Consider the following 57,671-nt stretch of genomic DNA (forward strand, 5'->3'; position numbering starts at 1 on the left):
CGGGTCTACGGACTCAACACCCTGCTGGGCTCCGGGCGGGACACCGCCGTGGAGCAGGAATCCATCCTCGACTACCAGCTGCAGGTGGTGCGCTACCACCACAGCGGCGTCGGCGAGCTGCTCGACCGGGATGAAGTCCGCGCCCTCATCCTGGCCAGGCTCATCGGGTTCACCCGGGGAGGCTCGGGGGTGCGTCCGGAAACTGCCCGATTCTATGCAGAGCTGCTGAACAGGGGCGTGCTGCCGGCCGTTCCACGTGACGGATCCGTCGGCTCGTCGGACCTCACCCAGCTTGCGGCGGTTGCCGCCGTCGCCATCGGGGAAGGGCAGGCGCTGACTCCCGGCGGCGGCCTGCAGGACGGCGCGGAGGCGCTCACCACCGCCGGGCTGGAACCGCTGGTCCTGGCTCCCGGTGAGGCCCTGGCGCTGGTCAGCGCCAACTCCTACTCGATCGGCGCCGGCACGCTGGAGCTCCGCCGCGCCCGGTGGCTCGCCGATCTGGCGGACACCGCGCTGGCGCTCTCGCTTGAGGCCACTGCACGGTACGACGGCGGCGGGAACCTCAGCCCGTTCTCGCCGGCTGTCCAGTCGGCCAAGGCGGTGGACGGCCAGCGCATCTCGGCGGCCAACGTCCGGCGCCTGGTCCGCGGCGGCTGGCTGGAGGACCCGCGGCGGCAGGTGTCTGTCCAGGATGCCCTGTCCTTTCGCGCGGCGCCGCAGACCCACGGCGCGTTCCGGGCACAGATCACGGCCCTGGCCGAGGCGCTTGAGGTGGAGCTCAACGGCCGGGGCGATAACCCGCTCGCGGATATAGCCTCCGGCCGGATGGTGTCCGGCGGGAACTTCCAGCCCATGCAGCTCGCCCTCGCGTTCGAGGCGCTGCGGCTGGGACTGGCCCACATGGGAATCAGCAGCGAGCGGCGGATCGCCAAGCTCTACCCGCCGCAGCGCCTGATCCGGCAGCTCAACCTCGAGGCAGCCCGGGCCGGAACGCCGCTCGCATCCGAAGACCTGCCGGGGCTGCTCTGGTACTCCGCAGCAGGACTGCTGGCCGAGCTGAAGTTCCTGGCCGCACCTGCCACGCTGGGAGCTCCCACCCTATCCGCGGACGTGGAGGACCACTCCACGCTGGCCCCGCTGGCCCTCCAGCAGCTGGAGCGCTCGGTGGAGGCCGCGGCGAAGCTCCTCACCATCGAGGCGCTGACGGCCGCCTACCTTTTGGCTGAGGCGCAGGACACGGACGGGCGGGAAGCGGAAACCCGGCAGCTCGGAGCCGGCACCGGCGTGGTTGTGGCGAAGCTGTCGGAGCTGCTGGCCGGGCAGTTGCCGGCGGCAGTACTGGTGGACCGTGCGCGTGCCGAGCTGGAGGACTTGCTGGCAGGACTGCCCGAATTACAGATACCCGGTCCGGGAAGCCCGGATGATGGGGGAGGAGAAGCATGACCACGCTGACAGGGAGCGGCCACCAGCCCAGGCACGTGGCGCCGATAGTGCATCCGGGCATGGATGCCGATACTGTGCTGGCGCGCGTGGGGAACACGCCGCTGGTGCCGCTGGAAGTGCTGAGCCGCGGCCTGGGGAGCACTGTCTTTGTCAAGCTCGAATCGGAAAATCCGGGCGGTTCCATCAAGGACCGGACGGCGCTGAGCATGGTCCGCGCAGCCGAGCGCAGCGGCGAGCTGCAGCCCGGCGGGACCATCGTGGAAAGCACCTCCGGGAACACCGGAATCGGGCTGGCACTGATCGGGGCGCTGACCGGCCATCCCGTGGTGGTGGTCACCGGTGATTCCATCTCGTCCGAAAAGCTGGAGGCCCTGAACGGGTACGGCGCGCGGGTGGTGTTCACGGACTGGAGCGCGCCGTCGGACTCACCGGAGAACGCACGCGCGGTCGCGGCCCGGATCACCGCCGAAATCCCGGGCGCGTGGCGTCCGCTCCAGTTCGACAATCCGGCCAACCCGCGGGCGCACTACGAGGGAACGGCGCCGGAAATCTGGGAGCAATCGGGCGGCCGGGTGACGCACTTCGTCGCAGGCGTGGGCACCGGCGGCACCATCACCGGGAACGGGCGGTACCTCAAGGAGAAGTCCGGCGGGCACGTGGAGGTGGTCGGCGCGGACCCCTACGGTTCCGTGTACAGCGGAGGGCATCCGGGCCAGATCCTGGTGGACGGCGTCGGCAACTCCTGGCCCAAGCCTGACTGGCCGAAGGTCTTCGACCGCGGCCTGCTGGACCGGTTCCTGCGGATTCCGAACGACGAGGTGTACACCACGCTGCACCGGTTGCTCAGCGACGAAGGCCTGTCCCTCGGGCCGTCGTCGGGACTGACGGTGGCGGCGGCGCTCCGGGTGGCCAGGGCGGCGCCGCACGGGTCGGTGGTGGTGGCGATCGCCCCGGACACGGGTGCCAACTACCAGAGCAAGGCCTTCAACCCTGTGTGGCTGGCGGACAACCACATCCGGCTGGCCACAGATTTTGCGGAGGACTAGTTTCGCCGGAATCCTGTCAGGAGGCCGGGCCGCTGGCGGCTGTCTCGCTCTCGGAGCGGATCCAGGCGTTCCAGTCCAACGGATGCACGGAGGGCCTGCCCAGCAGGTAACCCTGCGCGGCAATTATGCCGAGTTCGGTCACCGCCTCCAGCTCCTCTGGCGTCTCCACGCCCTGGGCGCCGAGGACGGCATCGATGTACTGGGCGAGTTCACCCATGGCCGCGGCCCGCAGTCGCTGGCCCGGGGAGTCCTCGATGCCGGCGATGAAGCTGCGGTCCAGCTTGATGATGTCCGGGTGAAGTTCCAGGACCTGGTCCATGGATGTGAAGCCCACCTCCGCGCCGTTCACGGCGATCCGCAGCCCGCGGCGCCGCAGTGGAGCGAGGGCGGCCGTCAGCGACGGGTACTGCTCGAGGGGGATCGAACCGTTCAGATCGATGACCATCCGGTCCAGGGCCAGCTGGGAATGTTCCAGCAGCCCCGGGATCCTTGGGTCCACACATGTGGCCGGCGTCAGGTTCAGGGCGATGAACATGTGGTCGGGCACGGCGTGGGCCGCGGAAAGAGCCCGGTGCAGTGCCGCGATTTCAAGATCGGCGCCCAGTCCGACGGATTCTGCCTCAGTAAACCAGTGGTCCGCGCTGGCACCGTCGTCGCTGACGAAGCGGGTCAGGGCCTCGACGCCGATCACCTGCCCTTCCGGAAGCCGGCGGATCGGCTGGAACGCGGTCATCAGCATCTTGTCGGCAAGGATGGCTTCGATCCGGTTCCTGCTGCGCCGGGTGAACGGCACGGGCTCCGGAGCAGCCACGTCCTGGGAGCGCCCGACCACCGGGATGGCGCCGTTTTCGGCGTTGGCTAGCCCTGCGGTGGCGGTGAGGTGCTCGAGCAGCACGTGTTCGGGGTTATCCGGATGGGCCTCGCACAGGGCGTGCAGCTGCGCGCGGGTCCACTCGGTGGCCGGATCTGACTCGGCGAGCAGTTCGGCAATGATCTGGTGGGCTTGCCAGCGCACAGACATTTCCCCCACGTCCCCCGGCAACGCTGCCTGGGCCCCCCAGCCCGTGGGTAGTGAGTTTGTCAATGCGTGCAGGGAGTTGTCATCCCGAGACATCGGCTATTCCTTTATACGTACTCATTCCGGCTGAGCCCGGAACCAGGCCACCTGCCATCACCGCCGCGGGACGCGGGCAGTGGCCGTGGAAGAAGAGTACAACGCTGGGGACCGGCTTGTCCCGCATTTTTTCGACCGGTGCCAATTCGTTACTGGTCCAGTTCGCCCGGAGGCCTGGCGCTAATCGATTCCGGCGAACAGCTCGTTCAGTTCGGCGGTCAGCTGCTTGCGCAGTGCCGGCGTGCCGATTTCGCGGCCGTCGATGTGATTGACCGGCGCCAGGAGGCGGATGCTGGAGATCAGCCAGACGGCGTCGGCGTCGGCCAGGTCCTGCGGCTTCAGCGGACCGTAACCCAGTTCCCAGCCTGCCGCCTTGGCGGCGGCGAACAGGGCGCCCTGCGACGTTCCGGGGAGAATGCCGCTGTCCAGCTGGGGCGTGACGAGGCGCTTGACTGTTGTTCCGGCGTCGTTCTTTTCCACGTTCGCCAGCAGCACTGTGGACGTGGGGCCTTCCAGCACACGGCCGTCCGAGGACGTGAAGATGACGTCGTCCGCGCCCTGCTTGTGGGCGTGGCGCAAGGCGGCCATGTTCACCGCGTAGGAGAGGGTCTTCGCGCCGAGCAAGAGCCACGGGGCACGCTCGGCCGCGTCGCTGTCGTAGCCGCGGTCAAGGAGGATGACGTCGATGCCTGTCTCGCGCTGGCGCCGGCCGGCCGCGGCCACGGGGGAGACCTGCACCCAGCAGGTGGGGGCGGAGGCGCCTTCAATGCCGCGGGTGACGATGAGTTTGACCACTGCCTCGTCCAGCTCCGGGGAGGGCGCCGGGTTGTCGGAGCGGAACGCCGAGACGCCTGTCTCCACTGCGCGGCGCCAGTCGTCCTGCCCTGGAATCTCAAGGTCCAGCGCCTGCGCCGAGCGGGCCAGCCGGTCCAGGTGCGCCTGGATCTTCCGCGTGTGGCCGGCGACGGCGAGCATGGACTCGAACACCCCGTCACCCCGGGTGGCACCCAGGTCAGTGGCCATCAGCTGCGGCTTTTCGGGGTCGGCAAGCCGGCCGTTCTGATAGTCCGGATCCAGGAACACCAGCACTGTGTGGGAGGTACGAGAGGTCATGCCTCAAGCTTAGTGCGGCGTGTGCCCGATAGGCTGGCCTCAACGCTCCATACGGAATGGCTGCGAGGGAAAGAAATAACGGGGGTTTCAACTGTGTTGTGGCCATTTCCGCTGGCGGAAACACTGCCGGCGTGGCTGATCCTGCTGCTCAGCGCCGCGGATCTGGCCATCAGGGTCCTGGCCGTGGGCATCATCCCCGGCAACCGGCGTCCCACGACAGCCATGGCCTGGCTGCTGGGCATCTTCTTCGTGCCGGTCCTGGGGCTGATCCTTTTCCTGCTCTTCGGCAACTTCAAGCTGTCCCGCCGCCGCACCGAGCAGCAGCAGCTGGTCAACGAGCGGGTCCGTGCCGGCAGCGCGGCGCTGTCCGACGTCGCCAGCGAGTATTCGGGGCCCGAATGGGTCCTGTCCGCGGCCGAACTCAACCGCCGGCTCGGGTCGATCCCGCTGGTGGACGGCAACCATGTGGAACTGATTCCCGGTTACCCGGACTCCATCCGTGCCATGACCGAGGCCGTGCGGAAGGCCAAGCGCTTCGTCAACGCCGAGTTCTACATCATGAGCACGGACCACGTCACGGACGACCTCCTTACCGCCCTTGAGGAGGCGGCGGACCGCGGCGTCCAGGTCCGCGTGCTCTTCGACCACATCGGAACGCTGCGCGTGAAGGGATACAACAAGCTGCTGAAGCGGCTCAAGGCCGGCAACATCCAGTGGCGGCGGATGCTGCCGCTGTTGCCCATCCACGGCCAGTGGCGCCGGCCGGACCTCCGCAACCACCGCAAGATCATGGTGATCGACGGCGAAGTGGCGTTCACCGGGTCCCAAAACCTAATCGAGCCCTCCTACAACAACCCCAAGCACCGCAAGGCCGGCCGCGAGTGGATCGAGCTGATGGCGTGCCTGCGGGGCCCGATCGTTCCCACACTCAATGTTGTCTTTGCCACCGACTGGCTCAGCGAGACCGACGAGTCACTCGAGGACCAGCTGCAGCTGTCCGCCGAGCCGTCGCCGGGCGGCGTCACGGCCCAGGTGGTGCCGAGCGGCCCCGGCTTCACCACCGAGAACAACCTCCGGCTCTTCAACACCCTGATCTACTCGGCGCAACACAGGATTTCCGTCTGCAGCCCCTACTTCGTGCCGGACGACTCGCTGCTCTACGCCATCACCACCGCGGCGCAGCGCGGCGTGGACGTGGAGCTGTTCGTCTCCGAGAAGGGCGACCAGTTCCTCGTCCACCACGCCCAGCAGTCCTATTACGAGGCCCTGCTGCGCGCCGGTGTCCGAATCTACCTGTACAAGGCGCCGTTCGTGCTCCACGCCAAGCACTTCACCATCGACGACGAAGTGGCGGTCCTCGGCTCCAGCAACATGGACATGCGTTCCTTCTCCCTGAACCTCGAGGTCTCAGTGATGCTGCTGGGCGCGGACATCGTCAACAGCATGCGCGCGGTGGAGGACACCTACCGCGACATCTCCCACGAACTGCGGCTCGAGGACTGGATGCGCCGGCCCCTCGCGGCAAGGTACGTGGACAATGTGGCCCGCCTGACCGCCACGGTCCAATAGGCCCTCGTACCTAACGCGTTCGCCCACCCACCTTTGGAGTTTTTGTCCATTTGTCGCGACTTAGGGGCCCTTTAACTCGCGACAAATGGACAAAAACTCAATCCGGGAAGGGGGAGCCCAGGGTGGAGAGGACGCCGTAGGCCTTGGTGCGGATCTCCTCGTACTCGTCCTCCGCCACGGAGTCCGCCGTGATGGCGCCGCCGACGCCGAGGCTGAGCCTCACCTTTTCGCCGTCGCATCCGTCCTGCACCACCAGGGTGCGGATGGCCACCGCCAGATCGGTGGCCCCGTTCAGCGAGAAGTACCCGATCGCGCCGGAATAGACGCCCCGCGGACCCTCCTCCAGCCGGTCCAGGATGGCCATGGTGCTGATCTTCGGCGCCCCGGTCATCGAGCCCGCCGGGAAGCAGGCGGCGACAGCTTCGGCCCGCGGCGATCCCGGCAGCAGGACGGCGTCGATGGTGCTCACGAGCTGGTGCACCGTGGCGTAGCTTTCGATCTCGCACAGCCGGCTGACGGTCACCGACCCCGGCTCGGCGAAGTGGCTGAGGTCGTTCCGGAGCAGGTCCACGATCATGATGTTTTCCGCCCGGTCCTTGAGCGACGTGGCCAGGTCCCGGCGGAGGGCGGCGTCGGTATCCGGGTCGGCAGCCCGGCGGCGGGTTCCCTTGATCGGCTCGGCGCGCATGCCGCCGTCGGACGCTATCCGCAGGAAGCGCTCCGGCGACGTGCTGGCCACCGTGAGCCCGCCGAAGCGCAGGTAGCTGGCAAACGGAGCCGGGTTCCGCCGGCGCAGGGCCAGGTACGCGGCCCACGGATCGAGCGCAGGCACCTCCGCCACGAGCGTGGTAGTGAGGCAAACCTCGTAGGAATTCCCCTCGGCGATCTGGTGCTGCGCCTCGGCGATCTTGCGCTTGTAGCTCGCCTCGCTGTCCCGGCCGGCAAAGGCCGGCGCCGCGGTGTCAGCCGCTGCGTCATGGCCTGCCGGAAGTACGACGCCGGTGCTGCCGCCGGCTTCGGGGGCGGCGGTCACGGCAGCGCGGGCCCGGCTGAGCCACTCCGCAGCATCCGGCGCGTCGAGGGCAAGCAGCCATACCGTGTGGTCCGCGTGGTCGAGGACCACGGCCCGGCCCGCAAAGATCAGCGCCGCATCAGGAGTGTCCGAGGTGATGTCCTGCCCGCCGGTTTCCCGTTTGAGCTCGTAGCCGAGGTAGCCCAGCCAGCCCAGCGCGAAGTCGCAGGGGTAGTGCTCCGGTCCGCGCACGGCCTTCCGCCCCCACACCGTTTCCAGCCAGCGGAAGAAGGGGCCGGACACGTTGGCAGTGGCGCAGCCGGCGGTGACCCGGGTGACCCCGGAACTGTGCAGGACAGACTGGCCGAACGTCCCGCCGTCGTCCGCCAAAATACTGAAGCGGCTGCGCTCCGCCGCGGGGGTTCCGCTGCCGGGACCGGCCGATCCGGCCGAACGCAGTGATGAGTCCAGCCAGACGGCGTTCGACGACGACCCGTACAGTGCCTGAAAAAGTGCGGCGGGATCGGGGCTGGCGTCGAGCCGTTCGGACAGCAGACGCAGGCCGCGCCGTGAGGACAGCTCGGGAACCAGGGCGGTGGTGAGTCCGGGAAGGTAGGTGAGCACCTGCAGGGCGTCGGCGGGGGCGGTGCCGTCCGCGCGGTTGAGGACCCGGACGTGGGCGTGCTGCGGGATGTCGTCCGCGCCCAGAAGTTCCATCTCCTGGCTTGCCCACTGGTCCCAGAACGGCTCGTAGGTATCGCCGTCACGCTCCAGCGCGCGGGTGCGGCGCTCGCCGTCGGGGGAGTCCGCCCAGATGACCGCGTCCAGATGCGGCCTGGCCGCGGCGGCCGCTGCCCCCACGCCCTCGACGATCACGATCTCGGCCGGCAGAGTGACCCGCGGGTCGCCGTCGTTATGGTTTTTCCAGTCCCAGCTGACCCACGTGGCCGCTTCGCCGCGGCTCAGGGGCACCAGCACCGTGGTGACGTAGCGTTCGATGCCGGCTGACAGCCCGTCCCAGCCGGGATAGATGTCCTCCAAATGGAACAGCGAGACCTTGTGGTGGTTCCGCAGTGTGGCCGCGAGCTCGATGGCCAAGGTGGTTTTACCTGCGCCGGACCGCCCGTCAATGGCGATGATCACAGGTGCGGGGGTCATGAAATAGAGCGTACCTGCTGGCTGTCCTTAAGCTGGAGCGGGGCGGCGTCCGCCGAGGCCGCGGCGATGGCGGAACGGACATACTCCACGATTCCCGGCACCGACGCCTGGATTTGGTCAAACACCGCCGCAAAATCGCTGTGGTCCCCGTACCAGGGATCTTCGCAGCCCTGGTCCAGGGGATCCTTCGTTGCCAATAGGGGGTCGAAGCTGCGCAACATGCGTATTCTCTCGAGGGATTCGCCGTCCGGGGCCGACGCCCGCAGCCAGCCGTAGTGGTCCACGTCAAGGGCCAGGATCAGGTGGCGTTCCGTGAACCACTCCTTCCGCCATTCCCGGGCTATGTGCCCGTCGGAGAGGAGATTGTGGGCAGTTAGTTTCCGCGCGGCCCGGGGGTCGATGGGGCGTCCTGCCTCATAGGCGGTGGTTCCCGCGGAGTCCACGACGACGGCGCCGGCGAGCCCCGCCGCTGCAAAGGCCTCCGCCAGTATCAGCTCCGCCATCGGGGACCGGCAGATATTGCCGGTGCAGACCGCGATGATCCGGTATGGGCTCGTCATTGAGGTCATATGGCTAAGCATGGAGCACGCTAACACCGCTTGGCTAGTAAGTATTCTTATTGTTCAAAACATTTCGCCCGGTATCGAAATTGGTCTCGCTGCAGGGCGCGGAGTAACCCTGCTGTGGACGCCGGGCCGGCTCCGAACCGGCACGGGCTGGCAGCGGGAGGCTGCTAGTGGATGAACGCCAGAAGGACGCCCACCGCCATGAACAGGACGCCGAAAATCCTGTTGAGCAAGGTTTGCCCGTGGGCATTGTGGGTAAAGCGCTGGAACGATTTGGCCGCGGCTGCGAAGAAGAACCACATGACGAGGATGTCGATGAGAACCACGGTTGCCGCAAGGACGGAGTACTGGGGCAGCAGCGGGTGGGCTGGCCGGATGAACTGCGGCATGAAGGCCAGGAAAAACACGATGGCCTTGGGGTTGAGCAGGTTGACCCACAGGCCCCGGCGGAACATGGACCAGGCGGGCTCGTTCCGCAGCGCGGCCACTTTCTCCTGGTCGAGGTCCGGTTTACGCAGGAACTGGCGGATGCCCAGATACACCAGGTAGGCGGCACCGGCGTAGCGGATGGCGTTGAACGCGACGGGCGAGCCGGCGACCAGGACGCCGACGCCGAGCGCCACGACGATGACATGCAGGATCAGGGCGGCCTGTTGCCCCAGGATGCCCCAGATGGAGCGCTTGAACCCGGCGGTCAGCGAGTTGCTCATGGTGTTGATGGCGCCTGCGCCCGGGGTGAAGCTGATGAGGACGCCGGCGCCCGCGAGGGCCAGCCATAGGGAGAACTGCACCCGCCAAGTTTAGTCGGTCTGCGGGGCGGGCCGGTCCCCCGGCGATTTACGCCCTAGCGATGACCTCGCCGTTGGGAATGAGGAACCAGCCGTCGTCGGTGGAACCCCAGCGGTGCCAGCCGGCTGAGATGCGGGTGAGGTCGGCCTCCTGCGCGAAGCCGTACTCGAGGGCCTGCTCCGCGAAGGCCGAATGCAGCACGCGTTCGCCCCACACGCGAGCCTGCCAGCGGCGCTGCTGCCCGGTGGCGTACAGCCAGTTGCTGCTGGTCGGCGCCACGTCCGTGAAGCCGGCGGCCTGTGCCCAGGAGACGAGCCGTCGGCCGGCGTCGGGCTCTGCACCGTTCCGGCGCGCGATCCGCTGGTAGAGCTCCATCCACTCATCGAGTTCGGGAATGGCGGGGTACCAGCTCATGCCGTGGAAATCGGCATCCCGGACCGCAACGATGCCGCCCGGCCTGGCCACCCGCCGCATTTCGCGGAGTGCCTCGACAGGGTCGGTCAGGTGCTGCAGGACCTGGTGGGCGTGGACCACATCGAAGGTGTCGTCCTCGAAATCAAGGTCGTAGATGTTGCCGGCCACGAACTCCACGTTCCGGACGCCGCGGTCGGACGCCAGTTCGCGGGCGTGGGTGATCACATCGGGGGAGCGGTCCAGCCCTGTCACCTTCCCGGGGGCGACCAAAAGCGCGAAGTCGCACGTGATGCTGCCCGGCCCGCACCCGACGTCGAGCACCGATACGCCCGGGATGAGATGCGGGACCACGAACGCGGCCGAATTCTCCGCCGTCCGCGAGGCGTGGGCCCGGACCACGGACTCGTGGTGGCCGTGAGTGTAGACATCTTCCGGCTGCTGCGCGCTCATAGGGAAACGCTACTCCTTCTCCGCATTTCGGGAAGGCAGCGGCAGGGTGGTTATGGCGCGCCGGCAGCTTCCCGGCTGGCCGCAATTGTTGCCGCGATCATCGCATCCATAAACCGGGCCGCAGTGTCGAGTTCCTGCGGCGTGAAATCCGCCATGGCGCTGTCCATGTGGCGGGCGAGCGGCAGGAACATCGCCGAGCCGTCGCGGTACGCCTTGTCCGTCATCCGCAGCTGCACCTGCCGCCGGTCCTGCCCCTCGCGCACGCGCACCAGATGCCCGGAACCGCACAGCCGGTCAACCAGTGCCGTGGTGGCCGGGGAGCTGAGGTTCAGTTCCTTCCGCAGGGTGCCCGGGGTCACGACGTCGCCATTGGCCGCGTGCCTCATGACGGCGGCGAGGGCGTTGAGGTCGGTCCGGTGCATGTCGTTCCGGCCGCCCGCAGAGTCGACGTAGCGGTTGGCCTCCAGAGTGAACTCCTGAAGGAGCCGAACCAGGGGGTGCTGCCTGCCCGGGGCTGAGGGGGCCGCGCCATCGGACGTGCTGTCGGGTTTCTTGGCCACCTCCGCCTCCTCTTCTCCTCGGTGTTGCCTTCCGGAGTTTACAGCCACGGCATTTGCACTCCGCGGAAGGGTCTATATATCTCCATCGTAGAGATAGTTTATGCTGGAACAATCATCGACGGCGGCCCCAGTGGCCGACACGCCCAGGAGGTCTTCCCCATGAACCAGGCAGCCCGCACTCCGAGCCCCCCGTTCTGGCTCCGCTGGCTTATCCCCCTGGTCCTCGTCGTCGGCTGGGTTGCCATTGCCGGAACCGGCGGACCCACGTTCGGCAGGCTGGATGAGGTCTCGTCGAATGACCAGGCGTCCTTCCTTCCCGCCGGTGCCGAGGCAACCGAGGCCCGCGAGTGGCAGCAAAAGTTCCAGGACTCCGGCGAGGTTCCCGCCGTCGTCGTAATTGAAAGCGCCAGCGCCCTTACGCCTGCGCAACTGGGCACGGCGGCAGCCCTGAAAGCCAAGCTGGAGGACCTGCGGTTGGGCAGCGCGGTGGTGGGGCCGGTGCCGTCGCAGGACCGGCAGGCTGTGCAGTACATCGTGTCCGTTGCGGCAGCGGAACCGGCGGCCGCCGTGGAGGACCTTCGTAGCGAGGTCGGGGCGGCTGCCCCGGACGGCACACAGACGTTCGTCACCGGACCGGCCGGGCTCGCGGCCGACCTCACGGGGGCCTTCGCAGGCATCGACGGCATCCTGCTGCTCGTGGCGCTGGCGGCGGTGTTTGTCATCCTGCTGGTTGTCTACCGGTCCCTGCTCCTGCCCTTCGCCGTGCTGCTGACCTCGGTGTTTGCGCTGTGCGCCGCCATTCTGCTGGTGTTCGGGATGGCCAAGGCGGGCTGGATCCAGCTCAACGGCCAGAGCCAGGGCATCCTCTCCATCCTGGTGATCGGCGCAGCCACCGACTACGCCCTGCTCTACGTGGCCCGGTTCCGTGAGGCGCTCGGGCACACGGCCAACCGCACCGCCGCCGCGCTCACCGCCTGGCGGGCGTCGTTCGCGCCGATCCTGGCGTCGGGTGCCACGGTTGCCATCGCGCTGCTGTGCCTGCTGTTTTCCGACCTCAATTCCAACAAGGCGCTGGGCCCGGTGGCTGCTGCGGGCATCGTCTGCTCCCTGTTCGCTGCGCTCACTCTGCTCCCGGCCTTCGCGGCGCTCCTGGGGCGCGCCGCGTTCTGGCCGTTCCGGCCCAGGCTCCTGCCCGAAGAGTCGCGAGAGCCGGAACTGGACACGGGACTGGAGGGTCAGCGCGGGCTGTGGCGCGCCGTCGGAACGCTGGTGTCCCGGCGTCCCCGCACGGTGTGGGTGGCGTCCGCGCTTCTGCTGGTGGTGGCGTCGGCCGGGATCCTGCAACTGAAAGCCAACGGTGTGCCGCAAACCGCCGTCATCCTCAGTGCTTCCAACGCCGTCGACGGGCAGGATGCGCTCGCACGCCATTTCGACGCCGGCAGCGGAAGTCCCGTGGTGATCGTGGCAAGCCAGGGGAAAGACGGGGACGTCCTGGAAACTGTCAAGGCCACCGACGGCGTGGGCGCCGCCTACCTTCTGGCCGAGGGCAGCGTGCCCATCACAGGAACCCCGGGAACCCCTGCCGGCCCGGGAACGCCCTCCGGTCCGGCCATGCGCGACGGCAGGGTGCTCCTCAACGCCACCCTCGACTACGCCGCCGACTCCGACGCGGCGGAGAACGCCGTCGCAGCGATGCGGGAGAGCGTCAAACGTGTGGACCCCGATGCCCTGGTCGGCGGGGTGACCGCCACCGCGCTGGACACCAACACCACGGCGCAGCGGGACCTCGCCACGATCATCCCGGTGGTCCTCGCCGTCATTCTGCTCATCCTCATGGTGCTGCTGCGGTCCGTCCTGGCGCCCGTCCTGCTTGTTGCCTCGGTGGTTCTTTCCTACGCGGCCGCCATGGGCGTTTCCGCCCTCGTGTTCAGCAACATCCTGGGCTTTCCCGGAGCCGACGCCACCGTGCCGCTGTTCGGCTTCGTGTTCCTGGTGGCGCTCGGCGTGGACTACAACATCTTCCTCATGAGCCGGGTCCGCGAGGAGTCGCTGAAGCACGGTACGCGGCCCGGGATCCTGCGCGGACTGGGTGTCACCGGCGGGGTGATCACATCGGCCGGAGTGGTCCTGGCCGCCACCTTTGCGGCCTTGGGCGTCATCCCCATCATGTTCCTCGTGCAGCTGGCCTTCATCGTGGCCTTCGGGGTGCTGCTGGACACGGTCCTGGTGCGCTCGCTCCTGGTTCCCGCCCTGGCCTACGACCTGGGCCGGCGCATCTGGTGGCCCGGCAAGCTCGCCGGGCGGGATGCGCAGGAAGCCGGCAGAGTGGACGTGGCGGCGGAAGCTGCGGTCCGCTAGGTCCCGGCCGGGATTCCCGCCGTCGCCCGCCCTGGACCGGCAGTGAGTTCCGAGCGCCACCACTCCACCGTCGCCTTGGCCGCCACGCCCAGGGGAGTCGGTTGCAGGCCCAGCTGTTCCTCGCTGGCCGCCGAGTCCATCACGAACGGCCGCTCGAACTGGTAGAGCATTTCGCTGATCTCCCGCATGTCGGCCGAGAAAAGTCCCAGGGTGCGCAGGACCCAGCCCGGCACCGGGTGGACCTTCGCGGGCGGCACGCCGCCAGCGGCCGCAAAGGCCTGGGCGATCTGGCGCTGCGTGAGCGGCGGGTTGGTGGGCGCGTGCAGAACCCGGTTCCACAGCCCGGGCTTCCCCGCGGCCCCGATCATAGCCGCGGCCAGATCGGGAACGTAGGTGAAGGAATGCGGCTGATCCGCATTTCCCACCACCTGCAGCGGACGGCGGGCGAGGACGGCGGGCACCATGCGCTCGCCGGCGTGGGCCATCCGGACGCGGGGACCGAAGAAGTCACCCGCCACCACAGAGACGGTGTCCGTGGCGCTCGCCTCCCGCGCCCGCAGCAGCGCCGCGCGGATTCCGCGTTTGCCGCCCGACGCCTCCCGCGCGCTGCCTTCAGCCATCACCCGCTCCGGATCGCTGTAGGAGTAAAGGCTTTCGGGAAAGACGACGACGGCGCCCGCCTCGCCAGCCGCCGCCAACACCGCCTGTTCGGCGGCCGGAAGCTCCCGTTCCCACGCCGCGGCAGTGTAGGACGAACCGTGGGTGCAGTGGAAGACCGCCGCCGCGCCGTCGAATGCGGTGGTTAGCAGGCCCGGGGTGGAGACATCCGCCTTCACCCTTTCGATGTTTGGATGGCGGGGACCGCTTCCCGAGCGGGTGAGGACCCGGACCCGCTCGCCCCGCTCCGCCAGTTGCTCTGCCACCGTCCAGCCCACAGGGCCGGCGCCGGTGACCACGTAAAAATCTGACATCGAAATTTCTCCTTCGTGCAGTGCGGCTGGCCTCGCCGGCCCGACTTTGAGAGCACTGCTCTCGAAATAAGGATGCTGCGGTTAGGGAGCAAAGTCAAGAGCACTGCTCTCATTTGTTGACACTGCTCTGATTCATGCCATGCTGGGTGGATGCCTGTCATCTCCGAGACCGCCAGCGGTGAACTCCGCACGCCGCGGGAACGTGCCCGGGCGCAGACCATCGCCGACATCGTCCGGCTCGGCCGGCAGCACCTGGCCCAGCATGGAGCCGCCGCCCTGTCGCTGCGCGCCGTTGCCCGCGACCTGGGCGTTGTCTCCTCTGCCGTCTACCGGTACGTCGGGAGCCGCGACGAGCTGTTGACCCTCCTGCTCGTGGACGCCTACAACGACCTGGGGGATGCGGTGGATGCCGCCGTCGAATCCGTCCCCGCGGAAGAGTCCAGAGCCCGGTTCGCTGCCCTGGCCCGGGCTGTCCGTGGGTGGGCCCTCCGCGAACCGGCGCGCTATGGCCTCCTGTTTGGCAGCCCGGTGCCGGGCTACCAGGCCCCGGCGGAGCGCACCACGGCACCCGGCACGAGGGTGGTCATCGGCCTGGTGCGGATCCTGGACGCCGCATACCGTGCCGGCCGCCTTGCCGAGCGCGGGCCTTCCGCGGTTCCGGCACCCCTGGCCGCCGACCTTGACGCAATCCGGCGTGAGCTGGGCGTGGAGGTCCCGGACGCCCTGCTGGCCCACGGCACCCTCGTCTGGACCTCACTCTTTGGCGCCATTAGTTTTGAGGTGTTCGGGCAGTACGGTGCCGGCACCTTTTCCGCGCCGGACGAACTGTTCGAGCACCACGTCGCCGTGCTGGCGGACCTCGCCGGGCTGTAGCCGGCCCGCGGCCGCGGCCCCATGGGGCCGGGCCCGGCCGCCCGGCCCCATGCCGCCCCTGTTGCCGCCCGCGCGGGCTGAGTAGACTGCCACTGCGCCCCGGACCCGGCGCGCCCAGTCCTTTCGAAGGAGTGATCAAGCGATGACCGAAAACAGTGAGTCCGGCAACGCGGGCAAGACGCACAACAGCTCCAGGAATCCGGCACTCGAGGGGGACAGCGGCCAGTACGTGGAGGGGGACTACGGCGACGCCGGCGTGGCAGGGCAGGAATCCGCCACGGAGCCCAAGGGCGGGTATTCCGAGGGGGATTACGGCGATGCGGGGGTGGTTGAGCCGTCCGTGCAGGGGGCGGAAGGTGAATATCCGGAAGGCGACTACGGCCGGGCCGGGGCCGTCGGCCAGGAACTGCCCGGTGATGAGGAAGGCGAATACCCCGAGGGTGACTACGGCGCTGCCGGTACTGCCCCCGAGGGCGGTGCGGCCGGGAAACTGAAGGATGGATCGAACGGCGGCGAGGTCAACCCGCCGCGTAACGGCAACGGCACCTCCTCCTGAGGTTAGGCGCAGGTTCACGCAGGGCGAAATCCGCCGCCCGTTGAGTCACGGAATCCCAGGTTCTCCGCGGAAATCCGCCGAGGATCTGGGGTTCCATGCGTCCGGAAGGGATGGACTTGGCGCAAGGTTGAGCGCAGTTGGCTCAACTTTGGATTGACTTAAATTCCGCGCTGAGTAAAGTTGAGTGCAGACCGCTCAAGAAAGTGGGCGACCCCAAGTTTCCAAGGAAAGAAGGAAGCAACACATGTCACGTGCAGTAGGTATCGACCTCGGAACCACCAACTCCGTCGTCTCTGTTCTCGAAGGTGGCGAGCCCACCGTTATTGCCAACGCCGAGGGTGGCCGCACCACGCCGTCGGTCGTTGCGTTCTCCAAGTCCGGCGAAGTGCTGGTCGGCGAAATCGCCAAGCGCCAGGCCGTCAACAACATCGAGCGCACCATCGCCTCCGTCAAGCGCCACATGGGCACGGACTGGAAGGTCGACATCGATGGCAAGAAGTACACGGCCCAGGAAATCTCCGCCCGCGTCCTGATGAAGCTGAAGAACGACGCCGAGTCCTACCTCGGCGAAAAGGTCACCGACGCTGTGATCACCGTTCCGGCCTACTTCAACGACGCCGAGCGCCAGGCCACCAAGGAAGCAGGCGAGATCGCCGGCCTGAACGTCCTGCGCATCGTCAACGAGCCCACCGCAGCTGCCCTGGCCTACGGCCTGGACAAGGGTAAGGAAGACGAGCTCATCCTGGTCTTCGACCTCGGTGGCGGCACCTTCGACGTCTCCCTGCTGGAAGTCGGCAAGGACGAGGACGACTTCTCCACCATCCAGGTCCGCGCCACCGCCGGTGACAACCGCCTCGGCGGCGACGACTGGGACAACCGCGTCGTTGAGTACCTGCTGAACCAGCTCAAGGTCAAGGGCATCGACCTGTCCAAGGACAAGATCGCCCTGCAGCGACTCCGTGAAGCTGCCGAGCAGGCCAAGAAGGAACTCTCCTCCTCCACCAGCACCAACGTCTCGCTCCAGTACCTCTCCGTCACCCCGGACGGTCCGGTCCACCTGGACGAGCAGCTGACCCGCGCCAAGTTCCAGGACCTGACCAAGGACCTGCTCGAGCGCACCAAGAAGCCGTTCCACGACGTCATCAAGGAAGCCGGCATCAAGCTTTCCGACATCGACCACATCGTCCTGGTCGGTGGCTCCACCCGCATGCCCGCCGTCTCCGACCTCGTGAAGGAACTGGCTGGCGGCAAGGAGCCCAACAAGGGCGTCAACCCGGATGAGGTAGTGGCCGTTGGTGCTGCCCTGCAGGCCGGCGTGCTGAAGGGTGAGCGCAAGGACGTTCTGCTGATCGACGTCACCCCGCTGTCCCTGGGCATCGAAACCAAGGGCGGCGTCATGACCCACCTGATCGAGCGCAACACGGCGATCCCCACCAAGCGGTCCGAGACCTTCACCACTGCTGACGACAACCAGCCGTCCGTGGCCATCCAGGTCTTCCAGGGCGAGCGTGAGTTCACCCGCGACAACAAGCCGCTGGGCACGTTCGAACTGACCGGCATCGCGCCGGCCCCGCGCGGCGTCCCGCAGGTCGAGGTCACCTTCGACATCGACGCCAACGGCATCGTGCACGTCTCCGCGAAGGACAAGGGCACCGGCAAGGAACAGTCGATGACCATCACCGGCGGCACCGCGCTCTCCAAGGAAGACATCGACCGCATGGTCAAGGACGCCGAGGAGCACGCAGCAGAGGACAAGGCACGCCGCGAGGCCACCGACACCCGCAACACCGCCGAGCAGCTCGCCTACTCCGTGGACAAGCTGATCGCCGACAACAGCGACAAGCTGCCGGAAGAAGTCAAGACCGAGGTCCAGGCCGACGTCGACGCCCTCAAGAAGGCGCTCGAAGGCACCGACGACGCCGCCGTCAAGACCGCGTTTGAGAAGCTGCAGGCTTCCCAGACCAAGCTCGGCGAGGCCATCTACGCCCAGGCCGGTTCCCCGGACGGCGCCACGGGCGCCGCAGGTGCCGAAGGCGCTGCCGCGGGCGAGAGCAAGGCTGACGAGGACATCGTTGACGCCGAGATCGTCGACGAAGAAGAGAAGAAGTAACCATGCCGCACCACGGTAACGAAGAAGAGCACAACTCTTCCCGAGACCAGAGCAGCAAGCGCGACGAGCCGGTCATCCGGGACCACCGCAAGGTGGACCCGGTAACCGGTGAGGCCCGGCACCCGGAGGGCGGCCAGTCGCCGTCGGAAGCGGATTCCGACGGCGACGCCCTCGCCCAGGCTGAGGAAATCCTCAACCAGGTTGAGGTCCCCGCCGAGGAGTCCGTGGCGCAGGGTACCGAGGCCGCCGTGGCGGCGGAGCTGAAGAACGACCTGCTCCGCCTCCAGGCCGAGTACGTCAACTACCGCAAGCGGGTCGAACGCGACCGCGCCGTGGCAGGGGAGATGGCCGTCATCGGCGTCCTGAACTCCCTGCTCCCGGTGCTGGACGACGTCGACGCCGCCCGCCAGCACGGTGACCTCGCGGACGGCCCGTTCGCCGCGATCGCCACCAAGCTGGAGAACGCGCTGAAGACCTACGGCCTGACCCGCATCGATGAGACCGGCGTGGAGTTCGACCCCACCATCCACGAGGCCCTCATCCAGCAGCCCGGCGACGACATCGAGGTTGACACCGTCAGCCAGGTGCTCCGCTCCGGCTACAAGTCAGGCGAACGAGTCCTCCGGGCAGCACAGGTCATCGTCGCGGTTCCTGCGTAGCATTACCCCATCGAGATGGCAGTCCGCGGCAGTGATTCGCAAGAACATTGCCGCGGACTGCCATCTCGGCACAGAGATTTGAAAGGAAACGCCATTGGCTAGCCAGGACTGGGTGGACAAGGACTTTTACAAGATCCTTGGTGTTGCCAAGGACGCTTCCGACGCTGACATTAAGAAGGCTTACCGGAAGCTCGCCCGGAAGTACCATCCTGATACGAACTCCGGGGATACTGCTGCGGAGAAGAAGTTCAAGGACATCTCCGAAGCGTATTCTGTGTTGTCCGATCCCGATGAGCGGCAGCAGTATGACGCCATCCGCGCCATGGGCGGCGGCGCCCGCTTTGCCCCGCACGGCGCGGGAAGCACCGCGAACGGCGGCTTCGAGGACCTCTTCGGCGGCTTGTTCACGGGTGGCGGCGGCCGGCACTCCGGCGGGTTCAGCACCGCTGGCGGCGTTCCGCCCGAGTTCGCCGACCTGTTCGGCGGCGGCTTCGGTGGCGGACCGGCCGGGTTCCAGCGAGCCCCGCAGAAGGGCGCCGACCGAACGGCGAGCACCAGCATCTCCTTCGCCGGGTCCATCCGCGGCACCACCATCGGGCTGCGTGAACCGGACGGTGAAGTCATTGACGTCAGGGTGCCTGCGGGCATCAAGGACGGCCAGAAGGTGCGCGTCCGGGGCAAGGGTCAGTATGGCCCGGCGGGCAACGGCGACCTTCTGGTCACCGTCAACGTCAAGCCCCATGATTTTTACACGCGCGACGGCGACAACCTCCGGATCCACGTACCCGTCAGCTTCCCGGAGGCTGCTTTGGGCGCCGACATCGAGGTTCCCACGATCGACGGGGAACACGTCCGGGTCCGCGTTCCCGCTGGCACCCCGTCGGGGCGTACCCTCCGGGTCAAGGGCCGCGGCGTGAAGACGCCCAAGGCCACCGGCGACCTGCTGGTGACTATCGACGTCGCTGTTCCGCAGAACCTGAGCAAGGAAGCCGAGGAGGCCGTGAAAGCATTTGCAGCCGCCACCGCCGGCGCGGATGTCCGCCAGGGCCTGGCAGCCAAGGCCCGGCTTTAAGGGCGGGTGCCGGCGTGGAAATTAATTTCGATCAGCCGATCTTCGTCATCTCGGTGGCCGCCGAGCTCGCCGACATGCACCCGCAGACACTCCGCCAGTACGACCGGCTGGGCATCGTTTCGCCCAGCCGGGCGCCAGGCAAGTCCCGCCGCTACTCCCAGCGGGACGTGAACCGGCTGCGCGAGGTGCAGCGGCTGTCCCACGAGGGCGTTTCGCTTGAGGGGATCAAGCGCATCCTGGAGCTCGAAAACCAGGTTGCTGCCCTGCAGCACCGGGTGAACGAACTGACGGCGGAACTGGCCCGCCGCCGTGAGCCGTTGGAGTCCCGGATCTTTGCCGCCGGCACCGCCGGCGACGTGGTGAGCCTGGAGCGCGGCCAGCGGCCCCGGCCCCGTTCGCAGGCGGTGGTGGTATGGCGGCCGCGCGGCGACCGCTAGCCAGGCGCGTCTAACCAACCGCATCCAGCCGCCCGGTCCAGCCAGACGCCGTCAGCCACCCCGGGACGCCATTGCCCGTGCGGTGTTCCCCATTGCCAGAATCGGGTGCAGTGCCAAAATAGGGTGCAGTGCCGAACGGGGTTATCAGCCGCAATGCCGCGGTCCCGGCTCCCGGGCAGAAGGGACGCAGGGTCATGACCTACATCAAGGACTTTGACCAGCTGGGACGCAGCGATCTGGACGAGGCAGGCGGCAAGGGCGCCAATCTCGGCGAACTGGCCCGGGCCGGTTTCCCGGTGCCGCCGGGCTTCGTACTCACCACGGCGGCCTACCAGGACTTCGTCAACGCCAATGGGATCGCTGGCCGCATTCTTGAGCTCGCCGCCGTACCCGCCGGTGCCTCGAACGAAGACTATGACGCCGCCGCCGGGCAGATCCGCGCCCTCTTCGCCGAGAGCACGATACCCGAGGAGATCGGCGGGGAACTCCGTGCTGCCTACGGGCGCCTGGGACAACAGGCCGCGGCGGTCGGTGAGGATGCGGCAGCGCTCGTGGCGGTGCGCTCCTCAGCCACCGCGGAAGACCTCGCCTCTGCCAGCTTCGCCGGCCAGCAGGACACCTATCTCAACGTCTCCGGGCCCGATGCCGTCGTCGCCGCCGTCGTCGACTGCTGGGCGTCACTGTGGAATGCGCGCGCAATGGCATACCGCTCACGGAACGGCTTGGACGCGGCCACCGTGCGCCTCGCCGTGGTCGTCCAGGAGATGGTCGACGCCGAGGCGGCCGGCGTCCTGTTCACCGCCAACCCCGCCACCGGCCGGCGGGACCAAGTGGTGATCAGTGCTGCCTGGGGGCTGGGCGAGTCCGTTGTCAGCGGGGCCGTCACCACTGACGATCTCGTAGTGGATGCTGCGACTGGCCGCGTGGACCAGCGCCGGACGGCGGACAAGGAGGTCATGACGGTCTACGACGGAACGGGCACCCGGGAGCAGGCTGTGCCCGAAGAGAAACGCCGGGAGCCCGTGCTCGACGACGACGCGGCGGCGGCGCTGGCCCGCCAGGGGACAGCCGTAGCGAAGCACTTCGGGTCGCCCCAGGACATCGAATGGGCGCAGGCGGCAGGGGACTTCTTCATCCTGCAGGCCCGCCCCATCACCGCGCTGCCGGAACCCACGGCCGATGCCCCGACCGAGTGGCCGCTGCCCTATCCGAACGGGATGTATTTCCGGGCCAGCATCGTTGAGCAGTTGCCGGACCCGTTGTCGCCCCTGTTCGCCGACCTCATCGACGGCGCCGTGGTGAAGTCGCTCAACGCCCTGCTCAACGAAGCATTCGGCAAGAGCGTGGTGCGGCCCGGGGACGTCTCACTCCCCACGGTCAACGGCTACGCGTACTACTACTACAACAACGCCGGAATGCGGCGGGTCATGGGCAGGTCGCTGACGGCGATGCGCGCGCTCGCCCAGGGCAAGGCGCACATGGGAATCAAGGGCTGGCGCGACCACTCGCACCCGAAGTACCGCGGGCTTGTGAAGTTCTGGGCGGCTAGACCGCCGGCGGACCGCCCGGCCGCCGAACTGCTGGAGGGCATTTCGGCGTTGCTCGACGCCGGCGCCGCGTACTACACCGCGGTCCAGTCCATCATCCCCATCGCCGCCACCAGCGAGATCATGCTCCGGAGCTACTACGACAAACTCGTCCGCCGGCCCGGTGACCCCTCGGCGGAGGTCTTCCTCCTCGGCTACGACAGCGAACCCATCCGCGCGGAGAAGTCCCTGTACGACCTGGCCGTGTGGACCCGCGAACGGCCGCAGCTCGCTACTGCGGTCACGGAAGGATCTGCACCCGCCATCGCCGAAGCTCTCCGCAGCGGCACGCCTCCCGCCGGCGCGGGCGGAGAAGTGGACGGAGGTGTGGACCCGGAACTGTGGAACGAGTGGCGTTCCCGCCTCCAGCGGCACCTCGACCGGTACGGGCATGCCGTCTACAACCTTGATTTCGTCAACCCTGTGCCGGCCGATGACCCGTCCGCACTGCTTGAGACCCTGAGGTACTTCGTGCGTGGGCAAGGCAAGGATCCGCACGAGCGTCAGCAGCGGTCTGCCGACCGGCGGGAGGAGCAGGCCCGGCTGATCAGCGCCAGGCTGGGGCCGCGCCGTCGGGCCGTCTTCCGCAGGCTGCTGCGCTGGGCACAGAAAACGGCGCCTGTCCGTGAGGACGCGCTGGCCGACGTCGGACTGGCCTGGCCGCTGATGCGGCGGATGCTGCTGGAACTGGGGGAGCGGCTGACGGCCTCGGGCGTCGTCGCGGCTCCGTCCGACATCTTCTGGCTCCGCCTCGATGAACTCCGCAACGCCATCGACTTCGGGCTTGCCACGCCCGGCGCGGCCATCACCGGTACGGACCGGCCCGTGCGGGCGGAAGCCGTTGAGCAGCGCAAGATGCTGTGGCGGGGCCAGCGAAAAGCCGCGGCCCCGCAGCTGCTGCCGGAAAGCCGGTGGATGGAACGGGCGTTCGGCAGCATGATGCCCGCGCGGTCGGTGCAGCAGGCCGGAGATGTCATCACCGGCGTCGGCGCGAGCTCGGGGCAGGTGAGCGCGCCGGCCCGGCTGCTGCACGGCCCCGACGACTTCGCCAGCATGCGGCCCGGCGAGGTGCTGGTGGCGCGCATGACCACCCCCGCCTGGACGCCGCTGTTTGCGATGGCCTCCGCCGTCGTCACGGACGTTGGCGGGCCGCTGAGCCACAGTTCGATCGTCGCACGGGAGTACGGCATCCCTGCCGTCCTGGGAACGGGCGTGGCCACCCAGCGGGTGTCCAGTGGGCAGCAAGTTAAGGTCGACGGCGATGCCGGCACCGTCACGCTCGACGGCTCCGGAAACTGACCCCAAGTAAGTCGCAGCTCAGGGCGTTCTGAGTGCTGGGAGCGCCCTGAGCGGTCACCTGGTTTTCGTTCTCACGCGGTCTAAAAAAACTTTTCGATGTGGTCCCCTTGGGGTGTACTTTCCATCCTTAAATTGTCGTAGCCCCCTGTCATGCTGTGGGTATGGATGCGACGGCAGCGGTGCAGACGGTGGAGGGCGTGGAGTCCTCTGTTGCTGTGCTGGCTCGTTTTGTCCGTGAGGCTGCCGGCGCCGAGGCCGGTTCTGTGGCGGTGACCGGTTCTGGGGGTTTGACCGCTGGTGATCCGTTGCGGGATGAGGCGGATGCGTGGCTGGATGTGCTGGCCGGGACGGCCAGGCTGGAGGCCCGGGTGGCTGCGTTGAAGGTCCAGGCCGCGGCTGGTTTCGCTGCTGCCGCGGCGGCGTTGGCGGCCCCTGGGGCGTCCGTGTCGGAGCGGGACGCGTTGGAGATGTCGGTGACCGCTGAGGTCGCGTGCGCGCTGAGCGTGAGCGAGGGGGCGGCGGCACGCTTGCTGGACGAATCCGCCAAACTCACCAGGGATCTGCCGCTGACTCTTGCCGCGCTCGGGTCGGGAACCCTCTCCTGGCAGCACGGGCGGATCATGTGTGACGAGACCGAGGGGCTGGGGCCGGCTGCTGCGGCGGCGTTTGAGGCGCATTTCCTGGACCCGGACGCACCAAACCCGGCCCGGGGTTGCCCGGCGGGGGAGCTGACGCCGGCAAGGTTCCGGGCGAAGGCCCGGTATTGGCGGGAACGGCATCACCCGGTCAGCATCGAAAAACGCCACCACCGGTGTGTGGAGGACCGGCGGCTGGAGTATGCCCCGGACCGGGACGGCATGGCGTGGCTGTCGGCCTATCTGCCGGCCGACCAGGCAGCCGGGATCTGGAACCGCGCCACCGCCGCCGCCCGCGCCCTGCAAGGCCCGGCCGAAACCCGGACCCTGACCCAGCTCCGCGTCGATGCGTTCGCCGGCTGGTTGCTCGGCCCGGCACCGGCAGTGGGCGGCGCGAACGATGACCCGCCCACAGAATTCGTTCCCGCAGATCTCCTGTCGACAGGTTCCCTGCCGGCAAGGCCCCTGCCCGTGGATGATCGGCCCCCGGACGCTGCGCTGCACGGTAAGCCGCTTCCCACAGATCCCCCGCCCACCGAAATCCCGCCCGCAGGATGCGAGCGGGCCGGTGCCGCAGGCTCTGCGCGGGCCGGTGCCGCAGACGCTATTCCGGGCGCTCCTGGTTGGGCCGGTGATGTGCCGTCACCTGGGGCGCAGGTCCTGGTCACGGTGCCGGTGTTCTCCCTGCTTGGCCTGTCCGAGGAACCGGCCACACTGGATGGGTACGGGCCGATCCCGCCGTCGATGGCCCGCCGGCTCGTCGCCGAGGGCGCCACCTCTTTCCACCGGGTGCTTGTTGACCCGCGCGACGGGGCACCGCTGGAGATCGGCCGCACCAGCTACCGGCTGACCAAACCGATGCGCCAGTGGTTGCGGCTCCGCGACGCCAAGTGCACATTCCCCAGCTGCAACAACCACTCCCTGGACAACGACGCCGACCACATCCTCGCCTGGGCCGACGGCGGCGGCACCGGCGTCGCCAACCTCGGCCAACCCTGCCCCAAACACCACAAACTCAAACACAACACGGCCTGGCAACCAGCCGGCGCCACCCGCGACACCCCACCGGGCTGGATCTCACCCATGGGACGGACCTACAAGGCCGAGTACCAGGACTGGGAACCACCCACCTGGCCAGAACCACCGCCCAGCCAAGACCGGCGGGAACCGCCATCAGGTCTGGATTGGCAGGATCTGCCGCCTGGGCAGGAATGGCATGAACTGCCGCACGGCCAAGACTGGCCCGGACCAGCACCTGGCCAGGAGAGACGGGAGTCGGAGGATTGGCCGGAGCCGGAGGACGGGCCGGAGCCGGAGGACTGGGTGGGGCCGCCGGACAGACCCGACGACCTGGATCCACCACTGCCTTTGGATCCCTGGCCTAACTGGTCTTGGCCCACGGCCGCTTAGTGTCTGCCTCTATTCCGCCGACTCTATTCCGCGGGTGCCCGCCGCGGAATAGCGGCTCATGTCCATGGCGGCGGCAGTGGCCTATGGCGTGAGCACCCGGATCGGCGCGCCGTCCAGCCAGGCCGTGACGTCCTCCAGCGCGCCGCCGAAGAACGCGCGGTAACTGGCATCGGTCACGTATCCCAGATGCGGAGCCAGCAGGGTCCTCGGGGCGTCGAGGAGCGGATGGCCGGCTGGCAGCGGTTCCTGATCGAACACGTCCAGGGCCGCCCCGCGGATCCCGCCCTCATGCAGCGCCGCGACCAGCGCCTGCTGGTCCACCAGGGGACCTCGGGCGGTGTTCACCAGCACGCCGTCCGGGCCCAGCAGCCGCAGTTCTCGTTCCCCGACTATTCCCGCCGAACGCGGCGACAGCCGCAAATGCAGGGACACGACGTCGGACTCGCGGAACAGTTCTTCTTTGTCCACCTTCCGGGCACCGCTCGCCGCTGCCGCCTCCTCGGTCAGGTTCTGGCTCCAGGCCAGCACCTCCATACCGAAGGCCCGGCCGTAGCCTGCCATCCGCTTACCAATCTTCCCGAGCCCCACAATCCCGAGGGTCTTGCCGGACAGCTCGAAGCCGACGCCGGTCTGCCACCGTCCGTCGCGAAGCGCGGTCTCCTCCTGCGTCAGGTTGCGGGCAAATGCCAGCAGCAGCGCCCACGTCAGTTCGGGCGCGGCCGTGGGCGAGCCGCCCGTTCCGCAGACGGTGATCCCCAGCCGTGATGCCGCTGCCACATCGATCGAGGCATTGGCGGCGCCGGTGGTGACCAGCAGCTTTAGCCCCGGCAGCTTTTCGAGGACGCTTCCGGGAAACGGCGTCCTCTCGCGCATGGCAATGATGATGCTGGCATCCTGCAGCGCTTCCACAATCTCCGCTTCCGCGGCGAGGTGCCGGTTGAACACGGTGACGGCGACGCCACGCTGTTCGAGGGAGCTCCAGTCGGCGAAGTTGTGGGCCACGCCTTGGTAATCGTCGAGAATCGCGAGCTGCTGCATGCTGTCCTTCTGCCGTGAAATAAGACCTGCGCTCAATGAAACCTGCGCTTAAACCAAGGAGGTAGGAACCCGCCGGAGCGGGCCCCTACCTCCTGAGGCTAGCCGAGTATTGCCTGCCGGGGTGGGCCTAGCTGGCTTTCACGGCCAGCACCGGGCAGGATGCCTCCAGCAAAATCTGCTGGGCCGTGCTGCCCATGATCAGCTTCCCTACCGGGGTCCGCTTTCGGAGGCCGATCACGATAAGTTCAGCCCGGTATTTCTCCGCGGCATCAAGCACCTCGTTGGCCGCGTCGTTGCCGCGGACCGGCTGCAGCACCAGATGCTCAATCCCTTCCCGCTCCAGACGTTCGGTCACCTCGTTGATGTCCGCGGCCTGGGCGTACCGCTTGTCCACGATGGCGTCTCCCCGCGACGAGTTGATGATGACCAGCCGCATTTGGTTCTTGTGCGCCTCGGTGATGGCCCGGTCCAGAGCCGCGGTCCCCTCGGCCGTGGGGACGTAGCCGACGATAATGCTCACTCGTTCTCCTGTCCGTGGTTGGCGTGGGTGGCCCGGTTGGCGTCCGCCCGGCGGCGGCCGGCATCAGCAGGTCGCTCGGCAGCAGATCGCACAGCAGCAGGTGCCTCAACAGCGGGCGAAAGATAGGATCCGGCTTCGGCTTCCGCGACCGAGCGTTCCTCAACCGCGTGTCCCTCAGCCGCGTGTCCCTCAGCCGCGTGTCCCTCAGCCGAGGCGGGCTGCGGCCGCAGACGGCGCCAGAGCTTGGCCAGGAGCGGCCAGGCCAGGACAACAGCAATGATGATGTAGACGACGACGGCGATCGGCTCGCTCCAGAGGCCGGACACGTCGCCCGCGCTCAGCTGCAGGGTCTTCCGAAGCTGGCCTTCGGCGCGCGGCCCGAGGATGAGGCCGAGGATCAGCGGCAGGACGGGCAGGCCGTAGCGGCGCATCATGAAGCCGAGCGCGCCAAGGACCAGCAGGATCGCCAGGTCGAAGGCCTGCAGATTCACTGCGTAGGCGCCCAGCGTGGCGAAGAACAGGATGCCGGCGTACAGGTAGGGGCGCGGCAGGCGGAGCAGCTTGGCCCACAGTGGTGCCAACGGCAGGTTGACCAGCAGGAGCAGCGTGTTGCCGATGAAGAGGCTGGCGATCAGCGCCCACACCAGGGGACCTTCGTTCTGGAACAGCAGCGGACCGGGCTGGATGCCGAACTGCACGAACGCGGCCAGCATCACGGCGGCCGTCGCGTTCGTCGGCAGGCCCAGGGCCAGCATCGGGGTCAGCGTGCCGGCGGCGGCGGCGTTGTTGGCAGCCTCGGGCCCGGCAACGCCTTCGATGGCGCCCTTGCCGAACTCCTCAGGGTGCTTGGAGAGCCGCTTCTCCGTGACGTAGGAGAGGAACGTGGGGATCTCGGCGCCGCCGGCAGGCAGCGCGCCGAAAGGGAATCCGAAGGCGGTGCCGCGCAGCCACGGCTTCCAGGACCGCTTCCAGTCCTGCTTGCCCATCCAGGGCCGGCCGACCGGGATGATCTGCAGCGGTGTGCGGCGCAGGTGCGCCGCGACCCAGAGGGCTTCACCGACGGCGAAAATCGCCACCGCGACAACGACGACGTCGAGGCCGTCAGCCAGCAGGGGCTGGCCGAAGGTCAGGCGACGCTGGCCTGTCACGGAGTCGATGCCCACCAGGCCGATGGCCAGGCCGAGGCCGAGGGAAGCAAAGCCGCGCAGCCGTGAGGCGCCCAGGACCGCGGTGACTGCCAGCAGTGCGAGCATCATGATGGCGAAGTAGCTCGGTGAACCGAGGCTGACGGCGAACTGGACGACGATCGGCGCGAAGACCACCAAGAGGGTGGTGCCGATGGTGCCGGCCACGAACGAGCCGATGGCCGCCGTCGCGAGGGCCTGGGCGGCTTTGCCCGCCTTGGCCATCTTGTTGCCTTCAATGGCCGTGATCACCGAGGACGATTCGCCGGGAGTGTTGAGCAGGATCGACGTCGTCGAACCGCCGTACATGCCGCCGTAGTAGATGCCCGCGAACATGATGAATGCGCTGGTGGGTTCCAGGACGGTTGTCACGGGAAGTAGCAGGGCCACGGTCATGGCCGGGCCGATGCCGGGCAGCACACCGACGGCGGTGCCCAGCAGGACGCCGATGAAGGCGTACAGGAGGTTCATGGGGGTCAGCGCCGTCGCGAACCCGTCCATGAGTGAGGACCAGATGTCCATCTAGAGAATCCCTTCAAGGAGCCCGGCGGGAAGTGCGATGCCAAGGCCGAGGTAGAAGCCGTAGAAGGTCAGCAGGGACAGCGCCAGGGAAATCAGTCCGTCGCGGACGTAGTGGCGGCTTCCGAGGGCCCAGACGCTGCCCCAGAAGAGCACCGTTCCGGAGATGACCCACCCGGCCCAGTCGATGAGCAGGATGTTGGCGATGAACGCGCCGGCCAGTGGGAGGACGGTCTTCCAATCGGCGGGGTGGGTCAGGTCGACGTCCTCGCCGGCCTCGGCCTCACCGCGTCCGCCGCGCAAGACATTCACTGCCAGCATCACTGCGCAGACCAGCAGGAGAGCTCCCACGATGATGGGCAGTGTCTTGGGGCCCACCGGGTCTGACTGGGAGTAGGGCACAACCAGGCGCGCTGCGTCCAGGAGGACCAGGGCGCCGACCGCCCCGAGCAGGGCTGCAACGCCCAGCTCGGAGCGGCCTTTAAGGCGGGTGGACAGAGAGGTCACGCCAGGCCGAGCTTCGTCAGGACGTCGGCAACGCGCTTGTCCTGGTCGGTAAGGAAGGACTTGAACTCGTCGCCCGTGATGAAGGCGTCGGTCCAGCTGTGCGTCTTCAAGGCTTCCTTCCAGGCGGCCGACTCGTGCATCTTTGACAGCGTGGCGATCAGGGCGTCGCGGTCGGCGTCGCTGATGCCGGGAGGGGCCACGATGCCGCGCCAGTTGCTGAAGACCAGGTCGATGCCTGATTCCTTGAGGGTGGGGGCGTCCACGCCTTCCAACCGCTTCTCGCCGCTCGTGGCGAGGACGCGGACATCTCCGGACTTGATCTGCTGCAGGTATTCACCGGCGCCGGAAGCCGCGAAGCCCAGCTTGTTGCCGATGATTGCCGGGAGCAGGTCGCCGCCGCCGTCGTAGGAAACGAAGTTGACCTTGGTGGCGTCGATGCCAACCGCGCCTGCGAGCTGCATGGGCAGGAGGTGGTCCGGGCCGCCCGGCGAGGAGCCGCCGCCGACGCTGACCTTGGACGGGTCCTTCTTCCAGGCGGCCACCAGATCGTCGATGGTCTTGTACGGGGAATCCTTGGACACCATGATGGCGCCGGGCTCTTCGATGAGGCGGGCCAGCGGGGTGGTGTCGGTCAGCTTCGACTCGGACTTGTTGGTGTAGCTGGCGCCGACGACGCCCAGGCCCATGAGCATGGCCAGGTCGCCGTTGCCCTTTTCGTTCACGACGCGCGCCAGGCCCACCGTGCCGCCGGCGCCGGCCAGGTTGAAGACTTCGGTGTTCGGGGCAAGCTTCTCGTCGTCGAGAACCTTCGCCGCCGCCCGGGCGGTGGTGTCGTAGCCGCCGCCGGCGGTGTTCGGCACCATGATCCGCAGCCCGGTGAGGGGTGCGACGCTGGCTCCGCTCGTGGAGGGGCCGGCGGCAGTCTTACCGGTAGCTCCGCAGCCGGACGCCATCAGGGCGATGCCTGCGGCTACTGCGGCCACGCGCAGTGCGCTCATTCCGCGCATGTTGTTCCTCTTCTCGTTTTGGTCCGTTTGATCGGGGTGTTCCGATGCTAGGGCCACGCGTGACGGGGCTCACTCTTGTGTAAGCAGAGAAAGTTAAGTTCATTTCGTTCACGTTTCCGCGCTCCAACGGGGCGGCAAACCGAGCGCCGGGCCCGGTACCGTGTCAGGTATAGTTCACCCCACCCACGGACCCACAGGAAGAACAGCAGCACATGACTCGACGGCGAGGAATGTCCCTTGCGGGGCAGTATCTTCGGCTGCAGCTCCTGATCGTACTGGCCGTGCTGGTGGCCGTGGTGGCGATCTCGCTGGCCCAGTCCGCGGCAGCGTTTGAACGCGTCGAGGGCCGCCGGGCCCTATCAGCCGCGGAGACGCTGGCGGCGAACCCGGCAGTGCGGAGCCTGCTGCCGGATGCCCAGCCCCAGGGCAACTCCGTGCTCCCCTCCGTATCCGAAGCGGTGCGCACGATTTCGGGGTCCTCCCAGGTGGCGCTGGCCCGGGCCGACCGGACGGTGGTGACGTCGTCGGATCCGTCCCAGGAGAGCCGCCAGCTGGAACTCGGTGACAGCGCGGTAATGTCCGGGCGGGCGTGGACCGGGGTGGTCGGCACCGGAACCGGCGAAGCCGTTGTGGCCCACGTCCCGGTGCTGGACGACGCCGGGAAGATGGTGGGCGTGGCCGTGGTGGGCAGGAACTTTCCGTCCGTGCTGGAGCGGCTGGGCGATGCGGTCCCCAACCTGTTGACCTATCTGGGTGTGGCGAGCGTCCTGGGCGTGGCCGGTTCGCTCCTGCTGGCCCGCCGCGTCAAACGCCAGACGTTGGGCATGGAGCCTGACGAGATCACCGGCCTCGTGGAGAACCGGGAGGCGATGCTGCACGGGCTCAAGGAAGGCGTGGTGGCGCTGGACCCCCAACAGCGGATTACGGTGGCCAACGACAGCGCGCGGAGCCTGCTGAACCTGCCGCACGACTGCGTGGGCAAGGATCTCGGGAGCCTTGCGGTGCCGCCAATGCTCCGCGAGGTCCTCACCGAGGACCAGCCCGGCCCGGACCGGCTGGTCCTGGTGGGCGAGAAGCTGGTGGTGCTGAACCGGGTGCCGATCCGCTCGCACGGGCGCGTGATCGGCTCCGTCACCACCCTGCGGGACAGGACGGAGCTGGCGTCCCTTGAACGCGAGCTGGGCACGACGCGGACGGCCACCGACACCCTCCGGGCGCAGGCACACGAGTTCGCCAACCAGCTGCACACCATCTCCGGCCTGATCCAGATCGGCGAGTATGACGCCGTCGTCCAGTTCGTCAACGGCACGACGTCGAACCGGACCCGCCTGAACGACGACGTGACCAGCCGGATCGAGGATCCCGCCCTGGCCGCGCTGTTCATTGCCAAGTCGAGCCTCGCCGCCGAGCGCGGGGTGTCCCTGCAGCTCGCCGATGAGTCCCGGCTGGGCAAGGTGGATGAGGAACTGTCCCGTGACCTGACCACCGTGGTGGGCAACCTGGTGGACAACGCCCTGGACGCCGTCACCAACACCTCCGCAGCCAAGGTCGAGGTACTCATCGGAGAGAACGACGGCGGCGTGCGGGTTGACGTGCGGGACTCGGGACCGGGGGTCCCGGTGGAGGTCATGGACGACATTTTCCGGCAGGGATTCAGTACCAAGAATTCGCCCGACGGCGGCCGCGGCTATGGCTTGGCCCTCGCCAGGGTGGTCTGCCAGCGCCGCGGCGGGCGGCTCACCGTCCGGAACGACCACGGCGCGGTATTTACGGCACTGCTGACGCGCAAAACCGCTGAGGCATAAAGAGGAGCAGCCTTGATCAACGTACTGATCGTCGACGACGACTTCATGGTGGCCAAAGTCCACGCCGGCTTTATCCAGCGCACGCCGGGATTCGCCGTCGTCGGGGTCGCGCACACGGGCGCGCAGGCGGTGCTCGAGACCGCACGGCTACAGCCGGACCTGGTGCTGCTGGACATCCACCTGCCGGACGTAAACGGCCTGGACCTGATGCACCAGCTGCGCGACGTGGCGCCCGAGCTGGACGTGCTGGTGATCAGTGCTGCGCGCGAGGTGGAGACCGTGCGGAAGGCGCTCCGCGGCGGGATCGTGCACTACCTCATCAAGCCGTTCTCGCAGACGGACCTGCAGGAGCGGCTGGAGCACTACCGCAATACTTACCGAAGCCTCGACTCGTCCAAGGACGTGGCGGAGCAGTCGGACGTCAACCGCGTCTTTGGGCTGGAACGTGCGGACCGGCCGCTGCCGAAGGGCTGCAGCGCGGAGACGCTCCAGCTGGTGGAGAAGGCGCTGCGCGCCGGCGCCGGAGACGTATCGGCCGCGGAACTGGCTGAGCAGGTGGGCACCTCGCGTGTCAGCGCGCGGCGCTATCTCGAGTACCTCAACGACGAGGGGCTGGTCGACGTGACACTCAAGTACGGCGTCGGACGTCCTGAACGGCGGTACGTGTGGAAGGCGGGGTGAAGGGCTGCCCAGCTCAGCGCTGGCTTCAGGGCTGCGTCCTGATGGCTTCAATGCCCTGCAGCGCACTGACGGTGACCGCGTCCATGTCCGCCGTGCCGTCAACGCTCACCAGCAGGGCGCGCCGGCCGTAGCGTTCGATGACCGGCTCCGTCTCCTGCCGGTACAGCTCGAGCCGGTGCCGGATGACATCCTCGGTGTCATCGCTCCGTCCCTCTGCGTCGGACCGGAGCAGCAGCCGCCGTACGATTTCATCGTCGTGGGCGGTAATTTCCACCACCGCATCGAGCCTGGTTCCGGCGGCGTCCAGGATGCCGTCGAGGTCGTCCATCTGGCTTACGGTGCGCGGATAGCCGTCGAGCAGGAAGCCGTCCCTCGCGTCCCGCTCCTGCAGCCGCTCCCGCAGCATTGCCGTGGTGAGGTTGTCCGGGACGAGGTTGCCGGCGTCGAGGAATTCCTTGATTTCCCGGCCCAGGGGCGAGCCGTTGGCCAGATGGCTGCGGAACATGTCCCCGGTGGAGATCTCCGGGATGTGCAGCTGTCCGCTGAGCCGTCGCGCCTGGGTGCCTTTGCCCGAGCCGGGCGGGCCCATGAGCAGGATGCGGGTCATGCTTTTGGTCCGATCTGCCGAGAAAGCACGCTAGGGCCATTCTTCCGCCCGCACCCTCCGCCTGCAATGGGTGTTCACATGGGCAGTGACTCCTCCTAGGCTGGGTTCCACCACCCCCGGACCGCCCCACCGATCAAGCCGCAGGCAAAGGAGCCCATCATGACCACGCCGAGACCATCATGACCACGCTGCCGGACCGGCCCAACACCGCCCTGATGGTGCTTGATATGCAGAAGGGCGTAGTGGCCGAGGCGCACCAGCGGGACGCAGTGGTGGCCAACATCGGCGCGCTGGTGGACCGGGCTCGCGCAGCCGGGGTTCCCGTCGTCTGGGTCCAGCATTCTGACGACCGGCTGGAGAAAGGCAGCGAGGCCTGGGAGTACGTGCCCGAGCTGAGGCGCCGCGAGCAGGAACCGGTGGTGCACAAGTCGTTCAGCGATGCCTTCGACGGCACCATTCTGGAGCAGGTGCTGGCTGCCGCGGCGGTGGGTCGGCTAATGGTCGCGGGCGCGCAGACGGACGAATGCATCAGGTCCACCATCCACGGGGCGTTCGTCCGCGGCTACGACGTGACCCTGGTCGGCGACGCCCACACCACGGAGGACCTGACCGAATGGGGTGCCCCTCCGCCGGGCCAGGTCATTGCGCACACCAACCTCTACTGGAAATACCATGCGGGGCCCGGCCGGACCGCCGGGGTGACAGAGACCAAGGACGTCACCTTCGGTGCCTGAGGTGGGAGGCTAACCGCGACTGGCCGGGGTCAACCGGGGCTAAGTGCCGGGCGCCGGGGATATGCCTGCGGCGCGCTCCTCCAGAAGCTCCCGGGTGCGCTGGTTCCTGGCCAGTCCGGCCGCCGTGATGAATTCGGAGCGTGCCTCCCCGGCCCGCCCAAGCCGGACCAGCAGCTCGCCGCGGACGCTGGGCAGCAAATGCGTTCCACGCAGGGCACCTCCGGTGGCGAGGCTGTCCACGATGGCCAGCGCGGCCGCCGGCCCGGTAGCCATGGAAACCGCCACGGCCCGGTTCAGCTCGACCACTGGGCTGGGGGCGATCCTGCCCAACGCCTCGTAGAGCAGCACGATCCGCTGCCAGTCGGTGCCGTCGACGCTTGGTGCGATCGAGTGGCACTCGGCGATCGCGGCCTGCAATGCGTAGTTGCCGCGGCCCCGTCCCAGCGCGTCGCAGCGGCGCAGGGCGGCACGGCCCCGGCCGATCTGCGCCCGGTCCCAACGGGTCCGGTCCTGGTCCGCCAGCAGAACCGGAGACCCGTCGGGCATGGTGCGGGCCGGGAAGCGGGAGGCCTGGAACTCCATCAGGGCCACCAGCCCGTGGGCCTCGGGTTCGCGGGGGACCAGCCCGGCCAGGATGCGCCCGATCCGCAGGGCCTCGTTGGCCAGGTCGGGCCGGATCCACGCATCCCCTGAGGTGGCGGCGTAGCCTTCCGTGAACATCAGATAGACGACGCCGAGGACCGCTCCCAGCCGCGCGCCCCACTCGTTGGGCTCGGGAACCTCAAAGGGCACCCTGGCCGCCGCGAGCGTTTTCTTGGCCCGTACGATGCGCTGCTGCACGGTGGCGACCGGAACCAGGAACAGCCGAGCAATTTCCTCGGTGGTGAGGCCGCCCACCACCCGCAGGGTCAGCGCCATCTGGGCCTCCCGGGAGAGGACCGGATGGCAAGCGGTGAACACGAGCCTAAGGACGTCGTCCTCCAGCGGAACCCAGGGCACGCCGTCGTCGTCCTCCAGGTCCCGGGCCATGGCCCGGTACCGCTCCTCGAGCCGCTCGGACCGGCGCCACGCATCGATGGCCTTGCGCTTGGCGACGGCGGTGAGCCAGGCGGCGGGATTGTCCGGCGTCCCGGACTTCGGCCACTGGACCAGGGCCTCAGCCAGGGCTTCCTGCGCCAGGTCCTCGGCGAAGCCCACGTCCCGGGTGGCACGGGCTAGGGCCGCGATGATGCGGGCGCCCTCGATGCGCCACAGCGCATCAATCCGCCGCCGGACCGCGGCAGCTGCCTCCTCATTCATGGCCCCTTTATCCACCGCCTGCTCCGTTCCTGTCAGCCGGCTCTCAGGGCTGGTTCAGTTCCTGGCGCCACACCGCTTCCTTCTTGATGTACTCGTTGTCCGCGAAGTCGGCGAAGTCGTCCGCCTCGGCTATCCGGCGGACCTCAAGCTTCGAACCGGGACCCAGCGGGCAACGGCTCGCCCACTCCTTCGCTTCTTCCTTGGAGGCCACCTGGACGATCCAGAAGCCGTTGAACAGCTCATGGGTTTCGCCGTAGGGGCCGTCCGTCACCACCGGCGGTTCCTCGGCAAAATCGACTACGAAGGCCGAGCCTTCGGACAGGTCGGTCAGTCCCTCGCCGGCGAGCATGACGCCGGCCTTGATGAGCTGTTCGTTATAGGCGCCCATCTGGTTGAGGATCTCCTCGAACGGAACTTGCTTCGACGCTTCGATGGCTTCGTCGGTCGCGCGCATGATGAACATGTACTTCACGGTTCTCTCCTTGCCTTGACGTGGACGCTGTGTGCGTCCGTCTACTATCCCGTCGAACGGGTCCTGCGGAAATCGACAAGCATCGGGAAATTTTTTCGGTGGGTCTTTGGACGCGGACGGGATCGGGCGGCGGCTTCGGACTGCCTGTTCAGACGGCGTGTTCCGCCAGCGCTTCAGGCGGTGCCGAAGGGGTTGGCGCCAGGGCCAGATTGCGCGCCACCGGACAGGCCGTCCGGCGCTTTCTAGCCGCGCCGGCGGACCTCAACCTGGCCGCCATTCACCCTGGCTTCGTAGCTTGGCTGCGGAGTGGTTGCCGGCCCGCGGACGATGTGGCCGTCGCCGAGCCGGAACGTGCTGCCGTGCCAGGGGCAGGTGACGCAGCCGTCGGCGATCGTTCCCTCCTCGAGCGGGCCGCCCATGTGGCTGCACACGCTGTCCAGGGCCAGGATCCCGGCCCCGGAGCGGTACAGCAGGACCGAGACGTTGCCCGTGTCCACTTTCCGGCGCACCCCGTCTGCGAGTTCGGACTCGGCCAGGACGGGCGTCCACTTTCTGGGTCCTGTCCTGTTTGCTGTCCTGTTGACGTTGACCGCATTGCTGAAGGTAAGGTGGCCGCCGAGGAAGCCGCCGAACATCAGGACGCCAAAGCCGGCCAGTCCAAGTGTCTTTCCGATGGTCCGGCTGCCCGAGGCACGGGCAACGGCCGAGGACGAAAACAGGCACAGCGCCGTTCCGTTGGCGACCGCGTGGACCAGGCCCACCCGCCGGGACTTTCCCTGCGTGTCCGACCAGTCGTTAAGGCCGGCCGCTGCGGTTGGAACGGCCGTTGCTATTCCGACGGCGACCAGGATGTCCGCGGCCGGCTCGGATGCGGGCCCTCCCACGGCGTCCAGGACAGTTGCCATGGTCCAGGCACCGATGGGGAAGTCGGTCAGGACAGGGTGAAGCGGATGGCCCAGGGACGTGCCGCTAAGGGTGTTGCGGACAGGCCGCGGCTGCACGGCCTTTCCAACGGCCTTGGAAATGGCGGACGCCACACCGTCCAGCCGGTCGAAGTGTTCAATGGCATCAACTAACGCGTGCAGCGGGTTCACGGCGGACTCCTTCGGCCTGGCAGTCAGGGCGGGTGGTCCACCAAAGTCTGCATTGCCGTGGACACGATGACAAGGTGCCGGTCCGGAAAGTCCTCAAGGTCCGGAACAGGGCGCAGGGGAACACCGCGGGTTAGTTGTTGGCAGCGCGCTGTGTTCTGTGTTCGGCGGCGGGGTAGACGCCAAGGATCCACACTTCAGTGGTGAAGAAGTCCAGTTCCTCCAGGGCCAGCTTCAGCGGCAGGTCCTCGGGGTGCCCCTCGACATCCACCATGAACATGGTGGCGGCAAACTCGTTGCCCACCATGTAGCTTTCCAGCCGGGTCATGTTCACGCCGTTCGTGGCGAAGCCGCCCAGGGCCTTGTACAGCGCGGAGGGGACGTTCCGGACACGGAACACGAAGCTGGTGACGGCCGGCCCGGGCAGTGCCTCCCGGGCCGGAAGTCCGGTTTCCCCGGCCAGGACCACAAAGCGGGTGGTGTTGGAGGGGTCGTCCTCGACGGCCGATGCCAGGACCTCCAGCCCGTAGAGCTCGGCGGCCAGCGGCGGCGCAAGGGACAGCTTGGTGGGGTCGTTCCAGTCGCGCACCTCGCGGGCCGACCCCGCGGTATCACCGGCGATCACGGGTTTGAGCCCGGCCTCGCGGATCAGCTTCCGGCACTGACCCAGGGCGTGAATGTGGCTGTGGACCTCGGTGGCACCCTCGATGGTGCTGCCTGGGATGCCGAGCAGGTCGAAGTGGATGGGCAGGAAGAACTCACCCACGATCTGCAGGCCCGAGTGCGGCAGCAGCAGGTGGATGTCCGCCACCCGGCCGGCTATGGAGTTCTCGATCGGGATCATGGCCAGATCCGTCTGACCGCTGGACACCAGTTCAAAGGCGTCCTCGAAGCTGGCGCAGGGAACGCTTTCCAGCTGGGGGAACATCTGCTTGCAGGCAATATCTGAGTTGGCGCCGGGCTCACCCTGGAACGCAATTTTCTGGGCCATGTTCCGTATGATGTCACGCCCTGCGCCAGCCAACCGAAACGGCGCCGTTCACTTCTTTGCGTAGTCGCCGAACCCCTGCCAGTCGATCACCACGCAGGCCTCATCGCCAACCGTCCAGGCATCATGTCCGGGCGGGATGATGGCGAAATCGCCGGGCCCGTACTCTGTCTCCTCGCCGTCATCCATGACCACCTTCATCCGGCCGGAGACGAAGTATCCCTTGTGGGCAGCCTGGCAGCTGTCCGTCTGCGCGATCGGCTTCACGTGCTGTGACCACCGCCAGCCCGGCTCGAAGGTGGCCCGGCCGACGCCGCCGCCCTCCATGTGGACCAGCTGAAGCTGGCCCTTGCCGTCCTCAAACGGCCGGGTCTCCTCGGGGGAGTCGAAACTCTTGCGGATTAGACCTGCCACTTGAACCTCCTGTTGTGGGTATTCCTGCTTCCGGGATGAAGGCCTGGAACGCAGATGATGCTGCCTGATACGCCACGTTGTAGGCCCGCCGGGCCGGCCTGTCAAGGACTCAATGCATCGGCCTGGCTGCGGGGCAAGCCGGTCTAGGTGCGGGCGAGCCGTGCGATGTCCTCCCGGAATTCATTGACCATGGCTTCGGTGACCGTGGCCTTTGTCTGGCTGACGGCCTGCAGGTAGCTGTCCGTCGTCAGCGAGCCCTCGACAGGATCGTTGGCGCCGTTCGCTGCATCGCTTACTGCGCACTCCAGCGCGCGCTGCGACGCCTTCCGCGCGGCGAATTCGATGTCTGCGGGGGAGAACCGTTCCGTCTGCCGGGCCAGCGAAGGGGCATCCACGTGCCGGGCGGCAGCCTCCGGGATGTACTTCGTCCAGATGGCTTCCCGGGCGGCGGGATCGGGCAGCCCGATGGGGATCACGTAGTCGAACCGTCCGTGCCGCAGGAACGCCGTGTCCAGGGCCCGGATGAAGTTGGTGGCACAGATGAGGATGCGGCCTTCCTGCTCCCGGAAAGCGGGAATGATCTTCAGCAGTTCATTTGTCACCCCCTGAAGAGGCGACGGCGGTTTCCCGCCGCGCTGTGCCGCAATCTCCTCCACCTCATCGATGAAGACCACCGCGTGGTCGAGGTGCGAGATGTCCTGGAAGGTCTGCCGCAGCGCCGCGGCCAGGCCTCTCGGGTCCGAGGCGAGGCGGGACGGCGAGACCTCGACGAACGGCCATTCAAGCCGGGACGCCACTGCCTTCGCGAAGGTGGTCTTGCCGGTCCCCGGCGGGCCGAACAGCATGACCGCCCGCGGCGGCACGACGCCGAGGGAGGCGGCCAGATCGGTCCGCGCCAGAGGCAGGATTAGCCGCTGTTCAATGAGTTCCTTCTCCTTGTGCATGCCCGCCATCAGCTCCCACAGGCCGCGGGGCAGCACGCGCCCGCCGAGCTGGCTCAGCGGCCCTATCTCCTGGCGCTGGACCGGGACCACACGCTCAAAGTAGAGAAGGCCGTCCTCCACGCCGTACTTGCTGTTGGAGAAAGCCCTGACGGGTGACTCGCTGGAGCGCACCAGCGCCGATATCCGAAGCACTCCGCGGGCCATGAGCCGCGACTCCAGCCCGGCAAGGAGGGCGCTGCCGAGTCCCTGGTCGCGCCAGTCCGCTGCCTGGGCGAGCATGATCACCCAGGCACGGTCCTCTTCAATGGTGGCAGCGGCTGCTCCAATGAGGCGGTCGCCGGCAATGGCGACGACGGCCTGCTGGTCCGTGCAGGCTGAAAGGACCTCGGACAGGCTGTAGACGGCAGGCTTGCCCGGCTTCCGGGACTCCCGCCAGACCTCCACCAGCTGGTCAAGGTCCTCGGGATGGAACTCGCGGAGGCGCCAGGGCTTCATGCGTCCTGCCCTGCGTCCGGGTGCGACAGGTGCTGGGGCCGTAAAGGCAGCGCCATCAGTCGGTCTCCGGGCCGTTGCAGTAAAAGCAGTAGGCGGCGTCGTCACAGATGTCATTCACTCCGGCGTCGTTGCCCGGGTTCGTGCGGTGGTCAGTAGCGGTGCTGGTCATGGCAGTCTCGTTCCTTCTGGTGGCCGTCTCCAAGAAATTATGAGCCGGAAATCACATAAGATAAAGCGATCTTTTCCATGCAATACAGGTTAGAAAAACCGTTGCTTCTCGAGCCGTTCGAGTTGCTTCCCACTCGCGGTTCGCAGGCAGCGTGAAGGCGCTACGGGGCTTGGGAGCCTTGGTCCAGCAACCAGCGCAGGCTCCGCAGGGCGGCCAGTGCCCGGTGGCTGACCAGGGCGGGGGAAATGTCGAACTGCGCGGCCACCTCGGTGACTGTGAGCCGGCCGTAATGCATGGCCAGCAGGACATCGCGCTGCTCCATGTCGAGCATCATGAGGGCCTCGCTGACGCGGGAGCCCGCCGGCTCGCTCCGGGCATTGACCATGGACACAGGCTGACGCGGCGTCCTTCGAGATTCCTGACGGCGGGCACCCCCAAACGGGGCGGCCCCCACCGCCGCGCGCGACCTACTGGGCGGCGTCGAACCCTGCGAGCAGGCGGCGCGTGGCAGTCTGCATGTGGGAATGCATGGTCGCGGTGACCGCCGCGGGATTGCGGGCCTCCAGTGCGGTGAAAATTTCGCGGTGCTCCTTCAGCGCGGCAGCGGCATGGCCTTCGTCGGTCAGGGCCCGGTCCACCCAGATGCGAAGCAGCGAGCGGATGCTTTGCAGCAGCTCGCGGAGTACCTGGTTGCCCGAGCTGACGGCAATCTCGCGGTGGAACGCGGCGTCCGCCTCAACGAACGCGGCCAGGTCCTCGAGGCTGTCCTCCATGGCCTGCAGGTTGTCGCGCATGCGGCCCAGCGCAGCATCGTCGATGCGTTCAGCAGCCAGCTGCGCGGCCTGCACCTCGAGCCCGCTTCTGAGCTCCACCAGTTCGCGGGTGCGGGGGGCGCCGAGCATCAGGCCCCAGCTCAGGGTCCGCGGCAGCAGCTCCGAGACGCCGTCCCGCAGATAGGTGCCGGAGCCCGGGCGCACGATCACGATGCCCAGGATCTCCAGGGCCGCCAGCGCTTCGCGGACTGCCGACCGGCCCACTCCGAGGGATGCCGCAAGGGTGCGTTCGGCAGGAAGCCGGGTGCCGGCTGCGATGTCTCCGCTGGTGAAGTAGGCCAGCAGGCGCTCCGCAACCTCTGACACCACGGATCCCTGTTCCATAGGGCCAAGGGCGGCGCTGATCCGGGCAGTAGCGGCTGCGGAGTTTTCGGACATCTTCAAAGGGTAGCAACCGGCTGACCAATTTCTGCCCGCGATGGCGCACAGAAAGGAAATCCGTCAACCGGTTGACCAATTTGCTTGTTTCGCCGTATGGTTGATCTCACAGCGCGTAGCCACTGCCGGTCTCCTTCCGGCGGACGGCATTGAGAGAAACCCCCAAAGCATCCAGAGCAGGACGCGGCCGGGGCTACCAACATCTAGGAGTCAATGTGGACACCACACAATCGGTGGTCGAAAGATCTGCAATCAGGAAAGTGGCGGTCCGGCTGGTGCCGTTCGTCGCCTTGATGTTCTTCATCAACTACCTGGACCGCACGGCCATCTCCTTCGCCGGCCCCAATGGCATGAACACGGACCTGGCCCTCGGCGCGGCGCAGTTCGGCTTCGCTTCCGGCGTCTTCTTCATCGGCTACATCCTGCTCGAAGTCCCCAGCAACCTGGCCCTGCACAAGTTCGGCGCCCGGCGGTGGCTGGCCCGCATCATGGTCAGCTGGGGCATCGTCTCCCTGCTGTTCACCTGGGTGGGCAACGTCGAGCAGCTCTACATCCTGCGCTTCATCCTCGGCGTGGCCGAGGCCGGCTTCTTCCCCGGCGCCATCCTGTTCCTAAGCCTGTGGGTCCCGGCCCGGCACCGCAGCAAGATCCTGGCCCTGTTCTACCTGGCTCAGCCGCTGACCACAGTGATCGGCGCCCCGCTCGCCGGCCTGCTCATCCAGCAGCACGGTCTCTTCGGGCTCGCCGGCTGGCGCGTCATGTTCTTCGGCGTCGCGGTTCCCGCGATCATCATCGGCATCATCGCCTGGTTCTACCTTGCCGACTCGCCCGCCAAGGCCAAGTGGCTCACCGCCGAGGAAAAGACCTGGCTGACCGGCGCCCTGGAGAAGGAAAAGAAGGACACCACCGCCAGCAACAAGCACGTCAGCGTCCGCACCGTCTTCGGCAACGGCCGCGTCTGGATGCTGTCCGCCATCTACTTCGGCTTCATTTACGGCCTCTACGCCCTCGGGTTCTTCCTGCCCACCATCATCTCCGGCTTCGAAGGCCTTTATGGCACCAAGTTCGATGTCCTGCAAAAGGGCCTCATCACCGCGATCCCGTACCTGCCCGCGGCCGCTGCCCTTTACTTCTGGTCGAAGGATGCCACCAAACGCGGCGTGAAGACCTGGCACATCGCGGTTCCTGCCCTCGTCGGCGGCCTCAGCATCCCGCTGGCCCTGTTCGCCGGTTCCCCGGCAGCCACCATCGCCGTTATCACCATCACTGCGATGTCCATCTTCGCGGCACTGCCCAACTTCTGGACCGTTCCTACTCAGTTCCTCACCGGCGCGGCCGCCGCTGCCGGCATCGCACTGATCAACACCGTGGGCAACCTGGCAGGCTTCAGCGCCGGCTACATCACCGGATGGCTGAAGGACTGGACCGGCAACTACACGGTTCCGATGTTCGTCGTCGGCGGCTTCATGCTCCTGTCCTCCGTCCTCATGGTGGTGCTGAGCCGCTCCGGCAAGGTCAGCGAAGGCATCCCCGCAGAGGCCCTGGACCCCGCGGGCGCCGGACACCACTCCGAGCCCTGAGTGCCGGCTCAGCACCCCGACCGCAGCGATTTCCACTGATAGTCCCAGGAGTTCCGAATGACCCGCCTGTTCAATGAACCCGCAGCGTTTGCTGATGAGATGATCGAGGGCTTTGTTGCCTCGCACGGCCGGTGGGTGCGGCGTGTCCCGGGTGGCGTGGCCCGCAGCACGAAGAGCGCCGCGGATACCGTGGCCCTGGTGATCGGCGGCGGCTCCGGCCACTATCCGGCGTTCGCTGGCCTGGTGGGCCAGGGCCTGGCCCACGGCGCTGCGATGGGCAACCTCTTCGCGTCGCCCTCCGCGCAGCAGGTCTACAGCGTGGCCAAGGCCGCCAACAACGGCGCCGGGGTGCTGCTGGGCTACGGCAACTACGCCGGCGACGTCCTGCACTTCACCCAGGCCCAGGAGAAGCTCCGGGCCGAGGGCATCGACTGCCGCAGCATCGCCGTGACCGACGACGTCTCCTCCGCACCGCTGGCCGAACGGCAGAAGCGGCGCGGCATCGCCGGTGATCTGACGGTCTTCAAGGTCGCAGCCGCCGCGGCCGAGGCCGGCTACGGCATGGACGCCACCCTTGAAATTGCCGAGCGCGCCAATGACCGGACCCGGTCCTTCGGCGTCGCGTTCACCGGCTGCACCCTCCCGGGCGCCGAGAACCCGCTGTTCACCGTCCCGGAGGGACGGATGGCGGTGGGCATGGGCATCCATGGCGAGCCCGGCATCGATGAAACGGACATTCCGACGGCGGATGAGCTCGCCGAACTGCTCGTGGGCAAGCTCCTCACCGAGGTTCCCGAAGGCCTCGAAGCCAAGGGATCACGCGTGGTTCCGGTCCTCAACGGCCTCGGCTCGGTGAAGTACGAGGAACTGTTCGTGGTCTACCGCCGCGTCGCCCAGCTCCTGGCCGAGGCCGGCCTGGAAGCCGTTGACCCGCAGGTCGGCGAACTGGTCACCAGCTTCGACATGGCCGGCACCTCCCTCACCCTGTTCTGGCTGGACGATGAGCTCGAAACCCTCTGGAACGCCCCCGCGGACGCCCCGGCCTTCCGCCGCGGCGCCGTCACCACGCAGGCCCTGGACGCCGACGACCTGAGCGCCGGCGAACTGTCCGCCGAAGCGGCTGAGATCGTGGCGATTCCGGAAGCCACGGACGAGTCGCGTGCCGCCGCAGTCCGGGTCCTGGCCGCCCTCGGCGCCGCCAAGAACGTCGTTGATGCCAACGTCGAGGAACTGGGCCGCATCGATGCGATCGCCGGCGACGGTGACCACGGCATCGGCATGGAGCGCGGTGTCCGGGCAGCGGTCGATGCCGCAACTGACGCCGTGGTACGCGGTGCCGGCGCAGCGACCACCCTGCACCTGGCCGCCGACGCCTGGGCCGACCGTGCCGGCGGAACCTCCGGCGCTCTCTGGGGCATGGCCCTGCGGGCCGTCGGGGACGCGGTCGGGGACAGCGCCACGCCCGACGCTGGTGCTGTCGCCGCCGGAGTGGCGGAGGCCGCCGCCGCGATCATGGGCTTTGGCAAGGCCAAGGTGGGCGACAAGACCCTCGTGGACGTCCTCGTTCCGTTCCGCGACGCCCTTTCCGCCGCCGTCGGCTCCGGGCAGTCCCTCACCGACGCGTGGGGCGCGGCAGCCACCGTGGCCCAGCAGGCCGCCGAGGAAACCGCCAACCTGCTGCCCCTCATGGGCAGGGCACGCCCGCACGCCGAAAAGAGCCTGGGCACCCCGGATGCCGGCGCCGTTTCCATGGCACTGATCGTCCGGGCCATCCACAACACCTTCGCCGAGGCGAAAGCTGCAGCAATCACCATTAAGGAGAACGCATGAGCGCCAAACTGCGTCTGGTCGTCGGTTCCGACGACGCCGGATTCGAGTACAAGGAAGCCCTGAAGGCGGACCTGGAGGCCAGCGAACTGGTTGAGTCCGTGACCGACGTCGGGGTGGACGCCACAAGCCACACCCCGTACCCGTCCGTAGCCATCGCCGCCGCCGAGCTCATCGCCGCCGACAAGGCCGACCGCGCCCTGCTGGTCTGCGGCACGGGCCTGGGCGTGGCCATCGCCGCGAACAAGGTCCCAGGCGTCCGGGCGGTCACCGCGCACGACAGCTTCTCCGTTGAACGCTCCATCCTGTCGAACAACGCCCAGGTCCTCACCTTCGGCCAGCGCGTCGTGGGCCTGGAGCTCGCCCGCCGCCTCGCCAGGGAATGGCTGACGTACACCTTTGACGAGTCCTCGGCCTCCGCCGACAAGGTCACCCTGATTAAGGACTACGAGGGTGTCACTTCCTGCTAACCCCCCATCCCGGGCCGGTGCCAGCAAGCCCGGTGCCAACAAGCCCGGTGCCAACAAGCCCAGAGCGATCATCGGCGTCAGCCTGAAGATGTACTTCGGCTACGAGCGGACCCTGGACTGGTGCCGGGACGTGGCGCGGATCGCCTCGGACCACCCGGCTGTCCGCAGCGGCGACATTGAACTGTTCGCCCTGCCGGCCCACCCGGTGCTGCCCGAGTGCGCGCGGATCCTGTCCGCCGCCGGGGCCGCCGCCGGTGCCCAGGATATCTTCTGGGAGGACGAAGGCGCCTTCACCGGCGAGGTCAGCGGCAAGATGGTGGCCGAAACCGGCGGCCGGTACGCCGAGGTGGGCCACGCCGAACGCCGCCGCATATTCGGTGAGGATGACGACGTGATCGGGCTGAAGACCGCTGCGGCGTACCGCAACGGCCTCACCCCGGTGCTGTGCGTGGGCGAACCCGGCCGCGGCACCGCGGCTGACGCCATCAAGCACTGCATCCGCGAAATCGACGGCGTCCTGAACCGTGCCGGAAGCCTCGTTAGCGCTGGGCGCACCATCGTGGCCTATGAGCCGCAGTGGGCCATCGGCGCAGCCGAACCGGCCTCGCCCGGGTTCATCAGCGAAGTCATCACCGGCCTGGACACGCACCTGCGCAGCCGCGAAGGCCAGGAAGACAGCCGGGTCATCTACGGCGGCAGCGCCGGCCCCGGCCTCATCAGCCAGCTCGGCCCCGCCGCCACCGGGCTGTTCCTGGGCCGCTTCGCCCACAACCCCTCCGCGGTGCGGGACATCCTGGACGAGGCCGCACAGCGGCTTGCCGCGAAGGAACTGGCAGCATGAGCCGGATCGGACAGGGCAGCCGGATCGGCCTGAGCAGCTACGCGTTCTTCTGGCAGCTCTCCGACAAGGTGAGCAAGCCGCTGAGCATCCACGAGGCGCTGGAGCGGACCGCCGCGCTGGGCGTGGACCTGTTCCAGATCTGCGACTACGCACCGCTGGAAACCATGAGCGACGACGAGTTGCAGGCCGTGCGGGCCACGGCCGACTCGCTCGGGATCAGCCTGGAGCTGGGCACCAAAGGCATCCGGCCGGAGCACCTGCGGAATTTCCTGCACATCGCCAAAATCCTGGGCGCACCTTTGCTGCGGACCATGTTCAACACCCCGGGCCACACCCCGACGGCGGATGAGGCGGTGGAGATTTTCACGGAGGTCCTGCCCGAGTTCAAGGCGGCCGGGGTGCGGATCGCGGTGGAGACCTACGAACAGGTCCCCACTGCCCGGATCCTGGAGGTCATCGAGCGCGTCGGAAGCCTGTACCTGGGCGTGTGCAGCGATCCGGCCAACACCGTGGCGGCCCTGGAATCGCCGCGTGAGGTGATTGACGCCGTCGCCCCCCATGTTCTCAACATGCACATCAAAGATTTTGCGTTCAGCCGCAAGGAGGGGTGGGTCGGGTTCACGTACTCCGGCGCGCCGCTCGGCGAAGGCCTCCTGGACTACGACTACATGGCCCGGAAGCTTCAGCCCAAAGAAAGAAACATCAACCAGATCGTCGAACACTGGCTGCCGTGGCAGGACACCGAGGACGAAACCATCCGCCTCGAAAACCAGTGGACCCAGCAAAGCATCGATTTCCTAAGGAGCAAATGAAATGTCTGCAGAACAGTTGACCGTCGCCGTTATCGGAGCCGGAGGCAAGATGGGGATGCGCGTTTCGCGTAACCTCCAGAAGTCGAACCACACCGTGTTCTACTCCGAGAACTCGCCCGCCGGCCAGGACCGCGTCCGCGGAGAAGGCCGTGAAATCACCGCCACCGACGACGCTGTCAAGGGCGCCGACGTCGTGATCCTCGCCGTTCCGGACACCGTCCTGGGCGGCGTGTCCGAGGCCGTCGTCCCGCAGATGAAAGCCGGCGCCATCCTGCTCACCCTGGATCCGGCCGCCGCCTACGCCGGCCTGCTCGCCCAGCGCGAGGACGTCGTCCAGGCCGTGGCCCACCCCTGCCACCCGTCCGTCTTCCTGGAACGCACCACCAAGGAAGAATGGGCCGACACCTTCGGCGGCCAGGGCGCCCCTCAGAACGTGGTTGCCGCGATCGACGAGGACGCTTCCGAGGCCACCAAGGCTGCCGCCGAGGCCACCATCCGCGTCATCTACGCCCCCGTGATCGACGTCCACTGGGTCACCGTGAAGCAGCTTGCCATCCTCGAACCCACCCTCGTGGAGACCGTGGCCTGCATGATCGGCACCCTGCTCAATGAGGCGCTGCACGAGACCGTCCACACCGCCGGCGTGCCTGAGGAAGCTGCCAAGGCCATGCTGTTCGGCCACGTGCAGATCGCTCTCACCAACGCCCTGCGCGGCTCCAACCCGTTCTCCGAGGCCTGTGAAATCGCCATCCAGTACGGCAAGGACACCATCATCAAGGACGACTGGAAGAAGATCTTCGACGACTCCGAGCTCGACGGCGTCATCGCCAAGATGCTGAAGCTGGACGCCGTCAAGCGCTAGGCGCCGCCTGCCGGCACGGTCAGCCGGCACCGGTTCCGACGCAGAGGATCCATCCCCCAGGGATGGATCCTCTGCCGTTTAACCGACCTTTACCAGCCGAAGCGGACGCCGTCCGGACGGCCGGGGAACCGGCGTCGGAAATTTATTTCCCGGTGAACGCGCAGTCACCCGTGTAACGGGCCGTGTGACTTGAACAGCGGCCGGTTTTACTGGCCGGCGGGGAGCCCTTGCGGTGTGGGGAACACGGCATCCCGGGGGCGCGGAGACTTTATGCAAACGAATGGATTAGTGCACTAGTTTTCGCTTTATGTCCGCTCTGACCTCGTGTTTCTTCTCACGGGCGGTACCCTTGCGGCCCCCGTCGGGGCGTCAATAGCGTGGATAAGGACCCTTCGAACGAGCTAAGGACTTATATGCCCTCGCCAGCCGCCACGGATCCAACCCCCATCGATTCCGGCAGGAGCCGGATACCAGTCCTGGCCCGCCTGACCTCGGGCCTCCGCTGGGACCTGCCCGCCTCCCTCGTGGTGTTCCTCGTCGCCGTTCCCCTGTCGCTCGGCATCGCCGCGGCGTCGGGCGCGCCGGTCATGGCCGGACTGATCGCGGCTGCAGTCGGCGGCATCGTGGCCGGCAGCCTCGGCGGAGCACCGCTGCAGGTCAGCGGCCCCGCTGCGGGCCTGACGGTCATCGTGGCCGGCCTCATCGAGCAGTTCGGCTGGCCGGTCACCTGCGCCATCACCGTGGCCGCCGGTGTCATGCAGGTGCTGCTGGGCATGGCCAGGGTGGGCCGCGTTGCCCTCGCCATCGCCCCGGTGGTGGTGCATGCGATGCTTGCCGGGATCGGCATCATCATCGTCCTGCAGCAGCTGCATGTGATGCTCGGCAGCGAAGCCGGGGAGGCCGCACTGCACAACATCCTGGCTCTGCCGGACAGCCTGGCCGCCGTCGATCCGCAGGCCGCCTTCCTCGGGGCTGTGGTGATCGCACTCCTCGTCGCATGGAAGCACATGCCGGCCGCCGTCCGCCGGGTGCCCGGCCCGCTCGTCGCCGTCGTGGCCGCCACGCTGCTGTCGCTGCCGTTCAATTCCGACGTCGACCGGATCACCTTTGACGGTTCGCTGCTGGATGCCCTGTCCCTTCCGCACTTGCCGCAGGGGGAGTGGACCGCCATCGCTGTCGGCGTGGTCACCATCGCCCTGGTGGCCAGCGTGGAATCGCTGCTGTCTGCCGTCGCCGTCGACAAGATGCACCACGGCGAGCGTACGGACTTCAACCGCGAGCTCCTCGGCCAGGGGGCCGCCAACGTGACGTCGGGCATGCTGGGCGGGCTTCCCGTTACCGGCGTGATCGTCCGCAGTGCCACCAACGTGGAGGCCGGGGGACGGACCCGCAAGTCCGCCATCCTCCACGGCATCTGGGTGCTCGTCTTTTCCCTGCTGCTGGCGGGAGTCATCCAGCTGGTGCCCGAGTCCGTGCTTGCCGGGCTGCTCATCATGATCGGCATCCGCCTGGTGAAGGTGGCCGATTTCCAGACGGCACGCGTCACCGGTGACCTGGCCGTCTACGCCGCCACGCTGCTCACCGTGGTGTTCGTCAACCTTCTTGCCGGCGTGCTGATCGGGCTCGCCCTGGCGGTGCTGTTGGTCGTCTGGCGCGTGGTCCGTGCCAGCATCCATGCGGAGCCGCTCGGCGCCGCAGCCGAAAACCGGTGGCGTGTGGTCATCGACGGCTCGTGCACCTTCCTGTCGCTTCCCCGCCTGAGCAAGGTGCTGGCAGCGGTGCCGCCGGCGTCCCACGTCACGGTGGAGCTCGACGTCGACTACCTGGACCACCCGGTGCACGACACCCTGGAGGCCTGGCGGGTCCGGCACATCAACAACGGCGGCAGCGTCGAGATCGAGGAAACCGGAACCGCCACCCTGCACGCCGCCGTGGCTGGAACTCCCGCCCGCGGGTCATCGCGATCCGCGCTGCGCGGCGGCTTCGCGCCGTGGCGGAGCTGGCAGCGGGACAGTGCCACGCTTGCGGCCGACGGTTCCGGACATGTGCCTGCCCCGGTGCGCTCGGTGCTCAACGGCGTGGACAGCTACCACCGCCGGCACGCCCACCTGCTGCGTCCGCACGTCGAGGAACTGTCCACCTTCCAGGACCCCGACACGCTGTTCATCACCTGCGCCGACTCCCGGCTGGTGCCCAACCTGATCACCAGCAGCGGCCCGGGGGACCTGTTCACGGTCCGCAACGTGGGCAACGTGGTGGGAAGCGACCGGCTCGAACCGTCGGTTGAGGCATCGCTGAAGTTTGCCCTTGACCAGCTGTCAGTCACGTCCGTCGTGGTCTGCGGCCACTCCGGCTGCGGTGCCATGACGGCGCTGCTCGCCGGCCCTGACCCACAGCAGAAGGCCGCAGACCAGAGCCAGGAGGGCGAGGACGGGCGCTGCCCCGTCGAGTCCTGGCTCGACCACGGCCGGCCGAGCCTCGAGTCATTCCAGGCCGGACATCCCGTCCAGGTTGCCGCCGAACAGGCCGGGTACGGCGCGGTGGACCAGCTGGCCATGGTCAACGTTGCCGTCCAGCTCGAGCGGCTGCAACGGCACGCCAGCCTGCAGGACGCCATCCGGAGCGGGAACGTCCATGTGACGGGCCTGTTCTACGACATCGCCACGGCCCGGGTCCTGCAGATCACGCCCACCGGCATCAGCCACTTGGATCCGCTGCCGCGGGCCCATGAGCTGTCCCCGGCCTGACCGGAGAAAGTCCGCCGGCGGCATCAGCAGTGCACACACTGCCGATGCCGCCGGTTTTTCTAACTCTGGCGTGCTAAATAAAAACCCCTAGCGGACGCCGGCCTTGCCAGTTGTGTCCTGGGAGGCAGCCGAATCGTGTTGTGCCGGCTCAAGGCTTCCACGCAGGCGCTTTACAGTTTCCGGAGCCATGATGGCCGAGGCCACGGTGATGACGCCGATGACGCTGAAGTACAGGATGACCCAGCCGGGTTCGCCGTTGCCTGCATTGAGCAGGGCCACGGCGACCAGCGGCGCGATTCCTCCGGCCAGGACCGAGCCGAACTGGTAGCCCATGGAGGCGCCGCTGTAGCGGAGCTTGGTGGAGAAGAGCTCGGCGAAGAAGGCAGCCTGGGGGCCATACATGGAGTTGTGGAAGACCGCGAGGCCGATGATGATGGCCAGGGTTGCCAGCAGGGCGCTGCCGGTGTCCGTCATGACGAAGTAGAGCGGGAAGAACAGCAGCCCGCCGATGGATCCGAACAGGTAAAGCGGCTTCCGGCCGATCCGGTCGGACAGCGCTGCCCAGAGCGGCACCGCGATGACGCCGATGGCGGAGGCGATGAGAACTGACATGGAGCCCTGGTTCGCGCGTTCGGGCCCGAACGTCCGCATGATGTAGACAACCGAGAAGGTGGTGTACAGGTAGAAGGCCGAGTTTTCGGCGAGGCGCATGCCGACGACCAGCCAGACGCCCTTGGTCTCCTTCTTCAGTGCTTCCCCGAGCGGGTTGTGAGCAGTCTGCTTCTTGGCCACGAGCTCCTTGAAGTCATCGGAGTCCTCAAGCTTTGCGCGGACCACCAGGCCCACGACGATCAGCAGCACGCTGAGGAGAAACGGAACGCGCCAGGCCCAGGCGTCAAAGGCGTCGGCCGGGACCATGGCCTTCACGGCCAGGACCGAGGAGTTGGCCAGCAGCATTCCTGCCGGTACACCCATTTGGGTGAAGCTGCCGAAGAATCCGCGGCGGCCTTCCGGGGCGTGTTCTGTGGAGATGATGGCGGCACCGGCCCATTCAGCCCCTGCACCGAACCCCTGCATGAGCCGCAGAACCGTCAACAGGATCGGAGCCCAGACGCCGATCTGCGCGTAGGTGGGCAACAGGCCCATCGCCAAGGTGGCGAATCCCATCAGCAGCAGTGAGAGCACCAGCATTGGCTTGCGGCCGATCTTGTCCCCGTAGTGGCCAGCGAACATGCCGCCGAAGGGCCGGGCAACGAAACCAACCGCGTAGGTGAGGAAAGCCAACAGGAGACCCGTGGCGGGGTCCTGCTCGGGGAAGTAGAGCCGGCTGAAAACGCCGGTGGCCGCAAGGAGGCCGAAGATGTAGTAGTCGTACCACTCGATGGTGGTTCCGGCGAAGCTGGCGACGGATACCCGCCAGGGCACTCGGCGTGCGTTGCCGGTCGTTGCTGCGGAGAGCGTCATTGGTCTTTTCTTTCGAAGGTCAAATAAGGATGTGGGGGATGATCAGGTGGGAGTGAACCGGATTCACCAGTCAAGGGCGATGTACTTGGTTTCCGTGAAGTCCAGCAGGCCCTGGTGGGCGCCTTCCCGTCCCAGGCCGCTTTGCTTCATGCCGCCGAATGGCGCTGCCGGGTCTGAGACGAGCCCGCGATTGAGGGCCACCATGCCGCTTTCTATGCGTTCGGATACCCGCAGCCCCCGGCGCAGGTCCTCGGTGAACACATACGCCGCGAGGCCGTACTCGGAGTCGTTGGCGGCCGCGACGACTTCGTCCTCGGTATCAAAGCCGATGACCGATGCCACGGGCCCGAAGATTTCCTCGCTCACCATGCGCGCATGGAGTGGCACGTTGGTCACCACGGTGGGCGGGTAGTAGTAACCCTCCCCTTCCGGCAGCTGCCCGCCGGTGAGCAGGCGCGCACCTTGGTCGAGGGCATCGCGCACCAGGGCGTCGACCTTCAGGACACTTGCCTCATCAACCAGCGGGCCCACTTCGGTGGTTGGATCTGTACCGGGCCCGACCGTCAGGGCGGCCATGCGGGCCGCCAGGCGGCTGGCGAACTCCGCCTGGATCCCGCGCTGGACGTAGATCCTGTTGGCTGCGGTGCAGGCCTGGCCGCCGTTGCGCATCTTGGCGATCATGACGCCGTCGATTGCCTTGTCCAGGTCCGCGTCATCGAAAACCACGAACGGCGCGTTGCCGCCCAGCTCCATGGAGCACTTGAGGACGTTGTCCGCTGCCTGCCGCAACAGATGGCGTCCGACGCCGGTGGAACCGGTGAACGACAGCTTCCGGACGCGGGGGTCGGCCAGGATCGGGGTCATGACATCGCTCGTCTTGCTCGTGGTGATCACGTTGACGGCGCCGGCCGGGACGCCCGCGTCGACCATCAGCTGGGCGATGGCCAGCGACGTCAGGGGCGTCAGCGTGGCCGGCTTGAGCACGGCGGTGCAGCCGGCGGCAAGCGCCGGCGCCAGCTTGCGTGTGGCCATCGCGGCCGGGAAGTTCCACGGGGTGATCAGGACGCAGACGCCGATCGGCTGGTGCTGGACCAGGATGCGGTTCGCGCCCGACGGCGAGGTGGAAACGTCACCGATGATCCGGACTGCCTCCTCGGCGTACCAGCGGAAGAATTCTGCGGCGTATGCCACCTCTCCCCGGGCGTCTGGAAGCGCTTTGCCGTTCTCGAGCGAGATGAGGCGGGCCAGCTGTTCGCCCCGCTCGGTCATCAGCTCGAAGCAGCGGCTGAGGATCTCGGCGCGGCGCCGGGGCGGTGTGGCGGCCCACTCCGGGAATGCCGCGGCGGCGGCATCGACGGCGGCCAGGCCGTCCTCGACGTCGGCGTCTGCGATGGCGGTGATCGCCGTCCCGTCGGAGGGATTGATGACGGCGACGGTGCCGCCGCCAGCGGCGTCCTGCCAGTTTCCGGCGATGAGCAGCTGGCGGGGGACGGCCAGCTCATCGACGTCGAGGGGTTCTTGGGCGGAGAGAAGTGTCATGGGTGATCCTTAGGCTTGATCAGATGATGATGCGTCGGGGACTTTTGTCAGCGAATGGTGCGGTCGCCGGTGTAAGCGGCCTGCACGATGGACGTGACGGACTCAATGTCGAGCGGCACCGGGTTGTTGTCGATGAGGCGCTTGGAGTTCAGGGACAGCCTGGCAATCTGGCCGAGGTCGCCCTCCTGCACTCCGAGGTCCCGGAGGGTCGCGGGCAGTTCGATGGTGGCGATGACTTCGTCGATGGCCTCGACGCCGGCGACCGCCGCGCTGCGCGTGTCCAGACCCCTGATGTCGCGTCCCAGCGCGTCGGCAACCTGTGCCAGCTGCGGTTCAATGGCGCTGAAGTTGTGGCGGACGACGTAGGGGAGCAGCAGGCCGACGCCCACGCCGTGCGGTGTGTGAGTCAGTGCGCCGACGGGGTACTGGATGGCATGTGCCGCCGCCGTTCCGGCGTTGCTGAGCACAATGCCGCCGTAGAGCGCCGCCAGCATCATGTCGGCGCGGGCCTCGGTGTTGCCCGGATCCTTGTAGGCCGTGGCCAGGCTCCGGCCCAGGAGTCGGATCCCGTCCAGTGCCAGGGAGTCCGTAAGGACATTCTTGCCCACGAACACGCGCTCGTTGGCGAGAGTGCGGGTTGGTTCCCGGGTGATGGCGGTGAACGACTCGACCAGGTGGACGAAGGTGTCCGCGCCGGTGGCTGCCGTCAGCGCCGGCGGGCAGGTGTAGGTCAGTTCGGGGTCGCACACCGAGGCGAAGGGGATGATGTGGGGGCTTGAGATGCCCATCTTCATGCCGAGTCCGGGGTCCGAAACCACGGCTATGGCTGTCGCTTCGGACCCCGTGCCCGCCGTGGTGGGCAGCGCGATGACGGGTTTGACGGGACCGGGAACAGCGAATTCGCCGTAATAGTCGCTAGGCTGACCGCCGTGGGTCAGAAGCACCGAGACCACTTTGGCCATGTCCATGCAGCTGCCGCCGCCGAAGCCGATGACGACGTCGATGTCCTGTCCCTTGAGCTCTTCGACACAGGCAATGATGCCCGGGGTGGGCAGCTCCGCCTGGGTTTCTCCGTAGACCCGGACGGACAACTTCCGGTTTTCAAGGCTCGTGACCAGGGCCTGCAGTTCGTCCGAGGCTGCAAGCCGGGGGTCCGTGCAGATGAGGACGCTGTCACCGAGCTCTGCTGCGATATCGGCGATGGCAAAACGCTGCTGGGCCCCGACGACGATGTTCCGCGGCAAGCGCAGGACGCCGAAGGTTGCGGGACGGATGCCCGCTGCATGCGCACACGACATTGTGACTGACTCCTAAGGATGGGGATCTCGGGCTACCGGAAAGGTGCCGTGGATCTCATCGTTCCAGAGCCGTGTGAGGTGGCCTATGGAGGTTTCTGCCACATTGGCAGTGGGAACATGTGCGTCAGAACCACATCGGTGCGGGCTGGCTCAACGTAATTCGCCGCCGATTCCGGCGGATTGCAGGCGCCAGAGCCGCAGGGCCACGTGGATGTCCAGGGACCGGCCGCCCCGGCGCCAGCTCGCGCCGAGGACAGTATCGATGCGCTCCAGTCGCTGGCGGAGCGTGTTGGGATGGACGTGCAGGGCCTCCGCCGCTGCCGTGCCGGACGAGTCGTTCTCCAGGAAGGTCCAGGCGGTCAGGACCAGCTGCGTTCCCCGGCGGCTGTCGTAGTCCAGCAGCGGTCCGAGCTGGGCGGTCAGCAGTTGGGCGGCGAAGGGGCTGTCCATGGCGCCCAGCAGCATCCCGGCCGTGCCGAGGGCAGCCCGGTCGGCGGCCTCGCCGTTCCGGGACAGCGCCTGCAGCGCGCGAAGCACGGCATCGGCCTCGGCGTGGGCCCCTGTCAGCCGGGAAAATCCTGTCACCGCCTGTGACGATCCAACGCTGGCTTGGATGCGCTGGTGCTTCAGGGCATCGACGATCGACTGCCCGTTGTCTGCCCCGCGGTCGCCACCCGGAGTACCGCCGCGTGGCGCGGGTGGCTCGATGACGCACAGATGCGATTCGTGGAGGGCGGTGATCCCGGGACGGTCCTGTGCAAGCCGCTTCAATACTGCGAGGGCCCTTTGCCGCTGGTCCTCCCGAACACCCACCACCCGGACCACCAGCGGGGTGTTGTCTGCCAGGCCGAACCTCCCGGCCCGCCGTTTCAGCGCTTCCGTATCCTCAGACCGCGGATTCAGGAGTTCGTCGATGAGCTCCAGCTGCAGCCGGTACTGCGCGTCCTGGAAGGTCCTTTCAAAGAGCAACGCAGCACTGAGGACCAGGGCGCTTCGCTCGAGCACCGCGAGCCGGTCCTGGCTGATGTGGCCGGCAACGATCAGCGAGGCCAGATGCTGGTCCCCGGCAACCGCGGACATCACCGTGTACCTCCGGCCTTTCACGGTGAAGGGCATGGGCAGCGTCCGAGCCGCCGAGACCTCCGCGGCGCCCAGCGCGGCAGGGCTGCCGAAGTCCGGGTTTGTGCCGAGCCCTGCCACGGGCTCGCCCATGGGCGAAACCACGAACACCTCGCTGTCCATTGATTCGGCCAAAAGCAGCATGAGGTTGGGCAGGCTGTTGGCGGACGCAAGGGTCTCCATCAGCCGCTGATCGAGTGAGGAGAGCTCCTCCAGGGCCTTCACATGGGCCAGATTTTGCCGCTGGGCCTGGTCCAGCCGGGCCAGGGCATCGGCCATTTCGGTGAAGTGACGGGCGTTCTCGAGCGCAACGGCGGCGTGGGTGCCGATGGATTCCATGAGCGCGACGTCGTCGCTGCTGAAGTTGTGGGCGTGCCGGTCCGCAACAAGGAGCGCGCCGATCACCTTGCCTTCGGCCCGCAAGGGGACTCCCATTATGGCCTTGACACCTTCTGCCGCGACCGCCGCGTCACTCGACTCTAGGTGCGTCTTGGTCTGGTCACTCAGGTAGTCCGCGGATTGCGAGGGGGCTTCACCGGTGGCCACCGCACCGAGGACACCCTCACCCAGGGGCATGCGGATGTTCCGGAACAGTGCCGTGGCGGCACCGTCAGTCACCCGGATGTACGATTCTCCGGAGTCGTAGTCGTTCAGGCTCAGATAGGCGATGTCGCTGCCGATGAGCGAACGGGTTCTGCGGACGATAGCCTTCAGGACGGCTTCAACATCCCGAATGCCGGTGAGGTCCGTGGCGGTGTCGTACAGGACGCGGAGCAGGCCCTCCCGCCGGCTGGCCTCCCGGAGCCTGGCGTTGAGGCTGCGGGCGGCTGCTGCCGTCTGCGGATCGAGCCGGCTCTCCTCCTGCATGGCTGCAAGGTGTGTTTCCAGGGCCTCGGCAGAGATGCCTTCGCCCAGAAGTGCCAAAAGCCGCCCCAGCGTCATCCCCTCCGAAGGGGGAGCGGCGCCGGTACGGACGGGCGGACTGTGTTGGGCACCCATAGTGCCAATGGTAGTGTCTGCCCGGCACGATCGGAGTTCCCCCATGGTTGCTTCCGGCCGGGGTGCGTACAGCAGCGGGAGCCCGGGTAGTGCGGGCGGGAAAGACGCGTAGTCCGCCCCCGTGACTTACCGGAGCCCCGCGCCGTTGAATGGTCTGACACAGCGACGGAGGAGGCGGCGTGGAAGGGTGCGGGCCATGAGTTCCGGACTGGCGTCAGCGGTGCAGTTCGCCGGGTCCCTGCCGGGGTCCATGTTGCTCCTGCTGGGGCAGGCCGTGGTGGTGGTGTGCGCCTGTTCCGACATGGTCCGGTTGCTGTCAGTGCCGCGTTCCCACCGGCGGTACCTGGCCAACACGGTCTTCCGCACACTGGCTGTCCCGGCGATCCTGGCCACGGCCGTCAGGGCGCTGCTCGATGCTGCCTCCGGTGTGTGGCCGAACGTCACGGCCGGGATGTTCGTGCTGGTGGTCCTGATCTACCGGTGGCGCACCGACACCGACGAGGACAGCTGGTGGAAGGGCAAGGGCAAGGGCAAGGCGCTGGGGCGGTGGTTCAGCAGGCGCGCCGCCTTCGGGCTCCGGCCTGCCCCGGCCGCCGCGATGCAGGACGGGGTCCCGCCCGGCAGCCTGCCCCGGGCGTTAGTCGTTGAAGAGTCCCGCCAGGTCCTCCGCGGTGAGTGCACCGCCGGAGAGCGCGTCGCCCTCCATCACGTCGGCGAACAGCTGCGACTTCCTGGCCTTGAGCGCCATGACCTTTTCCTCGATGGTGTCCTTGGCCACCAGCCGGTAGACCATGACGTTCCTGGCCTGGCCGATGCGGTGCGTGCGGTCAACCGCCTGCGCCTCTGACGCCGGGTTCCACCACGGGTCGAGCAGGAACACGTAGTCCGCCTCGGTCAGGTTGAGGCCGAAGCCGCCGGCCTTGAGGCTGATCAGGAACACCGGCGCCGCGCCGTTCTTGAACTCATTGACGACGTCGGATCGGTTCCGGGTGCCGCCGTCGAGATAGCAGAACTCGATGTTCTCTTCGATGAGGCGCTCGCGGACCTTGCCCAGGAAACCGGTGAACTGGCTGAAAATGAGGGCCCGGTGGCCCTCGGCCACGAGGTCCTCCAGCTGCTCGAACAGCACGTCCAGCTTGCTGGACCGCACGCCGGACAGGGACTCATCCACGAGCGTTGCGTCCAGGCTGAGCTGGCGCAGCAGCGTCAGCGACTGGAAGATGGTGAA

49 protein-coding genes (2 of these 49 cut by a window edge) are annotated in these 57,671 nt (G+C 67.6%); 22 read left to right on the top strand and 27 right to left on the bottom strand.

The features are described 5' to 3' along the window. On the top strand, window positions 1-1,443 hold the 3' portion of the coding sequence (locus ACFTSA_RS11555) for an aromatic amino acid ammonia-lyase (RefSeq protein WP_377951401.1). Its footprint begins 174 nt before the window's first position; only the last 1,443 of its 1,617 coding nucleotides appear in the window; its start codon lies beyond the left edge, outside the window; it ends in the stop codon at window positions 1,441-1,443. After that, a complete protein-coding gene (locus tag ACFTSA_RS11560) occupies window positions 1,440-2,489 on the top strand; it encodes a PLP-dependent cysteine synthase family protein (protein ID WP_377951402.1) in 1,050 nt (349 codons plus the stop codon). The genes ACFTSA_RS11555 and ACFTSA_RS11560 overlap by 4 nt, the downstream gene beginning before the upstream one ends. A 16-nt stretch (window positions 2,490-2,505) precedes the next feature. Here ACFTSA_RS11560 and ACFTSA_RS11565 read toward each other — a convergent pair whose 3' ends face one another. Then, window positions 2,506-3,603 (bottom strand): EAL domain-containing protein, encoded by a 1,098-nt coding sequence (locus ACFTSA_RS11565; RefSeq protein ID WP_377951403.1) that lies wholly within the window; start codon window positions 3,601-3,603, stop codon window positions 2,506-2,508. A 180-nt stretch (window positions 3,604-3,783) separates the two neighbouring features. Further along, window positions 3,784-4,716: an aminodeoxychorismate lyase gene (locus ACFTSA_RS11570; protein WP_377951404.1), complete on the bottom strand. Its 933-nt coding sequence runs from the start codon at window positions 4,714-4,716 to the stop codon at window positions 3,784-3,786. 96 nt (window positions 4,717-4,812) lie between these two features. Here ACFTSA_RS11570 and cls point away from each other — a divergent pair, with 96 nt between their 5' ends. Further along, window positions 4,813-6,285: a cardiolipin synthase gene (gene cls / locus ACFTSA_RS11575; protein ID WP_377951599.1), complete on the top strand. Its 1,473-nt coding sequence runs from the start codon at window positions 4,813-4,815 to the stop codon at window positions 6,283-6,285. A gap of 97 nt (window positions 6,286-6,382) precedes the next feature. Here cls and pabB read toward each other — a convergent pair whose 3' ends face one another. From pabB to ACFTSA_RS11600, 5 genes are all read right to left on the bottom strand, one after another. Next, the gene (gene pabB, locus ACFTSA_RS11580; RefSeq protein ID WP_377951405.1) at window positions 6,383-8,455 is read right to left on the bottom strand and encodes an aminodeoxychorismate synthase component I; all 2,073 of its coding nucleotides are present in this window, start codon (window positions 8,453-8,455) and stop codon (window positions 6,383-6,385) included. Next, window positions 8,452-9,024 carry a low molecular weight protein-tyrosine-phosphatase gene (locus ACFTSA_RS11585; RefSeq protein ID WP_377951406.1) on the bottom strand — a complete coding sequence of 191 codons (573 nt, stop codon included), beginning with the start codon at window positions 9,022-9,024 and terminating at the stop codon, window positions 8,452-8,454. The genes pabB and ACFTSA_RS11585 overlap by 4 nt, the downstream gene beginning before the upstream one ends. Window positions 9,025-9,188: 164 nt before the next feature. Then, window positions 9,189-9,812, bottom strand: coding sequence for a LysE family transporter (locus ACFTSA_RS11590; RefSeq protein WP_377951407.1), 624 nt, complete (start codon window positions 9,810-9,812; stop codon window positions 9,189-9,191). A 46-nt stretch (window positions 9,813-9,858) separates the two neighbouring features. Further along, the gene (locus ACFTSA_RS11595) at window positions 9,859-10,674 is read right to left on the bottom strand and encodes a methyltransferase domain-containing protein (RefSeq protein WP_377951408.1); all 816 of its coding nucleotides are present in this window, start codon (window positions 10,672-10,674) and stop codon (window positions 9,859-9,861) included. Window positions 10,675-10,724: 50 nt separating this feature from the next. Further along, the gene (locus ACFTSA_RS11600) at window positions 10,725-11,234 is read right to left on the bottom strand and encodes a MarR family winged helix-turn-helix transcriptional regulator (protein ID WP_377951409.1); all 510 of its coding nucleotides are present in this window, start codon (window positions 11,232-11,234) and stop codon (window positions 10,725-10,727) included. Window positions 11,235-11,393: 159 nt separating this feature from the next. On the opposite strand from ACFTSA_RS11600, the gene ACFTSA_RS11605 reads away from it, so the two are divergent. Then, on the top strand, window positions 11,394-13,592 hold the full coding sequence (locus ACFTSA_RS11605) for an MMPL family transporter (protein WP_377951410.1): 2,199 nt from the start codon (window positions 11,394-11,396) through the stop codon (window positions 13,590-13,592). Here the strand turns inward: ACFTSA_RS11605 and ACFTSA_RS11610 are convergent. Further along, complete coding sequence (locus tag ACFTSA_RS11610; protein ID WP_377951411.1) at window positions 13,589-14,563, bottom strand: NAD-dependent epimerase/dehydratase family protein; 975 nt, start codon at window positions 14,561-14,563, stop codon at window positions 13,589-13,591. The two genes, ACFTSA_RS11605 and ACFTSA_RS11610, sit on opposite strands and share 4 nt — an antisense overlap. A gap of 150 nt (window positions 14,564-14,713) precedes the next feature. Here ACFTSA_RS11610 and ACFTSA_RS11615 point away from each other — a divergent pair, with 150 nt between their 5' ends. From ACFTSA_RS11615 to ACFTSA_RS11650, 8 genes are all read left to right on the top strand, one after another. Next, complete coding sequence (locus ACFTSA_RS11615) at window positions 14,714-15,436, top strand: TetR/AcrR family transcriptional regulator (RefSeq protein WP_377951412.1); 723 nt, start codon at window positions 14,714-14,716, stop codon at window positions 15,434-15,436. 142 nt (window positions 15,437-15,578) lie between these two features. Next, window positions 15,579-15,992 carry a hypothetical protein gene (locus ACFTSA_RS11620; protein ID WP_377951413.1) on the top strand — a complete coding sequence of 138 codons (414 nt, stop codon included), beginning with the start codon at window positions 15,579-15,581 and terminating at the stop codon, window positions 15,990-15,992. Window positions 15,993-16,236: 244 nt separating this feature from the next. Continuing rightward, complete coding sequence (gene dnaK / locus ACFTSA_RS11625; RefSeq protein ID WP_377951414.1) at window positions 16,237-18,102, top strand: molecular chaperone DnaK; 1,866 nt, start codon at window positions 16,237-16,239, stop codon at window positions 18,100-18,102. Between the two features lie 2 nt (window positions 18,103-18,104). Further along, on the top strand, window positions 18,105-18,761 hold the full coding sequence (locus tag ACFTSA_RS11630) for a nucleotide exchange factor GrpE (protein WP_377951415.1): 657 nt from the start codon (window positions 18,105-18,107) through the stop codon (window positions 18,759-18,761). A 94-nt stretch (window positions 18,762-18,855) separates the two neighbouring features. After that, window positions 18,856-19,833 (top strand): DnaJ C-terminal domain-containing protein, encoded by a 978-nt coding sequence (locus tag ACFTSA_RS11635; protein ID WP_377951416.1) that lies wholly within the window; start codon window positions 18,856-18,858, stop codon window positions 19,831-19,833. 14 nt (window positions 19,834-19,847) lie between these two features. Further along, complete coding sequence (locus ACFTSA_RS11640) at window positions 19,848-20,270, top strand: heat shock protein transcriptional repressor HspR (RefSeq protein WP_377951417.1); 423 nt, start codon at window positions 19,848-19,850, stop codon at window positions 20,268-20,270. Window positions 20,271-20,464: 194 nt separating this feature from the next. Then, the gene (locus ACFTSA_RS11645; RefSeq protein WP_377951418.1) at window positions 20,465-23,155 is read left to right on the top strand and encodes a PEP/pyruvate-binding domain-containing protein; all 2,691 of its coding nucleotides are present in this window, start codon (window positions 20,465-20,467) and stop codon (window positions 23,153-23,155) included. 161 nt (window positions 23,156-23,316) lie between these two features. Beyond that, window positions 23,317-25,200 carry a DUF222 domain-containing protein gene (locus tag ACFTSA_RS11650; RefSeq protein ID WP_377951419.1) on the top strand — a complete coding sequence of 628 codons (1,884 nt, stop codon included), beginning with the start codon at window positions 23,317-23,319 and terminating at the stop codon, window positions 25,198-25,200. 81 nt (window positions 25,201-25,281) lie between these two features. On the opposite strand, the gene ACFTSA_RS11655 is transcribed toward ACFTSA_RS11650, so the two are convergent. From ACFTSA_RS11655 to ACFTSA_RS11675, 5 genes are all read right to left on the bottom strand, one after another. Further along, window positions 25,282-26,238 carry a D-2-hydroxyacid dehydrogenase family protein gene (locus ACFTSA_RS11655; RefSeq protein ID WP_377951420.1) on the bottom strand — a complete coding sequence of 319 codons (957 nt, stop codon included), beginning with the start codon at window positions 26,236-26,238 and terminating at the stop codon, window positions 25,282-25,284. A 127-nt stretch (window positions 26,239-26,365) separates the two neighbouring features. Further along, window positions 26,366-26,758 carry a universal stress protein gene (locus tag ACFTSA_RS11660; protein ID WP_377951421.1) on the bottom strand — a complete coding sequence of 131 codons (393 nt, stop codon included), beginning with the start codon at window positions 26,756-26,758 and terminating at the stop codon, window positions 26,366-26,368. Further along, window positions 26,755-28,464 (bottom strand): tripartite tricarboxylate transporter permease, encoded by a 1,710-nt coding sequence (locus ACFTSA_RS11665; protein WP_377951422.1) that lies wholly within the window; start codon window positions 28,462-28,464, stop codon window positions 26,755-26,757. Before ACFTSA_RS11665 ends, ACFTSA_RS11660 begins: the two co-directional genes overlap by 4 nt. Continuing rightward, complete coding sequence (locus tag ACFTSA_RS11670) at window positions 28,465-28,968, bottom strand: tripartite tricarboxylate transporter TctB family protein (RefSeq protein ID WP_377951423.1); 504 nt, start codon at window positions 28,966-28,968, stop codon at window positions 28,465-28,467. Beyond that, window positions 28,965-29,975, bottom strand: a complete 1,011-nt coding sequence (locus ACFTSA_RS11675) for a Bug family tripartite tricarboxylate transporter substrate binding protein (RefSeq protein WP_377951424.1) — start codon at window positions 29,973-29,975, stop codon at window positions 28,965-28,967. The genes ACFTSA_RS11670 and ACFTSA_RS11675 overlap by 4 nt, the downstream gene beginning before the upstream one ends. A gap of 230 nt (window positions 29,976-30,205) precedes the next feature. Between ACFTSA_RS11675 and ACFTSA_RS11680 the strand changes: the two genes are divergently transcribed. Together ACFTSA_RS11680 and ACFTSA_RS11685 are read left to right on the top strand one after the other, a co-directional pair. After that, on the top strand, window positions 30,206-31,780 hold the full coding sequence (locus ACFTSA_RS11680) for an ATP-binding protein (protein ID WP_377951600.1): 1,575 nt from the start codon (window positions 30,206-30,208) through the stop codon (window positions 31,778-31,780). A gap of 12 nt (window positions 31,781-31,792) precedes the next feature. Then, the gene (locus ACFTSA_RS11685) at window positions 31,793-32,461 is read left to right on the top strand and encodes a response regulator (protein ID WP_377951425.1); all 669 of its coding nucleotides are present in this window, start codon (window positions 31,793-31,795) and stop codon (window positions 32,459-32,461) included. Window positions 32,462-32,486: 25 nt separating this feature from the next. On the opposite strand, the gene ACFTSA_RS11690 is transcribed toward ACFTSA_RS11685, so the two are convergent. Further along, window positions 32,487-33,068 carry an adenylate kinase gene (locus ACFTSA_RS11690; RefSeq protein ID WP_377951426.1) on the bottom strand — a complete coding sequence of 194 codons (582 nt, stop codon included), beginning with the start codon at window positions 33,066-33,068 and terminating at the stop codon, window positions 32,487-32,489. A 179-nt stretch (window positions 33,069-33,247) separates the two neighbouring features. Between ACFTSA_RS11690 and ACFTSA_RS11695 the strand changes: the two genes are divergently transcribed. Then, the gene (locus tag ACFTSA_RS11695) at window positions 33,248-33,802 is read left to right on the top strand and encodes a cysteine hydrolase family protein (RefSeq protein ID WP_377951427.1); all 555 of its coding nucleotides are present in this window, start codon (window positions 33,248-33,250) and stop codon (window positions 33,800-33,802) included. A 39-nt stretch (window positions 33,803-33,841) separates the two neighbouring features. Here ACFTSA_RS11695 and ACFTSA_RS11700 read toward each other — a convergent pair whose 3' ends face one another. The 8 genes from ACFTSA_RS11700 to ACFTSA_RS11735 all read right to left on the bottom strand — a co-directional run bounded on the left by ACFTSA_RS11700 (window position 33,842) and on the right by ACFTSA_RS11735 (window position 40,885). Then, the gene (locus tag ACFTSA_RS11700; protein WP_377951428.1) at window positions 33,842-35,101 is read right to left on the bottom strand and encodes an RNA polymerase sigma factor; all 1,260 of its coding nucleotides are present in this window, start codon (window positions 35,099-35,101) and stop codon (window positions 33,842-33,844) included. A 43-nt stretch (window positions 35,102-35,144) separates the two neighbouring features. After that, window positions 35,145-35,573, bottom strand: a complete 429-nt coding sequence (locus ACFTSA_RS11705) for a YciI family protein (protein ID WP_354255289.1) — start codon at window positions 35,571-35,573, stop codon at window positions 35,145-35,147. A 242-nt stretch (window positions 35,574-35,815) separates the two neighbouring features. After that, the gene (locus ACFTSA_RS11710) at window positions 35,816-36,667 is read right to left on the bottom strand and encodes a Rieske 2Fe-2S domain-containing protein (protein WP_377951429.1); all 852 of its coding nucleotides are present in this window, start codon (window positions 36,665-36,667) and stop codon (window positions 35,816-35,818) included. A gap of 130 nt (window positions 36,668-36,797) precedes the next feature. Continuing rightward, the gene (locus tag ACFTSA_RS11715) at window positions 36,798-37,655 is read right to left on the bottom strand and encodes a prephenate dehydratase (protein ID WP_377951430.1); all 858 of its coding nucleotides are present in this window, start codon (window positions 37,653-37,655) and stop codon (window positions 36,798-36,800) included. Window positions 37,656-37,703: 48 nt separating this feature from the next. Next, window positions 37,704-38,066: a cupin domain-containing protein gene (locus ACFTSA_RS11720; protein ID WP_377951431.1), complete on the bottom strand. Its 363-nt coding sequence runs from the start codon at window positions 38,064-38,066 to the stop codon at window positions 37,704-37,706. Window positions 38,067-38,209: 143 nt separating this feature from the next. Then, window positions 38,210-39,505, bottom strand: coding sequence for an ATP-binding protein (locus ACFTSA_RS11725; protein ID WP_377951432.1), 1,296 nt, complete (start codon window positions 39,503-39,505; stop codon window positions 38,210-38,212). Window positions 39,506-39,834: 329 nt separating this feature from the next. Next, a complete protein-coding gene (locus tag ACFTSA_RS11730) occupies window positions 39,835-40,059 on the bottom strand; it encodes a sigma factor-like helix-turn-helix DNA-binding protein (RefSeq protein WP_377951433.1) in 225 nt (74 codons plus the stop codon). 82 nt (window positions 40,060-40,141) lie between these two features. After that, window positions 40,142-40,885, bottom strand: coding sequence for a FadR/GntR family transcriptional regulator (locus tag ACFTSA_RS11735; RefSeq protein ID WP_377951434.1), 744 nt, complete (start codon window positions 40,883-40,885; stop codon window positions 40,142-40,144). Between the two features lie 215 nt (window positions 40,886-41,100). On the opposite strand from ACFTSA_RS11735, the gene ACFTSA_RS11740 reads away from it, so the two are divergent. From ACFTSA_RS11740 to ACFTSA_RS11770, 7 genes are all read left to right on the top strand, one after another. Next, entirely contained in the window at window positions 41,101-42,465 is a 1,365-nt protein-coding gene (locus ACFTSA_RS11740) for an MFS transporter (protein WP_377951435.1), read from the top strand. A gap of 57 nt (window positions 42,466-42,522) precedes the next feature. Next, the gene (locus tag ACFTSA_RS11745) at window positions 42,523-44,295 is read left to right on the top strand and encodes a dihydroxyacetone kinase family protein (protein ID WP_377951436.1); all 1,773 of its coding nucleotides are present in this window, start codon (window positions 42,523-42,525) and stop codon (window positions 44,293-44,295) included. Beyond that, window positions 44,292-44,762, top strand: coding sequence for a ribose-5-phosphate isomerase (locus ACFTSA_RS11750; RefSeq protein WP_377951437.1), 471 nt, complete (start codon window positions 44,292-44,294; stop codon window positions 44,760-44,762). Before ACFTSA_RS11745 ends, ACFTSA_RS11750 begins: the two co-directional genes overlap by 4 nt. Continuing rightward, a complete protein-coding gene (locus tag ACFTSA_RS11755; RefSeq protein ID WP_377951438.1) occupies window positions 44,746-45,603 on the top strand; it encodes a triose-phosphate isomerase family protein in 858 nt (285 codons plus the stop codon). The genes ACFTSA_RS11750 and ACFTSA_RS11755 overlap by 17 nt, the downstream gene beginning before the upstream one ends. Then, entirely contained in the window at window positions 45,600-46,415 is an 816-nt protein-coding gene (locus ACFTSA_RS11760; protein ID WP_377951439.1) for a sugar phosphate isomerase/epimerase family protein, read from the top strand. The genes ACFTSA_RS11755 and ACFTSA_RS11760 overlap by 4 nt, the downstream gene beginning before the upstream one ends. Before the next feature lies 1 nt (window position 46,416). Then, window positions 46,417-47,277: a phosphogluconate dehydrogenase C-terminal domain-containing protein gene (locus ACFTSA_RS11765; protein WP_377951440.1), complete on the top strand. Its 861-nt coding sequence runs from the start codon at window positions 46,417-46,419 to the stop codon at window positions 47,275-47,277. Between the two features lie 413 nt (window positions 47,278-47,690). After that, a complete protein-coding gene (locus tag ACFTSA_RS11770) occupies window positions 47,691-50,024 on the top strand; it encodes a SulP family inorganic anion transporter (protein WP_377951441.1) in 2,334 nt (777 codons plus the stop codon). Between the two features lie 87 nt (window positions 50,025-50,111). Here the strand turns inward: ACFTSA_RS11770 and ACFTSA_RS11775 are convergent, their stop codons facing one another. The 5 genes from ACFTSA_RS11775 to ACFTSA_RS11795 all read right to left on the bottom strand — a co-directional run. Further along, a complete protein-coding gene (locus ACFTSA_RS11775) occupies window positions 50,112-51,488 on the bottom strand; it encodes an MFS transporter (RefSeq protein ID WP_377951442.1) in 1,377 nt (458 codons plus the stop codon). Between the two features lie 63 nt (window positions 51,489-51,551). Next, window positions 51,552-53,027, bottom strand: a complete 1,476-nt coding sequence (locus ACFTSA_RS11780) for an NAD-dependent succinate-semialdehyde dehydrogenase (RefSeq protein WP_377951443.1) — start codon at window positions 53,025-53,027, stop codon at window positions 51,552-51,554. A 47-nt stretch (window positions 53,028-53,074) separates the two neighbouring features. Then, window positions 53,075-54,325 carry an iron-containing alcohol dehydrogenase gene (locus ACFTSA_RS11785; protein ID WP_377951444.1) on the bottom strand — a complete coding sequence of 417 codons (1,251 nt, stop codon included), beginning with the start codon at window positions 54,323-54,325 and terminating at the stop codon, window positions 53,075-53,077. 150 nt (window positions 54,326-54,475) lie between these two features. Beyond that, on the bottom strand, window positions 54,476-56,443 hold the full coding sequence (locus tag ACFTSA_RS11790) for a helix-turn-helix domain-containing protein (protein WP_377951446.1): 1,968 nt from the start codon (window positions 56,441-56,443) through the stop codon (window positions 54,476-54,478). A gap of 637 nt (window positions 56,444-57,080) precedes the next feature. Beyond that, window positions 57,081-57,671: the 3' end of an SNF2-related protein gene (locus ACFTSA_RS11795; RefSeq protein WP_377951447.1), read on the bottom strand. The gene runs 2,838 nt beyond the window's last position; the window shows 591 of its 3,429 coding nt (coding positions 2,839-3,429); its start codon lies beyond the right edge, outside the window — the gene reads right to left on this strand; it ends in the stop codon at window positions 57,081-57,083.

Origin of the sequence: Arthrobacter sp. NPDC057013 (assembly GCF_042674585.1) — a bacterium.
Taxonomy (GTDB): Bacteria; Actinomycetota; Actinomycetes; order Actinomycetales; family Micrococcaceae; genus Arthrobacter.

Coding starts and splice junctions, on each gene's coding strand:
- ACFTSA_RS11745 (WP_377951436.1), top strand. CDS start 42,523: ATGACCCGCCTGTTCAATGAACCCGCAGCGTTTGCTGATGAGATGATC.
- ACFTSA_RS11770 (WP_377951441.1), top strand. CDS start 47,691: ATGCCCTCGCCAGCCGCCACGGATCCAACCCCCATCGATTCCGGCAGG.
- ACFTSA_RS11610 (WP_377951411.1), bottom strand. CDS start 14,563: ATGTCAGATTTTTACGTGGTCACCGGCGCCGGCCCTGTGGGCTGGACG.
- ACFTSA_RS11595 (WP_377951408.1), bottom strand. CDS start 10,674: ATGAGCGCGCAGCAGCCGGAAGATGTCTACACTCACGGCCACCACGAG.
- ACFTSA_RS11750 (WP_377951437.1), top strand. CDS start 44,292: ATGAGCGCCAAACTGCGTCTGGTCGTCGGTTCCGACGACGCCGGATTC.
- ACFTSA_RS11620 (WP_377951413.1), top strand. CDS start 15,579: ATGACCGAAAACAGTGAGTCCGGCAACGCGGGCAAGACGCACAACAGC.
- ACFTSA_RS11690 (WP_377951426.1), bottom strand. CDS start 33,068: ATGACCCGCATCCTGCTCATGGGCCCGCCCGGCTCGGGCAAAGGCACC.
- ACFTSA_RS11605 (WP_377951410.1), top strand. CDS start 11,394: ATGAACCAGGCAGCCCGCACTCCGAGCCCCCCGTTCTGGCTCCGCTGG.
- pabB (WP_377951405.1), bottom strand. CDS start 8,455: ATGACCCCCGCACCTGTGATCATCGCCATTGACGGGCGGTCCGGCGCA.
- ACFTSA_RS11650 (WP_377951419.1), top strand. CDS start 23,317: ATGGATGCGACGGCAGCGGTGCAGACGGTGGAGGGCGTGGAGTCCTCT.
- ACFTSA_RS11675 (WP_377951424.1), bottom strand. CDS start 29,975: ATGCGCGGAATGAGCGCACTGCGCGTGGCCGCAGTAGCCGCAGGCATC.
- ACFTSA_RS11565 (WP_377951403.1), bottom strand. CDS start 3,603: ATGTCTCGGGATGACAACTCCCTGCACGCATTGACAAACTCACTACCC.
- ACFTSA_RS11785 (WP_377951444.1), bottom strand. CDS start 54,325: ATGTCGTGTGCGCATGCAGCGGGCATCCGTCCCGCAACCTTCGGCGTC.
- ACFTSA_RS11630 (WP_377951415.1), top strand. CDS start 18,105: ATGCCGCACCACGGTAACGAAGAAGAGCACAACTCTTCCCGAGACCAG.
- ACFTSA_RS11725 (WP_377951432.1), bottom strand. CDS start 39,505: ATGAAGCCCTGGCGCCTCCGCGAGTTCCATCCCGAGGACCTTGACCAG.
- ACFTSA_RS11615 (WP_377951412.1), top strand. CDS start 14,714: ATGCCTGTCATCTCCGAGACCGCCAGCGGTGAACTCCGCACGCCGCGG.
- ACFTSA_RS11645 (WP_377951418.1), top strand. CDS start 20,465: ATGACCTACATCAAGGACTTTGACCAGCTGGGACGCAGCGATCTGGAC.
- ACFTSA_RS11560 (WP_377951402.1), top strand. CDS start 1,440: ATGACCACGCTGACAGGGAGCGGCCACCAGCCCAGGCACGTGGCGCCG.
- ACFTSA_RS11570 (WP_377951404.1), bottom strand. CDS start 4,716: ATGACCTCTCGTACCTCCCACACAGTGCTGGTGTTCCTGGATCCGGAC.
- ACFTSA_RS11730 (WP_377951433.1), bottom strand. CDS start 40,059: ATGGTCAATGCCCGGAGCGAGCCGGCGGGCTCCCGCGTCAGCGAGGCC.
- ACFTSA_RS11735 (WP_377951434.1), bottom strand. CDS start 40,885: ATGTCCGAAAACTCCGCAGCCGCTACTGCCCGGATCAGCGCCGCCCTT.
- ACFTSA_RS11695 (WP_377951427.1), top strand. CDS start 33,248: ATGACCACGCTGCCGGACCGGCCCAACACCGCCCTGATGGTGCTTGAT.
- ACFTSA_RS11790 (WP_377951446.1), bottom strand. CDS start 56,443: ATGGGTGCCCAACACAGTCCGCCCGTCCGTACCGGCGCCGCTCCCCCT.
- ACFTSA_RS11655 (WP_377951420.1), bottom strand. CDS start 26,238: ATGCAGCAGCTCGCGATTCTCGACGATTACCAAGGCGTGGCCCACAAC.
- ACFTSA_RS11680 (WP_377951600.1), top strand. CDS start 30,206: ATGTCCCTTGCGGGGCAGTATCTTCGGCTGCAGCTCCTGATCGTACTG.
- ACFTSA_RS11775 (WP_377951442.1), bottom strand. CDS start 51,488: ATGACGCTCTCCGCAGCAACGACCGGCAACGCACGCCGAGTGCCCTGG.
- dnaK (WP_377951414.1), top strand. CDS start 16,237: ATGTCACGTGCAGTAGGTATCGACCTCGGAACCACCAACTCCGTCGTC.
- ACFTSA_RS11700 (WP_377951428.1), bottom strand. CDS start 35,101: ATGAATGAGGAGGCAGCTGCCGCGGTCCGGCGGCGGATTGATGCGCTG.
- ACFTSA_RS11765 (WP_377951440.1), top strand. CDS start 46,417: ATGTCTGCAGAACAGTTGACCGTCGCCGTTATCGGAGCCGGAGGCAAG.
- ACFTSA_RS11760 (WP_377951439.1), top strand. CDS start 45,600: ATGAGCCGGATCGGACAGGGCAGCCGGATCGGCCTGAGCAGCTACGCG.
- ACFTSA_RS11665 (WP_377951422.1), bottom strand. CDS start 28,464: ATGGACATCTGGTCCTCACTCATGGACGGGTTCGCGACGGCGCTGACC.
- ACFTSA_RS11585 (WP_377951406.1), bottom strand. CDS start 9,024: ATGACCTCAATGACGAGCCCATACCGGATCATCGCGGTCTGCACCGGC.
- ACFTSA_RS11780 (WP_377951443.1), bottom strand. CDS start 53,027: ATGACACTTCTCTCCGCCCAAGAACCCCTCGACGTCGATGAGCTGGCC.
- ACFTSA_RS11715 (WP_377951430.1), bottom strand. CDS start 37,655: ATGGCCCAGAAAATTGCGTTCCAGGGTGAGCCCGGCGCCAACTCAGAT.